At 66.3% G+C, this 57,671-nt stretch carries 50 protein-coding genes (2 of these 50 only partly in view); 10 read left to right on the plus strand and 40 right to left on the minus strand.

Features of this window, described 5'->3' with window-relative positions:
* The 3 genes in view from ACXYX3_RS22630 to ACXYX3_RS22640 are tightly spaced (at most 2 nt apart) and all read left to right on the plus strand, a layout consistent with a single transcriptional unit that may run on beyond the window.
* On the plus strand, positions 1-235 hold the 3' portion of the coding sequence (locus tag ACXYX3_RS22630; RefSeq protein ID WP_458609083.1) for a thiolase domain-containing protein. 821 nt of this gene lie to the left of the window's left edge; 235 of the gene's 1,056 nt are visible here — the last part of the coding sequence; the start codon falls outside the window, past its left edge; its stop codon occupies positions 233-235.
* A gap of 2 nt (positions 236-237) precedes the next feature.
* Positions 238-1,425 carry a thiolase domain-containing protein gene (locus tag ACXYX3_RS22635; RefSeq protein ID WP_241205479.1) on the plus strand — a complete coding sequence of 396 codons (1,188 nt, stop codon included), beginning with the start codon at positions 238-240 and terminating at the stop codon, positions 1,423-1,425.
* Positions 1,425-2,306 carry a TIGR03619 family F420-dependent LLM class oxidoreductase gene (locus tag ACXYX3_RS22640; protein ID WP_458612190.1) on the plus strand — a complete coding sequence of 294 codons (882 nt, stop codon included), beginning with the start codon at positions 1,425-1,427 and terminating at the stop codon, positions 2,304-2,306. Before ACXYX3_RS22635 ends, ACXYX3_RS22640 begins: the two co-directional genes overlap by 1 nt.
* Here the strand turns inward: ACXYX3_RS22640 and ACXYX3_RS22645 are convergent.
* On the minus strand, positions 2,303-2,878 hold the full coding sequence (locus ACXYX3_RS22645) for a TetR/AcrR family transcriptional regulator (protein WP_458609084.1): 576 nt from the start codon (positions 2,876-2,878) through the stop codon (positions 2,303-2,305). The two genes, ACXYX3_RS22640 and ACXYX3_RS22645, sit on opposite strands and share 4 nt — an antisense overlap.
* A 9-nt stretch (positions 2,879-2,887) precedes the next feature.
* Positions 2,888-4,099, minus strand: a complete 1,212-nt coding sequence (locus ACXYX3_RS22650) for an MFS transporter (RefSeq protein WP_458609085.1) — start codon at positions 4,097-4,099, stop codon at positions 2,888-2,890.
* Positions 4,100-4,252: 153 nt separating this feature from the next.
* Here ACXYX3_RS22650 and ACXYX3_RS22655 point away from each other — a divergent pair, with 153 nt between their 5' ends.
* A complete protein-coding gene (locus ACXYX3_RS22655) occupies positions 4,253-5,404 on the plus strand; it encodes a Rieske 2Fe-2S domain-containing protein (protein ID WP_241205476.1) in 1,152 nt (383 codons plus the stop codon).
* Positions 5,401-5,853, plus strand: a complete 453-nt coding sequence (locus ACXYX3_RS22660) for a hypothetical protein (protein ID WP_458609086.1) — start codon at positions 5,401-5,403, stop codon at positions 5,851-5,853. The genes ACXYX3_RS22655 and ACXYX3_RS22660 overlap by 4 nt, the downstream gene beginning before the upstream one ends.
* Before the next feature lie 163 nt (positions 5,854-6,016).
* Here ACXYX3_RS22660 and ACXYX3_RS22665 read toward each other — a convergent pair whose 3' ends face one another.
* The 3 genes from ACXYX3_RS22665 to ACXYX3_RS22675 are packed head-to-tail and all read right to left on the minus strand — an operon-like array spanning position 6,017 to position 9,074.
* Positions 6,017-7,168, minus strand: a complete 1,152-nt coding sequence (locus tag ACXYX3_RS22665) for a sulfotransferase family protein (RefSeq protein ID WP_458609087.1) — start codon at positions 7,166-7,168, stop codon at positions 6,017-6,019.
* On the minus strand, positions 7,165-7,938 hold the full coding sequence (locus tag ACXYX3_RS22670; RefSeq protein WP_458612191.1) for an SDR family oxidoreductase: 774 nt from the start codon (positions 7,936-7,938) through the stop codon (positions 7,165-7,167). Before ACXYX3_RS22670 ends, ACXYX3_RS22665 begins: the two co-directional genes overlap by 4 nt.
* 8 nt (positions 7,939-7,946) lie before the next feature.
* The gene (locus tag ACXYX3_RS22675; protein ID WP_458609088.1) at positions 7,947-9,074 is read right to left on the minus strand and encodes a hypothetical protein; all 1,128 of its coding nucleotides are present in this window, start codon (positions 9,072-9,074) and stop codon (positions 7,947-7,949) included.
* A 76-nt stretch (positions 9,075-9,150) separates the two neighbouring features.
* Here ACXYX3_RS22675 and ACXYX3_RS22680 point away from each other — a divergent pair, with 76 nt between their 5' ends.
* On the plus strand, positions 9,151-10,065 hold the full coding sequence (locus ACXYX3_RS22680) for an IclR family transcriptional regulator (RefSeq protein ID WP_458609089.1): 915 nt from the start codon (positions 9,151-9,153) through the stop codon (positions 10,063-10,065).
* On the opposite strand, the gene ACXYX3_RS22685 is transcribed toward ACXYX3_RS22680, so the two are convergent.
* The 5 genes from ACXYX3_RS22685 to ACXYX3_RS22705 all read right to left on the minus strand — a co-directional run bounded on the left by ACXYX3_RS22685 (position 10,055) and on the right by ACXYX3_RS22705 (position 15,589).
* Entirely contained in the window at positions 10,055-12,130 is a 2,076-nt protein-coding gene (locus ACXYX3_RS22685) for a RecQ family ATP-dependent DNA helicase (protein WP_458609090.1), read from the minus strand. The two genes, ACXYX3_RS22680 and ACXYX3_RS22685, sit on opposite strands and share 11 nt — an antisense overlap.
* An 82-nt stretch (positions 12,131-12,212) precedes the next feature.
* The gene (locus ACXYX3_RS22690) at positions 12,213-12,686 is read right to left on the minus strand and encodes a hemophore-related protein (protein WP_458609091.1); all 474 of its coding nucleotides are present in this window, start codon (positions 12,684-12,686) and stop codon (positions 12,213-12,215) included.
* Positions 12,687-12,830: 144 nt separating this feature from the next.
* On the minus strand, positions 12,831-13,880 hold the full coding sequence (dmpG, locus tag ACXYX3_RS22695; RefSeq protein WP_241205469.1) for a 4-hydroxy-2-oxovalerate aldolase: 1,050 nt from the start codon (positions 13,878-13,880) through the stop codon (positions 12,831-12,833).
* Positions 13,877-14,794, minus strand: coding sequence for an acetaldehyde dehydrogenase (acetylating) (locus ACXYX3_RS22700; protein ID WP_458609092.1), 918 nt, complete (start codon positions 14,792-14,794; stop codon positions 13,877-13,879). The genes dmpG and ACXYX3_RS22700 overlap by 4 nt, the downstream gene beginning before the upstream one ends.
* Positions 14,795-14,803: 9 nt before the next feature.
* Positions 14,804-15,589 (minus strand): 2-keto-4-pentenoate hydratase, encoded by a 786-nt coding sequence (locus tag ACXYX3_RS22705; protein ID WP_458609093.1) that lies wholly within the window; start codon positions 15,587-15,589, stop codon positions 14,804-14,806.
* A gap of 69 nt (positions 15,590-15,658) precedes the next feature.
* On the opposite strand from ACXYX3_RS22705, the gene kstD reads away from it, so the two are divergent.
* A complete protein-coding gene (gene kstD, locus ACXYX3_RS22710) occupies positions 15,659-17,341 on the plus strand; it encodes a 3-oxosteroid 1-dehydrogenase (protein WP_458609094.1) in 1,683 nt (560 codons plus the stop codon).
* Positions 17,342-17,343: 2 nt separating this feature from the next.
* Entirely contained in the window at positions 17,344-18,204 is an 861-nt protein-coding gene (locus ACXYX3_RS22715; protein ID WP_458609095.1) for a MaoC/PaaZ C-terminal domain-containing protein, read from the plus strand.
* Between the two features lie 4 nt (positions 18,205-18,208).
* On the opposite strand, the gene ACXYX3_RS22720 is transcribed toward ACXYX3_RS22715, so the two are convergent.
* Both ACXYX3_RS22720 and ACXYX3_RS22725 read right to left on the minus strand, forming a co-directional pair.
* Complete coding sequence (locus ACXYX3_RS22720) at positions 18,209-18,679, minus strand: hypothetical protein (RefSeq protein ID WP_458609096.1); 471 nt, start codon at positions 18,677-18,679, stop codon at positions 18,209-18,211.
* 116 nt (positions 18,680-18,795) lie between these two features.
* Positions 18,796-20,046 carry a hypothetical protein gene (locus ACXYX3_RS22725; protein WP_241205463.1) on the minus strand — a complete coding sequence of 417 codons (1,251 nt, stop codon included), beginning with the start codon at positions 20,044-20,046 and terminating at the stop codon, positions 18,796-18,798.
* Positions 20,047-20,318: 272 nt separating this feature from the next.
* Between ACXYX3_RS22725 and ACXYX3_RS22730 the strand changes: the two genes are divergently transcribed.
* Positions 20,319-21,245 (plus strand): MPT63 family protein, encoded by a 927-nt coding sequence (locus ACXYX3_RS22730; protein ID WP_458609097.1) that lies wholly within the window; start codon positions 20,319-20,321, stop codon positions 21,243-21,245.
* A gap of 31 nt (positions 21,246-21,276) precedes the next feature.
* Here ACXYX3_RS22730 and ACXYX3_RS22735 read toward each other — a convergent pair whose 3' ends face one another.
* Positions 21,277-21,981, minus strand: a complete 705-nt coding sequence (locus ACXYX3_RS22735) for a hypothetical protein (RefSeq protein WP_241205461.1) — start codon at positions 21,979-21,981, stop codon at positions 21,277-21,279.
* Between the two features lie 164 nt (positions 21,982-22,145).
* On the opposite strand from ACXYX3_RS22735, the gene asnB reads away from it, so the two are divergent.
* The gene (asnB, locus tag ACXYX3_RS22740) at positions 22,146-24,011 is read left to right on the plus strand and encodes an asparagine synthase (glutamine-hydrolyzing) (protein WP_458609098.1); all 1,866 of its coding nucleotides are present in this window, start codon (positions 22,146-22,148) and stop codon (positions 24,009-24,011) included.
* An 18-nt stretch (positions 24,012-24,029) separates the two neighbouring features.
* Here asnB and ACXYX3_RS22745 read toward each other — a convergent pair whose 3' ends face one another.
* From ACXYX3_RS22745 to ACXYX3_RS22875, 27 genes are all read right to left on the minus strand, one after another.
* Complete coding sequence (locus ACXYX3_RS22745; protein ID WP_241205459.1) at positions 24,030-24,854, minus strand: polysaccharide lyase family 20 protein; 825 nt, start codon at positions 24,852-24,854, stop codon at positions 24,030-24,032.
* Positions 24,855-24,873: 19 nt separating this feature from the next.
* Positions 24,874-26,397: an oligosaccharide flippase family protein gene (locus tag ACXYX3_RS22750; RefSeq protein WP_241205458.1), complete on the minus strand. Its 1,524-nt coding sequence runs from the start codon at positions 26,395-26,397 to the stop codon at positions 24,874-24,876.
* Positions 26,394-27,611: a glycosyltransferase family 4 protein gene (locus ACXYX3_RS22755; RefSeq protein WP_458609100.1), complete on the minus strand. Its 1,218-nt coding sequence runs from the start codon at positions 27,609-27,611 to the stop codon at positions 26,394-26,396. The genes ACXYX3_RS22750 and ACXYX3_RS22755 overlap by 4 nt, the downstream gene beginning before the upstream one ends.
* Positions 27,608-28,600 (minus strand): polysaccharide deacetylase family protein, encoded by a 993-nt coding sequence (locus tag ACXYX3_RS22760; RefSeq protein ID WP_458609101.1) that lies wholly within the window; start codon positions 28,598-28,600, stop codon positions 27,608-27,610. Before ACXYX3_RS22760 ends, ACXYX3_RS22755 begins: the two co-directional genes overlap by 4 nt.
* A 118-nt stretch (positions 28,601-28,718) precedes the next feature.
* Positions 28,719-29,972, minus strand: a complete 1,254-nt coding sequence (locus ACXYX3_RS22765) for a glycosyltransferase family 4 protein (protein WP_458609102.1) — start codon at positions 29,970-29,972, stop codon at positions 28,719-28,721.
* Between the two features lie 2 nt (positions 29,973-29,974).
* The gene (locus tag ACXYX3_RS22770; RefSeq protein ID WP_241205454.1) at positions 29,975-31,255 is read right to left on the minus strand and encodes a nucleotide sugar dehydrogenase; all 1,281 of its coding nucleotides are present in this window, start codon (positions 31,253-31,255) and stop codon (positions 29,975-29,977) included.
* 64 nt (positions 31,256-31,319) lie between these two features.
* On the minus strand, positions 31,320-33,464 hold the full coding sequence (locus ACXYX3_RS22775) for a heparinase II/III family protein (RefSeq protein ID WP_458609103.1): 2,145 nt from the start codon (positions 33,462-33,464) through the stop codon (positions 31,320-31,322).
* 12 nt (positions 33,465-33,476) lie between these two features.
* Entirely contained in the window at positions 33,477-35,204 is a 1,728-nt protein-coding gene (locus ACXYX3_RS22780) for a hypothetical protein (protein WP_458609104.1), read from the minus strand.
* Positions 35,201-36,427, minus strand: a complete 1,227-nt coding sequence (locus tag ACXYX3_RS22785) for a glycosyltransferase family 4 protein (protein ID WP_458609105.1) — start codon at positions 36,425-36,427, stop codon at positions 35,201-35,203. The genes ACXYX3_RS22780 and ACXYX3_RS22785 overlap by 4 nt, the downstream gene beginning before the upstream one ends.
* The gene (locus ACXYX3_RS22790; protein ID WP_458609106.1) at positions 36,424-37,569 is read right to left on the minus strand and encodes a glycosyltransferase; all 1,146 of its coding nucleotides are present in this window, start codon (positions 37,567-37,569) and stop codon (positions 36,424-36,426) included. The genes ACXYX3_RS22785 and ACXYX3_RS22790 overlap by 4 nt, the downstream gene beginning before the upstream one ends.
* On the minus strand, positions 37,562-38,647 hold the full coding sequence (locus tag ACXYX3_RS22795; RefSeq protein WP_458609107.1) for a glycosyltransferase family 4 protein: 1,086 nt from the start codon (positions 38,645-38,647) through the stop codon (positions 37,562-37,564). Before ACXYX3_RS22795 ends, ACXYX3_RS22790 begins: the two co-directional genes overlap by 8 nt.
* Complete coding sequence (locus tag ACXYX3_RS22800) at positions 38,640-40,034, minus strand: O-antigen ligase family protein (RefSeq protein ID WP_458609108.1); 1,395 nt, start codon at positions 40,032-40,034, stop codon at positions 38,640-38,642. The genes ACXYX3_RS22795 and ACXYX3_RS22800 overlap by 8 nt, the downstream gene beginning before the upstream one ends.
* Positions 40,031-41,395 (minus strand): hypothetical protein, encoded by a 1,365-nt coding sequence (locus ACXYX3_RS22805; RefSeq protein ID WP_458609109.1) that lies wholly within the window; start codon positions 41,393-41,395, stop codon positions 40,031-40,033. The genes ACXYX3_RS22800 and ACXYX3_RS22805 overlap by 4 nt, the downstream gene beginning before the upstream one ends.
* Before the next feature lie 91 nt (positions 41,396-41,486).
* On the minus strand, positions 41,487-43,061 hold the full coding sequence (locus ACXYX3_RS22810; RefSeq protein ID WP_458609110.1) for a sugar transferase: 1,575 nt from the start codon (positions 43,059-43,061) through the stop codon (positions 41,487-41,489).
* Between the two features lie 2 nt (positions 43,062-43,063).
* Positions 43,064-44,011 carry an NAD-dependent epimerase/dehydratase family protein gene (locus tag ACXYX3_RS22815; RefSeq protein WP_458609111.1) on the minus strand — a complete coding sequence of 316 codons (948 nt, stop codon included), beginning with the start codon at positions 44,009-44,011 and terminating at the stop codon, positions 43,064-43,066.
* Positions 44,012-44,456: 445 nt separating this feature from the next.
* A complete protein-coding gene (locus ACXYX3_RS22820; protein ID WP_458609112.1) occupies positions 44,457-45,299 on the minus strand; it encodes a hypothetical protein in 843 nt (280 codons plus the stop codon).
* Positions 45,300-45,333: 34 nt separating this feature from the next.
* Positions 45,334-46,758 (minus strand): KamA family radical SAM protein, encoded by a 1,425-nt coding sequence (locus tag ACXYX3_RS22825; RefSeq protein WP_458609113.1) that lies wholly within the window; start codon positions 46,756-46,758, stop codon positions 45,334-45,336.
* On the minus strand, positions 46,755-48,143 hold the full coding sequence (locus ACXYX3_RS22830; RefSeq protein WP_458609114.1) for a flavin monoamine oxidase family protein: 1,389 nt from the start codon (positions 48,141-48,143) through the stop codon (positions 46,755-46,757). The genes ACXYX3_RS22825 and ACXYX3_RS22830 overlap by 4 nt, the downstream gene beginning before the upstream one ends.
* Positions 48,140-48,364, minus strand: a complete 225-nt coding sequence (locus tag ACXYX3_RS22835; RefSeq protein ID WP_458609115.1) for an acyl carrier protein — start codon at positions 48,362-48,364, stop codon at positions 48,140-48,142. Before ACXYX3_RS22835 ends, ACXYX3_RS22830 begins: the two co-directional genes overlap by 4 nt.
* Positions 48,361-49,917 carry an AMP-binding protein gene (locus ACXYX3_RS22840; RefSeq protein WP_458609116.1) on the minus strand — a complete coding sequence of 519 codons (1,557 nt, stop codon included), beginning with the start codon at positions 49,915-49,917 and terminating at the stop codon, positions 48,361-48,363. Before ACXYX3_RS22840 ends, ACXYX3_RS22835 begins: the two co-directional genes overlap by 4 nt.
* On the minus strand, positions 49,914-51,695 hold the full coding sequence (gene glmS, locus ACXYX3_RS22845) for a glutamine--fructose-6-phosphate transaminase (isomerizing) (protein WP_458609117.1): 1,782 nt from the start codon (positions 51,693-51,695) through the stop codon (positions 49,914-49,916). The genes ACXYX3_RS22840 and glmS overlap by 4 nt, the downstream gene beginning before the upstream one ends.
* A gap of 181 nt (positions 51,696-51,876) precedes the next feature.
* Positions 51,877-52,644 carry a LuxR C-terminal-related transcriptional regulator gene (locus tag ACXYX3_RS22850; protein WP_458609118.1) on the minus strand — a complete coding sequence of 256 codons (768 nt, stop codon included), beginning with the start codon at positions 52,642-52,644 and terminating at the stop codon, positions 51,877-51,879.
* Positions 52,645-52,801: 157 nt separating this feature from the next.
* Positions 52,802-53,524: a response regulator transcription factor gene (locus ACXYX3_RS22855; protein WP_241205437.1), complete on the minus strand. Its 723-nt coding sequence runs from the start codon at positions 53,522-53,524 to the stop codon at positions 52,802-52,804.
* A gap of 28 nt (positions 53,525-53,552) precedes the next feature.
* The gene (locus tag ACXYX3_RS22860) at positions 53,553-54,608 is read right to left on the minus strand and encodes a hypothetical protein (RefSeq protein ID WP_458609119.1); all 1,056 of its coding nucleotides are present in this window, start codon (positions 54,606-54,608) and stop codon (positions 53,553-53,555) included.
* 239 nt (positions 54,609-54,847) lie between these two features.
* The gene (locus ACXYX3_RS22865) at positions 54,848-55,681 is read right to left on the minus strand and encodes a LuxR C-terminal-related transcriptional regulator (RefSeq protein ID WP_241205435.1); all 834 of its coding nucleotides are present in this window, start codon (positions 55,679-55,681) and stop codon (positions 54,848-54,850) included.
* Positions 55,682-56,135: 454 nt separating this feature from the next.
* A complete protein-coding gene (locus ACXYX3_RS22870; RefSeq protein WP_458612192.1) occupies positions 56,136-57,290 on the minus strand; it encodes a lipid-transfer protein in 1,155 nt (384 codons plus the stop codon).
* Positions 57,291-57,298: 8 nt separating this feature from the next.
* Positions 57,299-57,671, minus strand: the 3' portion of a protein-coding gene (locus tag ACXYX3_RS22875) for a MaoC family dehydratase (RefSeq protein ID WP_458609120.1). It continues 41 nt past the right edge of the window; 373 of the gene's 414 nt are visible here — the last part of the coding sequence; its start codon lies beyond the right edge, outside the window — the gene reads right to left on this strand; its stop codon occupies positions 57,299-57,301.

Raw genomic sequence — 57,671 nt, forward strand, 5'->3', positions numbered from 1 at the left:
GCCGTTCAGCCACCAGCACTTGATCCTGAAGGAGGCGATCGGGCTGGGTGATTCGACGACGATCAACCCGAGCGGCGGTGCGCTGGCCGCGAACCCGATGTTCTCGACGGGGTTGGAGCGGATCGGCGAGGCCGCCCGCCACATCTTCGCCGGTGAGGCCTCCCGCGTCCTGGCACACGCGACGAGCGGGCCTGCGCTGCAACAGAATCTGGTCGCCGTCCTGGAGGGTAAGTGATCATGGCCAAACATCTCGCCGCCGTGCTGGGTACGGGCCAGACCAAGTACGTCGCCAAGCGTACCGACGTGTCGATGAACGGCCTGGTGCGCGAGGCCATCGATCGCGCGCTGGCCGATGCCGGCGTCACGTTCGCCGACATCGACGCCGTCGTGGTGGGTAAGGCGCCCGACTTCTTCGAGGGCGTCATGATGCCCGAGCTGTTCATGGTCGACGCGACGGGTGCGACGAACAAGCCGCTGATCCGTGTGCACACGGCGGGTTCGGTGGGCGGTTCCACGGCGATCGTGGCCGCGAGCCTGGTGCAGTCGGGCAAGTACCGCCGGGTGCTCACGATGGCGTGGGAGAAGCAGTCGGAGTCCAATGCCATGTGGGCGTTGAGCATTCCGGTGCCGTTCACCAAGCCCGTCGGTGCCGGAGCGGGCGGGTACTTCGCCCCGCACGTGCGCGCCTACATCCGCCGTTCCGGTGCCCCCACCCACATCGGCGCGATGGTCGCGGTCAAGGACCGGCTCAACGCGGTCAAGAACCCGCTGGCCCATCTGCACCAGCCCGACATCACGCTGGAGAAGGTGATGTCCTCTCCGATGCTGTGGGATCCGATCCGTTACGACGAGACGTGCCCGTCGTCGGACGGCGCGGCGGCGATGGTGATCGGCGACGAGGCCAGCGCGGATGCGCGTGTCGCCGAGGGACACCCGGTCGCCTGGGTGCACGCGACCGCGTTGCGCACCGAACCGCTGGCCTACGCCGGCCGCGATCAGGTCAATCCCCAGGCCAGCCGCGACGCGGCAGCGGCGCTGTGGAAATCGGCCGGGATCACCAGCCCGATCGATGAGATCGACGTGGCCGAGGTGTACGTGCCGTTCTCCTGGTACGAGCCGATGTGGCTGGAGAGTCTCGGTTTCGCCCCGGAGGGCGAGGGCTGGAAGCTGACCGAAGCCGGGGAGACCGCCATCGGTGGGCGCATCCCGTTCAACCCGTCCGGTGGGGTGCTGTCATCGAACCCGATCGGCGCATCCGGCATGATCCGGTTCGCCGAGTCCGCCATCCAGGTGATGGGCAAGGGCGCCGACCACCAGGTCCCCGGTGCCCGCAAGGCTCTCGGGCACGCGTACGGCGGTGGGGCGCAGTACTACTCGATGTGGGTGGTCTCCAGTGACAAACCCGGCGACAAGCCGGGCGCGTGATGAAGTACACCTGCAGCGTGGCGATGGGTCCCATCGACCAGCTGCTCGAGATCGCCCGGACCGCAGAAGAGGTCGGATTCGACGCGATCGCGCTGCCCGATTCGCTGTTCTACATGGAGAAGCAGTCGGCGGATTACCCGTACACACCCGACGGGTCGCGTATGTGGGACGAGAACACCCCGTGGGTGGACCCGCTGGTCGCGGCCGGCGCGATGGGTGCGGTCACCTCGACGCTGCGCTTCTACACCAACGTGATGAAGCTGGGCTCGCGCAATCCGCTGCTGTTGGCCCGCCAGGTGGGCTCGGTGGCCAACCTGACCGGCAACCGGTTCGGATTCGGCGTCGGAATCGGCTGGGCGCCGGAGGAATTCGAGTGGTGCGGAGTGCCCTACGCCAAACGCGGCAAGCGCGTCGACGAGATGATCGATGTGATCAAGCTCGTGCTCGGCGGCGGCATGGTCGAGTTCCACGGCGACTTCTACGACTTCGACCGGCTGCAGATGAGTCCCGCCCCCAGCGAGCCGGTGCCGTTCTACGTGGGTGGTCACACCGACGTCGCGCTGCGACGGGCGGCACGGATCGGCGACGGGTGGACCAGCGCGATGATGACCGGGGCCGAGCTGGCCGAGACGATCGGCAACATCGAAGCGCTGAGGGCCGAATACGGCCGCGCCGACGGACCGTACGAGTATCAGGCCGTCTGCATCGACAAGTTCGGCGTCGACGGGCACCGGGAGCTGGCCGAGTCCGGCGTCACCGATAACATCGTGATCCCGTGGGTGTTCGACGGATTGGGCTTCGACGCTCCGATCGAGCAGAAGAAGGACTCGCTGAAGCGGTTCGCCGACACCTACATCCACTCCGGCTGGCAGGACACCTAGGAGCAGCCGGTCCACACCGCGTCGACCAGCGCACGCACCCCGTGCTCGGACAGCGGCGGCATCCCGAACACGAGCCGGTAGTACGGCGGTGACACCAACGCGTCCACCACCACCTCGATGTCGGTGTCGCCCGACAGTTCTCCGACCGCGACCGCGTCGGTCAGCGCGTCCACGACGGCACCGCGCCGGGGTTCGATCCACTGGGCGAGCAGCGCCGTCTGGATCGCCGGATCGCCGGCGGCCGCCGCGATCACGTTGCGCAGCAGCGCCCCGACGCCGGGATCGGCCAGGATGGCGTTGAGGGCGCTGACGTGATGGATGAGCGCCTCGATCGTGGTGCTGCCCGGAGGCCGCACGATCGACTCCCGCACCGACTCCAGTAGGCCCTCGAGCACGATCGCCGACGCCGATGGCCACCATTTGTAGATCGTCGTGCGGCTGACCTCGGCCCGACGGGCGATCGCGTCGATGGTCGCCGCGCCCGGGCCACCTTCGGCGGCCAATTCGGCTGCTGCGGTGAGGATGGCGCCGCGCACGGCCTCGCTCCGCGGACGTCCGCGACGGTTGGCCATGGACAGACCCTAGGACCGTCGGGTGCCGCTCATCACCACAACCAGGCAGCCGAGGGCCAACACGGCGCCGGCGCCGAACATCGCGGGATAGGACACACCGGCCTCCGCCAGCAGAGACAGTGCGGCGGGAATGCCGAAACCCAGGTAACTCAGGCTGTAGAAGATCGCCGTCATGCCCGCCAGATCGTCGGGGCCGGCGAGCCGTTGCACCTCCTGAAGGCCCGCGAGCAGCGCCATGCCGTAACCAGCGCCGAGCACCGCGGCGGCGATCAGCGCCGCCATCACTGTCAGCGCGGCGGCCGCCCAGGCAGCGCACACCATTCCCGCCGCCAACAGCAGCAGCGCGGTCGGCACACCCCGCGGACCGTCAGCGCCCAGCGCCCGTCCGGCCTGTTGCACGCCGAAGCCGACCCCGAGCGCGACGACACACAGCAGCGCGGAGAACGCGATCGGCGCGTGCGGCACACGGTCCGTCAGCAGCGCGGGCAACACCGCGTACGCCGAACCCGCGGCTCCGAAGACCCATGGCGCAACGGGTAGGACGACGCGCAGGAAGCGACGCCGCGCCGCCGTCGGGATCACCAGGTCGGCCCACCACGGGCTCGAGGTCTCGTGGCGTTCGCGTGTCTCGGGCGCGACGGTGAGCGCTGCCGCCGCCGCGAAGGCCAGGGCAGCGTTGCACGCATAGGACAGCACGGTCGGCGCGGGGCCCCACTGTGCGAGCGCGCCCGCGGCGGCGGCGCCCAGACCGAAACCGGCGGTCAGGCTCATCGCCGCGCGCCGGGCGCCCGCGGTGCCGTCGCCGTAGGGCGGTGCGGAGAGTTCCTTGAGCCAGCTGCCGCCGACGGCCATCGCGAGTCCGAGCGCCAGCCCGCTGAACACGCGGCCGACAGCGAGGACCACCGCGGAGTCGGCGCCGGCGGCGAGGATGAGCGAGCCCCCCGCGGCCAGCAGCGGCGCAGGGAGCATCAGCGGGCGGCGCCCGAAGCGGTCCGACAGCGGGCCGCCGATGAGCAGGGCCGGCACGATGCCGAGCACGTAGGCGAACAGCAGCAGGTCGACGGTCAGCCCGGAGAAGCCCGCTCCCGTGCGGTACATGACCAGCAGAGGGGTGAACTCGTTGCCACCCCAGGCGATCGCGAACGTCGCCGCGGCGACCGCCAGCCACCGACGGGTCCCGGTCAGCCTGGCCGGGGCGGTAATAGTGGACACGGTGTGCACTATATCGAGGAACGTGTGATCACGGCCAGCCGGGTACCCCGATGATCAGGGTGAGATGCGCAACGTTTTGCCCTGGTGACAGTCCGCCGATTGCGCGGCGGCGGCGAAAAACTGTAACGTGTTCTAATTCGAGCAAGATTGGGGAGGCCCCAGGTGAGCACCGACACGGCGGGAACCGCGAGCATTCGCGAGATCGACACCGGCACGCTGCCCGACCGCTTCGCGCGCGGCTGGCACTGCCTGGGACCGGTGAAGGACTACCTCGACGGCAAGCCGCACGGCATCGAGATCTTCGGCACCATGCTGGTGGTCTTCGCCGACTCGGCGGGCGAGGTGAAGATCCTCGACGGCTACTGCCGGCACATGGGCGGCAATCTCGCCCAGGGCACGATCAAGGGCGACGAGGTGGCCTGCCCGTTCCACGACTGGCGGTGGGGCGGCGACGGCAAGTGCAAGCTCGTGCCCTACGCCAAGCGCACGCCACGGCTGGCGCGCACGCGCGCCTGGCACACCGATGTCCGGGGCGGCCTGTTGTTCGTGTGGCACGACCATGAGGGCAATCCACCCCAGGACGAAGTGCGCATCCCCGAGATCCCCGAGTGGGCCAGCGGCGAGTGGACCGACTGGAAGTGGAACTCGATGCTCATCGAGGGCAGCAACTGCCGCGAGATCATCGACAACGTCACCGACATGGCGCACTTCTTCTACATCCACTTCGGCCTGCCGACGTACTTCAAGAACGTCTTCGAGGGCCACATCGCGTCTCAGTACCTCCACAACGTGGGCCGACCCGACATCAACGACATGGGCACCGCGTACGGCGACGCCAAGCTCGACTCCGAGGCGAGCTACTTCGGCCCGTCGTTCATGATCAACTGGCTGCACAACACCTACGGCGACTTCAAGGCCGAGTCGATCCTGATCAACTGCCACTACCCGGTGACCCAGGATTCGTTCATGCTGCAGTGGGGCGTCATCGTCGAGAAGCCCAAGGGGCTGGACGACAAGACCACCGAGAAGCTGGCCGACGCCTTCACCGACGGGGTCAGCAAGGGCTTCCTGCAGGACGTGGAGATCTGGAAGCACAAGACCCGCATCGACAACCCGCTGCTGGTGGAGGAAGACGGCGCGGTGTACCAGATGCGCCGGTGGTACCAGCAGTTCTACGTCGACGTCGCCGATGTGACACCGGAGATGACCGACCGGTTCGAGATGGAGGTCGACACCACGGCTGCGGTGCAGAAGTGGAACGTCGAAGTCGAGGAGAACCTGAAAGCAAGGGACGCGGAGAAGCAGTCGACGTGACAGACACTCCGGATGTGGACCGCCTCGCCAAGTCGATGCTGCTGTTGCACGGCCACGACGACGAGGAGCACGAGCACGGTCACACTCCGGGTTCAAGCCGAAGTTGGGGTAAGGCACCGGATTTCGCGTCGGATCCGGAGCGTGCGGCCGCGGTGCGTGCGAGCAGTCAGGCCGATCGCGAGCGGTACCTGAACTCCGGTCTGGCGTCGGTGGACTGCCGTTTCTGTCATGTCGCGGTGCGCGTCAAGAAACTCGGGCCGGCGCACACCTCGGTCCAGTGGACGAGCGAGGCGACGCAGCGCTGCGCGCATTTCGCCGAGATCCGTTCGTCTGGAGGCGATCCCGCCCGCGAACGAGCATGCCCGCGACTGGCGGACAGCATTCGCCACGCCGTGGCCGAGGGGTGTCTCGAGGAGTACTCGAGCGCACCCTCCCCAGGCGACGGCTGACGGGCCGCCTGTCCACTCTCGCCCAAACTCACGTTCAGGCGGATTCGTGCGAGTGAAGTCCGCCATTTCGTCGATCTCGAGCGTGGCGCCGAGATCGACGAAATGGCGCGATCCACCCGCACAAGTGCGCCCATTCGTTGGTTTGGGCGGAAGAGGGGCCCGGCTACAGGCCGGCGAACTGTTCTTTGACCTGGTCTTCGGTCAGCCCGTAATCCGCCAGTGAATAAGTGTGTTTCGGGGCTCGTGGGCCCTGCTGGCTCTTCTCGTGGGTCTGCACGACGGCCGCGCGTGCCTCGTCGGTGAACTCGATGTCGAACGCCCGGTAGATGTCCTCGACGGCGGACACCGGATCCTTGATCAGCGCGAAGTAGTCGAGATCGTAGAACTGCGCCGGATCGTGCTGGGCCCGCTCGGCGCTGAACAACCGCAGCCCCCGAGACCACGTCTCGAGCGAATCCTCCCCGATCACCTTGCCGTGGAAGCTGTGCGACCACCCCTCGGTGGTGTGCTGTGCCAGAGAGCACATCGACGCCATGATCGTCTCTGCCGGTCGGTGGCACTGGATCACCAGCGCGTCGGGGTACGTCGCGAACAGCGCATCGAGGGCGAACAGATGGCTGGGGTTCTTCAACACCCAGCGCTTCTCGGCGTCGTTCAGCCCGATCAGCTGGAGGTTCTTGCGGTGCCGCTGATAGGGCTTCGTCCAATCCTGCCGCGCGAGCCACTGCGAGTAGGTCGGCAGGTGAGCCAACGTCTCGTAGCTGACCGAATGCAGCGACTGCCGCAGCAGCTGCCAGCACTCCTCCACCTCGTCGGCGGTCATGTAGTGCAGGCCGGTGTAGTCCGGGTTCTCCGCATGCGCCTTGCTGAACTGCGCATCCAGCTGCTGGAAAACCGGGTTCTGCGACCAGGTTTCGCGGGGCGGCCGGGGCTGCGGGAACTCGGCGAGCCACAGCTCCAGGCCCTGGTGGCGCGGATCGGCGGCCAGCAACCGGTGCACGGCGGTGGTGCCGGTGCGTGGCAGGCCGGTGACGAAGATCGGCCGCTCGATCGGCACGTCGACGTGTTCGGGATACTGCTTGAACGCCGCCTCCGACACCAGCCGCGCCACCAAAGCGTTGCGCACGAAGAACCGCTGCATCTTGCTGCCGAACTCGGTCAGGTCGGCATCGCGCTGATAGGACTGGAGCAGGACGGCCAGCGCTTCGCGATAGTTGTCGTCGTCGCTACCGAAATCGTCGAGTCCGCAGGCCTTCACCGCTGAGGCGTGCAGATCCTCGACGGTGCCGACATTCGTGCGGGCGGAGGAACTCACGCCTTGTACTCCCCGCAGTTGACATCCAATGCCTGTCCGGTGATCCCACTGGACAGGTCGCTGGCCATGAACAAGATCGCCGAGGCCACTTCGTCTTCGGTGGGCAGCCGTTTGAGATCGGAGTTGACCGCAGCGGCTTTGTAGATCTCATCGACGGTCGTGCCGTACTTGCCGGCTTGGTGCTCGAAGTAACCTTGCAGCGTGCCGCCCCAGATATAGCCCGGCAGAACCGAGTTCACCCGAATGCCCTGGTCGCCCAGCTCGCTGGCCAGCGATTGCGACATGGCCAGCAGCGCCGACTTGGCCATCTTGTACGCACCCTGCTTGGGATCGGAATGTCGCACCACCATCGAATTCACGTTCACGACTGAGCCCTTGGCCTCCGCCAGTGCCGGCGTCAGCCCCTGGATCAGCCGGAGCGCCCCGAGCACCGTGAGCTCGAACGTCTCCCGGATGTGGTCGAAGCTGGTCTTGGCCAACGGCTTCATCGACGGCACCTTGAATGCGTTGTTGATCAACACATCGACCTTGCCGTACGCCTCGAGCGATTTCTCGACGAGATTGCTCACCTGCGCCTCGTCGGTGATGTCGGTACCCACCGACACCGCGCGCCGACCGAGGCCCTCGACCTCCCCCGCTACACCCTCGAGCCGCTCAACGGTCCGTGCGGCCAACACCAGATCAGCGCCCTCCTGTGCGCATCGCCGCGCCAGCGTGGTGCCCAGCGCCGGTCCGACGCCGCTGATCAGAACGACCTTGTTCTCGAGCATGCCCATCGCTATCCCACCATCCTGTAGCCGATCTGCTGCTGACGCAGAGCGATTCGCGCCCGCCAGTCGTCGGAGGAGATCACGTTGTCCTTGTGGTACGGCAATGCGCCGGCGACGTCGTCGAGGTCCATCACCGCCACCGTCGGACCGTCGGCCTCGGTCATCTGCCGGGACACCCGTTGCCACCGGAACTGCAGGTAACCCTTGCGGTGGCCGAGTGTTTCGACCCAGTTCGTCACACCGGGGTTCTCGTCGGAAACCACGATGCGGATGAAGCCGTCCGGATCCGCCTGCGCCTGCGTCCCGTTCAACGAGGTCTGGTGGTTGATGTAATCCAGCGAGATGTACCAGAGACTGCCGAGCTGGAAGCCCATGTAGGGCGCATCGGAGACCGGCACGGTGATCACCATGGCCTGATCGGGCGCCAGATCGAAGTGGCCGACCGACGAATACTGGGTGGCCAACCCACCCGGGGTGAGCCGCGGCGGCACCATCGTGTTCACCGGCAGCGTGTCGTAGAACCACTGCGGAAACTGCAGCCAGGTCTTGACCCGCTGTACCAACTGCTTGCCCGCGACCGCGAACCGCTTCTCCATCAGCTCAGGGGTCAGCGGCGGCGGTGCGGTGCCCGCAGTGTCGGTGCGCGCAATCGCCAACGTACCGCGCTGCGCCGACCAATCGTTGTACACCTCACGAATCACCAACTGCGCGGGCGATTTCGGCACCACCCGCCATTCGAAGGTGCCGTCGGGCGCGATGTCGAGTTCGCGATCGTCGAACGCCGTCTCGCTGTCCGGGACGTTGTCGTCGGTGTACTCGCCGCCGAGCATCTGGAAACTGAGATCGGTCGTCGTGCCGCGACGACCGGTCACCACGTACTCGTGGCCCGGCACGACGCGGGTACCGAAGTACAGCGTGTCGGGATTGTCGAGGCCCATCTTGGTGAACGGACCGGTTCCGCTGTGCAGGAACGGGTGGTCGCGGTCGTAGTCGAAGGCGACGTGCGTGCAGGCCGCCACGCATCCGGCGAAGTACTGCAGACCTTCGAGGAGGTCGGCGTCGGATTCGATGAAGGGCGCGGCGACGACGAGCGCCTCGGCCTCGGCGATGGCGTCGATCAGCGGCTGTGCGTGCACGCCCCCGAAATTAGAACGCGTTCTAACAGGAGTCAATATATCGACCGTAGCGTTCCAAATATGTACCGTTCGGCATGTGTCGCCGACTGCCCGCCGCGTCTCGCCGCCCACCGACCGGGTCGTCGCGATCCTCGAATTCCTCGGTGCACGACCGACGGAACGCTTCGGTGTCTCGGATCTGGCACGCCGCCTCGGCCTGAGCAAGCCCACCTGCCTGGGCATCGTCACCTCGCTTGCCGAGGCCGGCTACCTGGTGCGCGACGACACCGACAAGACCTATCGGCTGGGACCGGCCCTGATCACGCTCGGCCACCGCGCCCAGGAGGCGATGCGGGTCAGCCCGGCCGTGCGCGACGAGCTACGCCGCCTGTCCACCCGGTTCGGGGTCACCGCAGCGCTGTCGGCGGTGATCGACGATCGCATCACCGTGCTCGACCTGGTCAGCCCGGCCGGAGCGCACCCCGGTGTCGAAGTGGGCCAGAGTTATCCGTTCGCGCCGCCGGTCGGACTGATGTTCGTGCTGTGGGACGATCTCGCCGCCCGGGCGTGGCTGGCCAAGGAACCGACGATTCCGTTGCGCACCGACACTCAGCGGTTGCACCGCGTGATCACCGCGTGTCGCGCGGACGGCTACCTGGTGGAACGACAGACGCCGGCCGGTCGGCGGCTGTATGCGCTGATGGCCGGGATGTCGGCCACACTGCCCGACGAACTGCGGGCGCTGCTGGGCGAGCTGGTCTCCGACATCGGCGAACGCGTGTCGTTGCAGGAGGACAGGCGGGCACGGACTCGCCACGACATCAGCGTGATCTCCGCCCCCGTCTTCGATCAGCACCGGCGCCAGGCCATGGTGGCTTCGATGCACATCGGCACGGCGCTGACCGAGCGCGAGATCGGCGAACGGGCGCGCGCGGTGGTCGCCGCCGCCGACGCGGTGACCGCGCAGCTCGGCGGCGCCAGACCCGGATGTCCGGCACCGGCTAGGACGTAGCGGCCAGCGCGAACGGGAGCACGTCAGCGGCGCCGGCCGCGCGTACGACGCGGACCGCCATCGTCATCGTCCACCCGGTGTCGGTGCGGTCGTCGACGAGCAGCACCGGGCCGTCGGGCACGGCGTCGGGAACCGACCACGCGCCGTGCAGTGCCGCGACGCGGTAGGCCGAGTTCGCGGCGCCGACGGGCCGGTGGCCTGGGGTGTACTGCAGAGTGCCGAGATCGGTGAGCCTGCCCAGCTCGGCCAACCGCGCGCGCAGCGAGGTGATCAGCAGCGGATGCGTGGCCGAGTCGAGCGCCATCACCGCGGTCGGCCGCGTCGTCCAGTTCCACGCCGCGAGCACCTTCACCGCGGCGCTCACCACATCGTCTGGCACCTCGGCGTCGGGCCCGTCGAGCAGCGCCCGTAGCCGTGCACCCCAGCCCAGGTCGGTGAGCCGCCCGACGACGCGGCCGGGCGACGGTCCGTCGGTGATCCGGCCCGACAGCTCGATACCCAGCTTGGCGAGGCCAGTCGGCCACTGCTTGCGCGGCGCCAATTCGACCCCGGGACGCATCAGTGCGGCGCGGATCTCCTCGGAGTCGGACGCGGCGACGTCGCCGCTGACACGTTCACCGGTGCAGTTGTCGCACCGTCCGCAGCGCTCGTCGGGCGTCAGTGTCGGATCGTCGAGTTGGGCGCGCAGGAACGCCATCCGGCACCGCTGGGTGGCCTGGTAGTCGAGCATGGCCCGCTGCTCTCGGCGGCGTGCCTCGTCGAGAGTCCGATAGCGCTGCTCGTCGTACTCCCACGGCTCGCCGGTGCCTGTCCAGCCGCCTTTGACCCTGCGGACCGCCCCGTCGACGTCGAGGACCTTGAGCACCATCTCGAGCCGGGAACGATTGAGGTCGACGAGCGGCTCAAGCGCCGCCGTCGACAGCGGACGGTCCACGTCCAGCTCACGAATCACCTTGCGCACCAACTGTTCCGGCGGAAACGCCAGAGACCCGAAATACCGCCAGATGTCGGCGTCCTCGTGGCCGGGCAGCAGGATCACCTCGGCACGCTCGGTGGCACGGCCGGCGCGGCCGACCTGCTGGTAATACGCGATCGGCGACGACGGCGCACCGAGGTGGACCACGAATCCCAGATCGGGTTTGTCGAACCCCATGCCCAGTGCCGACGTGGCGATCAGCGCCTTCACGCGGTTGCCCAGCAGATCCGCTTCGAGCTGCTCCCGTTCGGCGGCGTCGGTGGCGCCCGTGTACGCCGCGACCGGATAGCCCCGCTCGCGCAGCAGCGCAGCGACGTCCTGAGCCTGGGCCACGGTCAGGGTGTAGACGATGCCCGAGCCGGGCAGCTCGCCGAGATGTGCGGCCAGCCAGGCGGCGCGCTGCGCGGGGTTACCGGCGGTGACGACCGACAGCCGCAGGGATTCCCGATCCAGACCCCCGCGCAGCACCAGCGTGTCACGGCCGCCGACGCCGAGCTGCGCAGCGACGTCGGCGACCACTCGGTCGTTGGCGGTGGCCGTCGTGGCGAGGACCGGAACATCGCTGCCGAGGTCGGCGAGCAGCGTGCGGATGCGGCGGTAGTCGGGGCGGAAATCATGGCCCCAGTCGGAGACGCAATGCGCCTCGTCCACGACGACGAGGCCGGCGTCGCGTGCGAGCTCGGGCAACACGGAGTCACGGAAGTCGGGATTGTTCAGCCGTTCCGGGCTGACGAGGAGGACGTCGAGATCGCCGTCACGCACCCGAGCATGGATGCCGTCCCAGTCGGTCATGTTGCTCGAGTTGATGGTTGCGGCACGCACCCCCGCCTTCTCCGCCGACGCGACCTGGTTACGCATCAACGCGAGCAACGGCGAGACGATGACCGTGGCGCCGTGACCGTTGCGACGCAGCAGGGTGGCCGCGATGAAATAGACCGCCGACTTCCCCCACCCGGTACGTTGCACCACCAGCGCACGTCGCCGGTGTACCACCAGCGCCTCGATCGCCGTCCACTGGTCGTCGCGCAGCTGCGCACCCGGACCCGCCAGCTGTTCGAGAATCTTCTGCGCGTCGTCGCGGGTCACCATGACCCCATCGTCTCCGACACCCCCGACACACACTGACCGTGCCTCCCGCAGGAACGCACGGTCAGTGGTCGGCGGTCGACGATCAGGCCGTCGGCGCCTCGGAGTCCCCCGCGTTGTCGGGCTCCGGCGCGCTCGGGAGCTGCGGGGTTTGTACGGTCCACACCGCCTGGGCGACGGGAGTGGGCGTCACAGTGATGCCGCAGCGTTGCTTCAGTGAGCCGACCGGTTCGTAGATGGCCTCCAGTTGACGCTGGACCTGCGGGTTGTCCTTGAGGTACGTCACATACGCCTGCTGGGCCTCCGGCTGAGGCTGGGCCGACATCGTGGAAAGCGCCTCGTTGGTCTGCGGGTTGGCCGTCAGGTATGCACCCTCCGAGGCTGCTGCGGTGCTCACGGTGCCGGCGACACTGGCGGCCGAGCAGTCCGAGGTGAAGACCGGCCCCGGAGCCGGCTCGGCGCGGGCCACGGGGGCGATGATCGCGACCGCGCCGAAGGTGAGCAGGCCGCCTGCGAACACGCCGAACAGTCCACGGCGAACGGTGTCGGTGGAAGTCACGGGCAATCACTCCTCTGGGTCTGCGAACGCACATTCGCTTTCCCTTTTTGCTAGCCGATCGCCGCGGAAGCTAAACACCGCGCAACCGCCGGAAGCCGGCCGTCTGCTCACGTTCACCGGCTGACGGTCGTCCTGCGCGCGGGCCTACGTGGTCGCCGCCGCGTCCATCTCCCGTTTGATCTCCAGGGCGATGTCGATGAGCTGGTCTTCCTGGCCGCCGATGAGTTTGCGCTGCCCGGCACGGTGCAGCAGCTTGTGCGCGGGCACCCCGTAGCGCTCGGACTGGCGGATGGCGTGTTTGAGGAAGCTGGAGTACACCCCGGAGTAGCCCATGATCAACGCGTTGCGGTCGAGCAGGCACTCGGCCGGCATCGCCGGGGCGACGACCTCTTCGGCAGCGTCGGCGATGTCGAAGAAATCGATGCCGGTCTTCACACCGATCTTGTCGAACACCCCGATCAACGCCTCCACCGGCGCGTTACCGGCCCCCGCCCCGAAGCGGCGGCACGACCCGTCGATCTGCTTGGCCCCGGCCCGCACGGCCTCGATGGAGTTGGCCACGCCCAAACCGAGGTTCTCGTGCCCGTGGAAACCCACCTGCGCGTCGTCACCGAGTTCGGCGACCAACGCCGCGACCCGATCCCGCACCCCCTCCAACACCAAGGCACCGGCGGAGTCGACCACATAGACACACTGACACCCCGCATCGGCCATGATCCGCGCCTGCTTGGCGAGCTTGTCCGGGGAGATCGTGTGACTCATCATCAAGAACCCGACGGTCTCCAACCCGAGTTCACGGGCGAGCCCGAAATGCTGGATCGAGACGTCAGCCTCGGTGCAATGGGTGGCGATGCGGCAGATCGACCCGCCGTTGTTCTGCGCCTCTTTGATGTCTTCCTTGGTGCCCACCCCGGGCAGCATCAGGAACGCGATCTTCGAGTCTTTCGCCGTCTCGGCGGCGAGCTTGATCAGTTCCTGCTCGGGGGTCTTGGAGAACCCGTAGTTGAAGCTCGACCCGCCCAGCCCGTCACCGTGGGTGACCTCGATGACCGGCACCCCGGCCGCATCCAGGGCCGCGACGATCGCACCCACTTCGTCTTTGGTGAACTGATGCCGCTTGTGATGGGACCCGTCGCGCAGCGACGTGTCCGTCATCCGCACATCCCACATCGGATCGAAATAGATGCCGCTCATGCGTGACCTCCGGTGGTCGCTGCCAGGACTTCCTTGGCGATCTCCTCGCCCACCTTGGTGGCCGCGGCAGTCATGATGTCCAGATTTCCAGCGTAGGGCGGCAGGTAGTCGCCCGCACCCTCCACTTCGATGAACGTCGTGACGACATGGGTGCCTCCGTTGACCACCGACGGCTCATCGAACTGCGGCTCGTTGAGCAACCGATAGCCGGGCACATAGGTCTGCACCTCGGCCATCACCTCCTTGATCGACGCCGTGATCGCGGCGTGGTCGGCGTCGTCGGGAATCGCGCAGAAGATGGTGTCGCGCATGATCATCGGCGGGTCCGCCGGGTTGAGGATGATGATCGCCTTACCCCGCTGTGCACCGCCGATCGTCGACACCCCGGCGCTGGTGGTCTTGGTGAACTCGTCGATGTTGGCCCGGGTGCCCGGACCCGCCGACGCCGAGGACACCGACGCCACGATCTCGGCATAGGGCACCCCCACCACACGACTCACGGCGTAGACGATCGGAATGGTCGCCTGCCCACCGCAGGTCACCATGTTCACGTTCGGCGCGTCCAGATGCTCGCGCAGATTCGCCGGCGGGATCACCCCCGGCCCCACCGCCGCGGGGGTCAGATCGATCGCCCGGATACCGGCCTCGGCGTACCGCGGTGCCGCATCCCGGTGCACGTAGGCACTGGTCGCCTCGAACACCATGTCCGGCATCTCGTCCCGTGCGAGCAGCCAGTCCACCCCCTCGTGGGAGGTCTCCAGACCGAGCTTGCGGGCGCGAGCCAAACCCTCACTCTCCGGGTCGATCCCGATCATCCAGCGCGGCTCCAGCCACTCCGAACGCAGGAGTTTGTACAGCAGGTCGGTACTGATGTTGCCCGACCCGACGATCGCCACGGTTGCCTTGTCAGCCATATCAGGCTCCTATTCGAAATCCAGTCGTACCGAACCCAACCCGGAAAAATCGGCGACGAAACGGCTACCCGGCGGCGCGTCGATCGCGCGGGTGCACGACCCCGGCAGCACGATGTCACCGGCCTTCAGGCGGACGCCGAACCCCTCCACCTTGCGCGCCAGCCACGCCACCGCGGTGACGGGGTTGCCCAGAACCGCGTCGCTGCGCCCTTCGGCGACCACCTCGCCGTTGTTGGTCAGCACCGCGTCGATGCTTCGGATGTCGATGTCCTTGGGCGAGACCCGCGCCTCGCCCAGTACCCATCCCGCCGACGAGGCGTTGTCGGCGATGGTGTCGCACAGCTTGATCTGCCAATTCGTGATGCGCGTGTCGATCAACTCGATCGCCGGCGCGAACGCCGCGGTCGCCGCCAGCACGTCGTCCTCGGTGCAGCCGGCGCCCGGCAGGTCGTCGGAGAGGATGAAGCCGACCTCGACCTCCACCCGGGGGTACAGATACCGGGCCGACTCCACGGGCCGATCCTCGAACACCTCCATGCCGTCGAGCAGATGCCCGTAGTCGGGCTCGTCGACGTTCATCATCTTCTGCATGGCCTCCGAGGACAGCCCCACCTTGTGGCCGATCACCCGCGCGCCGTCGGCCACCTTCGACCGGATGTTGATCAGCTGGATCTCGTAGGCATCGACGACGTCGATGTCGGGATGAGCGTCCGTGAGAGGTGAGATGGGCTGACGTGTGCGCTCGGCTTCGGCCAGGTCGGCGGCGAGCTTCTCGCGCACCTGCGCGGGCAACATGTGAATTCCCCTCGTTTCGTCCACCGGCACAGTTGTTAGTCGGCCGGGCAATTCTATAACGTGTTCTACATGACCGAGCAGGAGTATGACGTCGTCGTGGTGGGCAGCGGCGCCGCAGGTATGGTCGCCGCCCTCACGGCCGCTCATCAGGGCCTCTCGACGATAGTCGTCGAGAAGGCTCCGCACTATGGTGGTTCGACCGCCCGCTCGGGTGGCGGGGTGTGGATTCCGAACAACGAGGTTCTCGAGCGGGACGGGGTCAGCGACACCCGCGAGGCCGCCCGCACCTACCTGCACTCGATCATCGGCGACGTCGTGCCCGCCGAGAAGATCGACACCTACCTCGACCGCGGTCCGGAGATGCTGTCATTCGTGCTCGAGCACTCACCGCTGAAGCTCTGCTGGGTGCCGAACTACTCCGACTATTACCCCGAGGCACCCGGGGGCAAGTCGACCGGGCGATCGGTGGAACCGAAGCCGTTCGACGCCAAGAAGCTGGGACCCGACATGAAGGGCCTGGAACCCCCGTACGGCAAGGTGCCGCTCAACGTGGTGGTGATGCAGCAGGACTACGTGCGGCTCAACCAACTCAAGCGTCATCCCCGCGGGGTGCTGCGCAGCCTGAAGGTCGGCGCGCGCACGATGTGGGCGCAGGCCACCGGCAAGAACCTCGTGGGCATGGGTCGCGCGTTGATCGCGCCGCTGCGCATCGGCCTGCAGAAGGCGGGGGTGCCGGTGCAGCTGAACACCGCGATGACGGACCTCCACGTCGAAGACGGGGTGGTTCGCGGCATCTATGTGCGCAACACTGCCGAACCCGAGAGCGCAGAGCCGACGCTGATCCGGGCCCGGCGCGGGGTGATCCTGGGCAGCGGCGGTTTCGAGCACAACGAACAGATGCGGGTCAAGTACCAGCGCGCCCCGATCACCACCGAGTGGACGGTGGGCGCGGCGGCCAACACCGGCGACGGCATCCTCGCCGCCGAAAAGCTCGGTGCCGCATTGGATGTCATGGAAGACGCGTGGTGGGGCCCCACGGTGCCACTCAAGGGTGCCCCGTGGTTCGCCCTCTCCGAGCGCAACTCCCCCGGCTCGATCATCGTCAACATGAACGGCAAGCGGTTCATGAACGAGTCGATGCCGTACGTCGAGGCGTGCCACCACATGTACGGCGGGCAATACGGGCAGGGTCAGGGTCCCGGCGAAAACATCCCGGCGTGGCTGATCTTCGACCAGCAGTATCGCGACCGCTACATCTTCGCCGGATTGCAACCGGGGCAACGGATTCCGAACAAGTGGATGGAATCCGGGGTGATCGTGAAGGCGGACACGCTCGACGAGCTGGCAGCCAAGACCGGTCTACCCGTCGAGGCCCTGTCCGAGACGGTGCAGCGCTTCAACGGATTCGCTCGCAGCGGCGTCGACGAGGATTTCAGACGCGGCGAGAGCGCCTACGACCGCTACTACGGCGATCCCACCAACAAGCCGAACCCCAACCTCGGCGAGATCAGCCACGCCCCGTACTACGCCGCGAAGATGGTGCCCGGGGACCTCGGCACCAAGGGCGGCATCGTCACCGACGTCCACGGACGTGCCCTGCGCGACGACGGCTCGGTCATCGACGGACTCTACGCGGCGGGTAACGTCAGCGCCCCGGTGATGGGGCACACCTATCCCGGACCCGGCGGCACCATCGGCCCCGCGATGACCTTCGGGTACCTCGCGGCACGGCACCTGGCCGGCAAGGAGTAGCCATGCCCATCAACCTCGACGAGGCGATCGGTGCCGAACTGCCGCCGGTCGAATTCTCCTGGAGCAGCAGCGATGTGCAGCTCTATCATCTCGGGCTCGGTGCGGGTGCCGATCCGATGGATCCGCGCGAGTTGCGCTATCTGACCGACGGCACACCGCAGGTGCTGCCGACCTTCGGCAATGTCGCGCAGAGCTTCCACCTGACCGAACCCCCCGTGGTGAAGTTCCCCGGCATCGACATCGAGCTGTCCAAGGTGTTGCACGCCAGCGAGGCGGTGACCGTGCCCGGTCCGATCCCGCCGTCGGGGACGGCCACCGCGGTCACCCGGTTCACCGAGATCTGGGACAAGGGCAAGGCCGCGGTGATCTGGTCGGAGACCGAGGTCAAAGACGCTGACGGAACCCCGCTGTGGACGCAGAAGCGCTCGATCTTCGCCCGCGGTGAGGGCGGCTTCGGCGGCGACCGCGGCCCGTCGGGATCGTCCGCGGCGCCCGAAGGTGCGCCCGACATCGAACTGACGCTGCCCACCTCACCGCAGCAGGCACTGCTGTACCGCATGTGCGGCGATCGCAACCCTCTGCATTCGGACCCGGAATTCGCTGCGACAGCAGGCTTTCCACGCCCGATCCTGCACGGGCTGTGCACCTACGGAATGACCTGCAAGGCGCTGGTCGACAACCTGCTCGACGGCGATGTCGCTGCCCTGAAGTCCTACGGCGCGCGCATGGCCGGTGTCGTGTTCCCCGGCGAGACGCTGAAGGTCAGCGTCTGGAAGGACGCCGGAGCCTATCGGGCGGTGGTCACCGCGCCGGAACGCGATGACGCCGTAGCACTGGCCGGTGTCGACTTCGTGCCTGCCTGATTGGCTAGCGGCACATCTCGTCGATCTTCGTCGCGGTGTCCTGCGCGCTCTGCTGCCGCTGGGCCTGGGCGGGGTCGTCGCCGGGGGCGCCGGCAAGCTGGCCCATGCCGATGTAGGTGAGATCGTTGGCGAACGACCGCACCGCGTCGGCCAGATCACCGGGCACAGCGGCGTTGAGCCGGGAGAGCAGGTACTGGCCGCCTCCGAGTGTGGCGAGCCGCGCATTCGCGGCCACTGCCTGACGAGCGACCTTGTCGGTGCCGAGATTCGCGTTGGTCTGCAGTGACACCGCGTTGCGCACCGTGGTGAACGCCTGACAGATCTCGGTCTTGGCGTCACCGGTGGACGGGAGCGCAGCGGTGTTCGCGCTGTCGGTCGACGACGGGCGCAGCAGCCCCCATGCGGCGAGGGCAAGCGCGACGACGGCGACGACGAGCGCGGCCGGGGCCATCCACGCCGGTTTGGTGTCAGACATGCCAGCGATGATAGACCATCCAATCAGGTTGGCAGCCAGCGACTTTGACGAGAGCGCACAGCAATCAGCCGGGTGCCGACCGTGGTCGACACCCGGCTGATGCTCAACCGTGCCGGTTAGGTCGAGGCACCGGTCCCACTGCCGGTGCCGTCGGCGCCGTCGTTGCCGGACTTTCCGGCGAAGCCGCCGCCGCCGCCGGTGCCACCGGCACCGCCCTTGCCGGTGCCGGTTGCGGACGTGCCGTTGCCACCCTTGCCGCCGTCGCCGCCCTTACCGACGATGCCGGTCGCGCCACCGCCGTCGCCGCCGTCACCGCCGGTCGCGTCTCCCCCGGCCGCGCCGGCGTTGCCGCCTGCGCCGCCGGCGCCGGCCTGGCCGTTCTTGGTACTGCCGCCGGAACCACCGTCGCCACCGTAGGTGTCGTTGTCGTTGTTGCCGGTCGCGGCGCCACCGGTGCCACCGGCACCGCCGGTGCCGTTCTCCGAGCGACCGCCGGAACCACCGTTACCACCGACGGCGATCTCGTCGGTGCCCGTGGTGTCGGCGCTGCCGCCGTTGCCACCGTTACCGGCGGTGGTCTTGCCGACCTCACCGCCGTCGCCACCGGCGCCGCCCTTGCCGCCCTGCGACGAGCCGTTGGCGGAGGCGGCGCTGCCACCGTTGCCACCGTTGCCGCCCTTGCCGCCCCATCGGCCACCGGAGCCGCCGGCACCACCGTTACCGCCGAAGGCGTTGTTGACGGCGGACTCGTCCTTGTCCTTGGTTGCCGGGTCGTCGACGACGTTGGCGGTGTTGTTCACACCCTTGCCGCCGTTACCACCGTTGCCGCCGTTGCCACCGAACTTGCCGCCGGCGCCACCCGCGCCGCCGGCGCCGCCGTTGCATGCAGCGCCGGTGCAGTCAGCGGCCGCGTCGACACCGTCGCCGCCGTTACCGCCGTTGCCGAACCACTTGCCCGCGTTCCCACCGGAGCCGCCATTGGCCCCGTTTCCGCCGTTGCCGCCCAGCAGACCGGCGTCGCCGCCGTTGCACGCGGCGCCGGTGCAGTCGGCGGCGGCGTCGACACCGTCTCCATAGAGCCAGCCGCCCTCACCGATCATCGGCCGCAGCGCAGGCTTCACCGGGGCGCTCGGGGCGTCGGCCGCGTTGACCTTCTTGCTCTTATGGCCGACCTGCGCCCACCACAGCACGTGCTCGTCGTTCACGAGTTGGATCTGATGCGTCACCTGCGCCGGCGCGGCGTCGTAGTCCAGCATCAGCGTGCCGATGCCGGCCATCGCGACGCTGGTCACGCCCGCAGTGACCCCCGCCGCGAGATAGGTGCGCACCGACATCGACCGTGCGCCGCTCTTGGAGTGCTTGCCCATGAAAAATGATCCCCTGTTCGTGATCGAAATCCCCGTCAGCCGGGGACGATAGTCCGTCGGGGGCCCGTTCCGACGTCAATCACGAGATTTGCTGCTCGCGGTCGTGTCGGCATGCCCGTTGCGCTCGATGCCGCCAGCTCAGTTCGACTGTCCGCTAAGGCCGAAGCCACCTCATCGAACAAATTGGTGCGCGGGGGTGCTTCTGGGAGCTGTTAGGTTGCTCGTGAGGTGTATCTCGCTGCTCGCCCAAAGAAAGTCGGGAGGACAATCCAGTGAAATTCAAGCCCGCAGTGATCGCTGCCGCCGCAGCGGCTGCGATCGGCGTTTCCGGGGCACCGATCGCGTCGGCTGACGCGGAGGTGCAGTACCTCGGCCAGCCCGGTGAACTCGTCAACGGCAACGTCGTGCAGCACTGGACGATCACCGGCCTCAAGCCCAGCAGCGACATGATCCCCTATCAGGCCGTCGGCACGCTGTGGGAAGCCACCGCCACCGACGAAGCGATCGCCGGGTCGGTCACACCCATCGTGTCCAATCTCAATGCGCGCGCCCGCAACGGTGACACCTACCGGGTGCTGTTCACCGTGGCCGCACCTCAGGGCGTGAACCCCTCGACGCTGGCGCAGGGCGAGAAGACCACCGGCAAGATCTACTTCGACGTGACAGGTGAAAAGCCCGACAGCGTCTTCTATTCCGACGGCGGTCCCGACCAGCTGCTGCTGTGGGTGGAGCCCCCGCCGCCACCGCCGGCGCCCGCAACGGGCGGCTACAGCGCCCCTGCATCGTCGGGCTCCACGTCCTCCGGCGCCGCCGAGACGGCCACCCCGGAGACCGCTACCACGTCGACGCCGCCCACCCCGGGCGCAGCTCCTGCCTCGGCCACCGAGACGCCCGCCCCCGTGCCTGCGGGCAGCGCGGGCACACCGCTGCCGCAGGGCAGCTCGGGCACTCCGTTGCCTGCGGGTAGCGCCGGGACACCGCTGCCGGCGGGTGAGGCCGGAACTCCGATGCCCGCCGAGATGGCTCCGGCCAGCCCCGCTCCGGTGCCCGCCGCGGCCACTCCGGCGCCGGCACCCGCCGCAGTGAGCCCGGCGCCTCAGGGCAGTTCGGGCACCCCGCTGCCCGAAGGCAGCAGCGGTAGCCCCGCACCGATGCAGAGCCCGGCCACGACCACCGTCGTGGTGCCCCCGCCGTCCTGACAGCACCTCAGCTGGTGGGCCGCGAACTCCGCTAGGAGTGCGATGCCCACCAGGTGTAGAGCTGGACCATGTTGGGGCCCGTCGGCCCGGACTGCACCTGACTGATCAGCAGGTTCGCGTCGGTGCTCCAGCCGACCGTCGGCTTGCTCTGCTGGAATCCGCACACCAGCGTTCCCGCTGTCTGCTGCGGGGTCGCGTTGCGCCGCCACGGTCCAGGCGACTGGATGTTGCCCGGGCAATCGACCACCGATGACGTGGCCACGATGTTGTCGAACAGGTCCTCGGCGGCAGCCTTGTCGGTAGCCAGCGTGTAGGTGGCCGTCAGCGGACCACCGGCATCGGTGTTCTGGCCACAGCTGACCTGGGCCAGTGCCCCCTGCGCGGGCACCACCGTCTCACAGGAGTCCGGGGCGTACCCCGGCGGCAGCATCCGCATCAACCGTGCCTGCGCCTGTTCGGGAGTCTCCGTCGGCGACGTCGCCGCAGCAGCACCGTCCGCGGCATCCGAGCCCTGCGACGACGGCCAGAACAGCCACGCGAGGACCCCGAGCCCGACCACTGCGACGGTGGCGACCGCAATCAGAACCAACGGCCGGTTGTTGCGGTGCACGGGCCGTGGATTCACCGACAGCGGGGCATCGAACCGACGATCCGCCCGCGCCGACGGCGGCACAGGCGAGCCGATCTGCAGCGGCCCGGTGTCCTCGTCGTCGGGTTGCGGCGCGTCGGAACTCATTCCGTCAAGGTTAGATGACGTTCCGCACGCGGTGTAGGACCGTTCGGCGTGGCATCAAGGCCATCGAATACGCGTCGAGGCGTGGCGCCGCCCATCGAAGCTTGACAGAATCCCGGTGTGGGGGAAACACCTCGAGGGGGAACATCACGCTGCGGTGGCCACTGATGTGTGGCATCTGCGGCATCTGGAGTGACGGTGAGCTCGACGCGCGCTCGCAGCGACTCGAGCGCATGCTGACGACGATCGTGCACCGTGGCCCTGACGGCGACGGAAGCTTTCACCGACATCGGATTTCGATGGGAATGCGCCGGTTGGCGATCATCGACCTGAGCGGCGGCGACCAACCGATCTTCAACGAGGACGGCACGGTCGCCGTCGTCTTCAACGGCGAGATCTACAACTTTCGCGAACTGCGGACCGAGCTCGAGCGCCACGGCCACCGGTTCACAACTCACTGCGACACAGAGGTTCTCGTCCACGGATACGAGGAGTGGGGCGATGACGTGCTCCATCGACTCGTGGGCATGTTCGCGGTGGCGCTGTGGGACGACAACCGTCGCCGGCTCCTCGTGGCCCGCGACCGCTTCGGCAAGAAGCCGCTGTACTACTCACGCAGGGGCGGTGAGGTCGTCTTCGGCTCGGAGATCAAAGCCCTACTGGCCGCGGGTGTTTCTGCAGAGGTGGATGACGAAGCGCTGCAGGCCTATCTGACTCTGCGTTATGTCCCGAACCCGCGGACCCTTTTCCGATCCGTCCGGCAACTCCCCCCCGGCCACAAGATGATCATCAGCGATGACGGGTTGTCCATCGAGCGCTGGTGGCGGCTGCGCTATGACGAAAAAGCGTCGATCACCATCGGCGAGGCCGCAGACGAGGCGGAGGGTCTGATGCGCACCGCCGTTGAGCGTCGCCTCGTCAGCGATGTGCCGCTCGGGTGTTTCCTGTCCGGCGGACTGGACTCGAGCACCGTGCTGTCGTTCATGTCGGAGCTCTGCGACGAGCCGGTGCAGACCTTTTCGGTGGGCTTCGACCAGAGTTGGGCAGGCGACGAGTTGGCAACCGCCCGCGCGACGGCCGAGACGTTGCGGACCCGCCACCACGAGACGCGACTCGGGCCCGACGAATTCCTTCGGCTCATGCCGCAGGCGATCTGGCATCGCGACGAACCGTTGGCCGAACCGTCCGAGATCCCGCTGCTCGCGCTGTCTCGCCTGGCACGGGAACACGTGACGGTGGTCCTGTCCGGGGAGGGTGGCGACGAACTCTTCGGTGGTTATCCGAAGTATCGCGTTGACGCCTTGCTTCATCGCGCAGGGTCGCCCGCCCGTGCCCTCCTCGGCGAAGAACGGCTGAACACCTTGGCCGCGTGGCATCGGTTACCGCGCCGGGCTCGAATGGCACTCAGAGCTCTGGCGTCCGGGACACCTGACGATCGGTGGCCGGCGTGGTTCGGCGCCGACCCCGTGGCCGGGCTCTCGGACAACGACCTGCGCCCGCTGGCAGCTGCTTTGGCGGACATCGACCCCACCATGAGCTCCCTCGATCGCATGCTGGCGCTGGACGTGGAGAGCTATCTCGCGGACAACCTTCTCGTCCGGGGCGACAAGATGACCATGGCGGCATCCATCGAGGGACGGATGCCGCTGCTCGACCACGAGCTCGCCGAATTCGCGGCTCGCCTCCCCGGTGAACTCAAAGCCTCGCCGCGACGCACTAAGATCGTCATCCGCGAGATCGCCAGCCGGCGCCTGCCGGCTGAGCTGCTGTCGCGCAAGAAGATCGGTTTTGCGGTGCCCATCGGACCGTGGTTTCGCGGCGGGCTCGGAGATGCATTGGAGCGGCTCACACTCGGGCCCGAAGCGCGGCCTGACCCGCTGGTGGACCCCGACCGCGTGCGGCATGCTCTCGCACTGCACCGCGCCGGTCGCTACGACTTCGGCAAGGAGCTCTGGAGCGTCCTCACGCTCGACGTCTGGGCGCGAATCTTCCTCGACGGAGCCGAGCCGGCGAGTCTGGTCCTGCAGAGCTGAGCGGCACTCGTCTACGGATCACAGACCATTCTCGTCGATGGCCGCCCGGAACCCGGTGTGGTAGACGATTCCTGTGGGCTGCATGGCTTCTCGGTAGTAACCCTCTTTGTAATAGCAGTTCGTCGAACCGGGGACCAGCGTGCTCAGAGCGAGGGTATCCGAGCCGCCGGCGAACAGTTGACGAACACCGTTGTGCCACAGACGTATCCACCCCACACTTGGGTCGGTCGACCACTTCACCTGCATGATCACGTCATGCCACCTGCCGACGTCCAACGGCGTCTCGAAGACGGTGTAATCGCGCACGTACACCCCCGGGCGGGTCTGCTCGTCGACGACAAGAGACCAGAAGCCGTTCCTGGCGCCCACACCCCACTCGAACCCGGCACTCCCCACGCTGGAGTCGGGATGCCATCCGTTCGTGACACCCCAGCCCAGATCGGCGTGGTTCTGCGGGAAAGTGGGATCGAACATCGTGGAGAAGCGGTACCACCGGACCTGCCCCTCCGTACCGCCTGTCTGACCCTGGTCAGAACCGACGTCCGAGCGCTCCCCTCCGGCGAAGCCGGGCCAGTCTCCTGCCCGCACCTCGAATCGCGCCGCCCGCCCTTTCACAGGATCGTTGACCACGGTGGCGGAATACGTCGGCCGGTAGTCTGCCCCGGGTCCGTTGAATGACTTGTTCTGCACACTCGACCACTGGCTGAAGTCACCCGTCGAGTAGTCGCCGGTGAACATCGTCTGCGACGCAGCCTCCGGCAGCGCTTGTCCACTCACACACCCCGCGATGACCGCCAGAGACGTGACCAGTGCGACGAGTGAGATCCTGCGACATTGCGCCATGGCAGTTCCTTTCACCGATCTACGCGCTTCGATTCCGCATTTGACGTGCGACCGTGGAGATCTCATGCCACGCCGAGGGAACGAACCAGGAGAGTCCGACCGCACAGAGAGCGAGGTATCCCGCGGCCTCCAGAGCCAGGAGCGGCGCGGCAACGAAAACCGTGCGCTCGTCGACATGAATGAGCAGGTGCTCGATGAGGCCGACGCCGACGGCCGGCGCAGCTGCCACCAATACCGGTGGACCCAGCAAGCGGACGAGCTCGCCGATGGTCAGGCCGACCGGCCGACGCGCCAGCAGCAGGCTGAGAAATCCTGCCGCAAGCGTTGACAACGACAGGGCCAGGCCCACTCCGGCGAGGCCCAGGGGCAGCAGAGCGAACAGCAGTCCGAGGCCGAGTGCCGTACTGACGATCGTCACCCAGTGCAGGGGCGCAGTGCGCCCGACACCTTTGATCGATTCCATGCCGACGGCCATCATCGCCACTCCGGGTCCGATCCCGGCCAGCGCCACGAGCATGACGCCTGCGCCCCTCCACTTCTCGCCCAGCAGCACCACCACCGCAGGCTCCCCGATTGCGATGATCAAGCAGGCCACCGGCAGGGTCAGACACCACAGCACCTGGAGGGCACGGCGGAACGCCGAACGCAACCGCGCCGGGTCGCCGGCCAGCCGGGAGAAGGCCGGAAACAACACGTAGGATGCGACGTCGATCACCGCGACCTCCGGCAGAGCACCCAGCCGGCGACCGTAGCGGTAAAAACCCAACGCGGTCGGGTTCAGGGCACCTCCCACGATGGCCGTCTCGATCATGTCCCTGGCCCGGTTGACGATCGTCCACGTGACCAACGGCAGCGAGAAGGCTGTCAACTCCCGCCACACCGCCAGCGAGGGGCGCCCCCGCGCTACGGAGCGGAAACCGGCCAGGGTCCACGTCGCGACAAGCCAGGCCGCGACCGAGCAGTAGGAGCCGATGACCAGACCCCACACGCCGAAGCCGTTGGCGCACAGCGTCACCGATGTGACGGCGAAGGTCACCACGATGACGGGTTGGACGATGTACCTGGCCCGGAAGTCGAAGCGACGTTGCAACAGGGCATCCGGCACATAGGTCAAGGCGTGCAAGACGATGGAGCCCGCCGAGACGGCGCAGATCGATCCCACGATCGCGCTCCCGAACAGTCTTCCGATCAACGGCGCACAGGCCACCGCCACGAGCGCCCATGCCAGACCGGTCGACAAGGTCGCCCAGAACACCGTGACCGTCGCGTCGTGGAGCCTGCCCTCGCGTTGCACCAGTGCATTGGCCAGTCCGCCCTCTGCGAATGTGATCAGGAAGCTGGAAAGCACCGTACCGGCTGCGAACCAGCCGACCTCCTCCGGCGAGAGCAGCCGAGCCAGGACGAGGGTCTGAACGAGGGATACGAGTTGGGTGAACACCAGCATCGCCGTCGATATCGCCGCACCGCGACGCAGCGTGCCCGCCATCGAACCCGGCCCGCTGAGATCTGGCGTGTCGACATCAGCCCCGGAGGTGCCAGTCACCGTCGACCTCGTCCCGCGGTGACATCGCCCCCATCGACCATGGTCCGCCACGGTCGACCGACCACGTCCCAGCGGTAATGCTCGTGAAGCAGCGCATTGGCGTTGGTGCGCAATCGAAGTCGGCAGTCCGCGTCATCGAGCAGTTCCAGCACCGCCGCGGCGAACTCCCGGCTCTCCTCGGCGATGACGAGGTGCTCCCCGTTGCGGACCGCACTGAGCGCCTCGACCCCGAGGGGCGTCGAGACCACCACGACACCGAGACCGAAGGCCTCGAGCACCTTGTTCTTGACCCCGCTTCCGGTCTGCATGGGGTTGATCATCACGGGGTAGCGCGACACCGTGGATCGCAGGTCCGGCACGAAACCAGCCAACCGAACCAGAGGTTCGCGTTCAGCGAGCTCGACCAACCACGGCGGGGCATTGCGTCCCACGACCTCGACAGCTACCGCGGCATCACGCAATGTGGGGAACCACACGTCGTCGAAGAAGTACGCGAGCGCATCCGCATTGGGCGCGAAGTCCAGGTTGCCCCAGAACACCACGGCGCGGCGGTCCGCCGGCGGTGGCATCGCGGCGAGATAGCTCTCGTCGACGCCGTTGGGCACGGTTTGCACGTTCGACGCGGTGCCGCTGAGGGCGATGATGTGCGTCGTGTCGGCGTCGCTGGCGGTGACCACCCGGTCGAACAGCTGCGGCAGCCGCGCTTCCGTGCGGCGGGCCCGGATCAGATCGATTGCGTCCTGCCACCGTCGGCTACGGAAGCCGCCGGCGTATCCGAAGGCGCGGCTGCGCCGCAGTGCCATGCTGTCGCAGACGTCGAGCACGGCGTGTTCGACGTCGATGTCGGCGACCAATTCGACAAGTTCCTCCCCGAACACCACGATCTGCGAGATCGCGTACTCGACGATCAGGGCTTCGAGTCGTTGCCGTACGGCGGAGAATTCTCTGGCCCGACTGTGCCGCAGATAGTGGAGATCGTCGAGGCGGAAGTGCCGGCGCGGTGAGAGTGGACCGGTCAGCATCGGTCCGCACTCGGTGACACTGGTGAACAGAGTCGATCGGTCGATCGTCGACGGTCGCTCAGGAGGAGAATGCAGCGGGGCTACGAACAGATGCCGCTCGTCGGGAATGAGCGCGCAGAGCTGCGCGATCCTCAGATCGGTTCCGTTGGACATGGTGTCCACGCGTGTCGCTGTCACGATGAGCGTCGTCACGTCCGCCCACTCCACGACTTGTGGCCGGTCACGGCGAGCGCCGGCTCCGGTCCGCCATGGTCCGCGGTGCGTCGTCGCGCGCCGGATCTGCGCCGGCGGCGTGGTCGCAGAGCCAGGCCCGATGTTCTGCGGACGAACTGCGGGAAAGTCTGATGCGGCGAAACACCGATCCGGGGCAACAGGAAGGGATCTGATCCGGAGTCCGCGAACCCTTCGATGGTGGACAGCGCCCACCGGATACCGTTCCGCTCCAGTGCTTGCCGAGTACGTTCGTCGATGTCCTGCTCGCCGCCGTTGGGATAGGCGAAGATCGTCGGCGTCCGACCGGTGTTGATTCTCAATGCCCGGCACGACTCTGCGACCTCGAATTCCACCTTGGCGTCGTCGCAGCGCGCGAGAATAGGGTGCGTCACGCTGTGCGGGTGCAGGCTCACCAGCCCGTCGCAGGCGAGATCACCGGCCTCCGGCCAGGACAGCAGTCGGAAGAGCTCACCGCCGGCGGCGCAGTCTTGACCGAGAGCCTCGAGGACGGTCCGCATTTCGGCGAGACGTTGCGCATCCGGCAGTTCCTTGAGCCGCGCGATGGTGACATCGCGTGCGGCGGCGCGGTCGATGTCTGCCGTCACGGGGCGTGTCCCGAGACCCAACGAGGAGAGGTCGACCTCGGATCGGGTCGTCTGCGCGAATGCCAACCACAGGCGGTCAGCCCACAGCAATTCCGCGGTGCCCATGGGACCCGTGGCGAGGAACACCGCTGCCGGCACACCGAGGTCGCGCAGGACGGGTGCGGCATGGGTCAGCAGGTTGGCTGTGCCGTCGTCGAAGGTCACCACCGCGGCCCGCCGCGGCAGCGATCCGTCACCGAGCCGCTCGAGCGCCTCTGCAAGCGGCAGGACATGGTAGCGACGGCGCAGCCACGTCAGGTTTCGCCGCAGTGCCGCAGCGTCGATCACCCAGTCGCACGGAGGGCTGGGTGGCTCCGCCTCCACGCCATGGAACATGAGAATGACAAGCTGACGGGAGTGTATCCGGCGGGCCACTGCCGCCATCCCGCTGACGCACAACAGTTTCGATGCCAGTTCGTCGATGCTGGTCATCATTTCGCCCTCACGACAACACTTCTCGATACGCTGCCACGGTCTTCTCCGCGACAGCCGCTGCCGTGAAGCGGTCGACGGCGACCTCATGTGCCCGCCAACCCATCCGTAGAGCCAGGGCCTGATCGCCGAGGAGCCTCACCATCCCGTCGGCGAGTGCCGGCTCGTCGTCAGGGTCGACCAGGAAGCCCGTCTCGTCATCGCTCACCATGTCGGTCACCCCACCCACGCGGCTCGCGATCACGGGCTTGCCGGCCGCCATGGCTTGGGCCAGGATCGTAGGGGCGTTCTCCTCCCGAGAGAACAGTGCCACGGCTCGGGCAGCAGCGATCTCTTCGCGCATGCGCTCGACCCCGACCAGGTCGGCGATCTCGACACAGCCGCGCAGGCCGAGATCCTCGACCCTGTTGCGGACAGCTCGCAGGTAATCGGGGTCAGGGTGGGGACCGACGAGCGTCAGCGTCGCTGACGGCACGAACGCCCGTGCCAGGGCGAACGCGTTGATGACTCCGATCGGATTCTTGCGCTCGGTGAAAACCCCGGCGTAGAGAATGTGGGGTCGCGTGAGCCCCGATGGTGCCAGGCTGAAGAACTCCCCACCGATCGGATTGGCTATCAGCACCCGTTCGCCCTGCATGGGTACGTCGAGGATCCTCGCATCCCAATTCGAGATCGATATGACGAGTCTCGCGCGGCGGAGCACCGACTGCTGCATTCTGCGCATGAGGCCGTCCCGCAGCACTCGACGCAGGCACCGCATGCCGTGCCCCTCAGAGCTCATGTCGGACAGCAGGAGCCCGTGGACAGTGACCGCGGTCTTCGGGCTGCAGCGCAGCGCGATGGCGCCGCTCAATCCGACTTCTTGGCCGTGCACCACATCTGGGTGAAGCCGTCGCACCAGTCGGCGTGCTCTGCACAGGTCGAGATAGGAGCCGGTGAGGGTGCGTAACCACCGCTGACTGCGTACGTAGTGAACGTCCACCTTGTCCCCCTCCCGACGGAAGGGCACGGGCGCGTCACCGTCGTGAAAACGCACCACGGTGATGCTCTCGACGTCGTCCCGTTCTGCCAGCGCCGGAACGAGAACGCTGGTGACCGCTTCGATGCCGCCGCGCACACGCCCCGGTTCGAGCGGGTAGGGACCGATCATCAGCACCCGCAGACCCGCTCGCCGGCCCGGCACACCGGTCCCGCCCGCATCCAGCGGGCGGGACCGGCGTCGGGGGCGGGTATTCGACGCGTCGGTGAGAGACAGGCTGTTCATGGTCACCACCCGATCCCCTGATAGTTCGGCGTCCCGCGCAGCGTCGCGGCGGCAGGCAGACGCACGAGATCGACGATGTACCGGTCGGATCCGGCCTGCTCGATCACCTCGACGACTTCCGGTCGGCGCGATCCGACAATCAGGACCTCGCCGTGATCGAACACCGCGCCCGCATCATCACTGAGCAGGTCCCCGATGTGAGGGAGCTGCTCGCTGATGTACTGGCGGTTCGCGCCCGTCAGACGGGACAGCACGACGGTCGGATCATAGATCTTGACGTCGAAACCCTTGCCGATGAGACGCTCGGCGAGTTCGACCAGTGGACTGTCACGCAGGTCATCGGTGCCCTGCTTGAAGGACAGACCGAAGATCGCGACTTTGCGACGGCCCGCGGCCAGCACCAAGTCGACCGCGCGGCGCATCTGACTTTCGTTGGAGGTCAGCAGATTGGCCAGAAGCGGGACGTCGAGGTCATTCTGTCGCGCGGTGTGAGTCAGTGCGCGAACGTCTTTGGGTAAGCAGGATCCGCCGAAAGCGAAGCCCGGTTTGAGGTACGCGGTGCTGATGTTCAGTTTCGTGTCGGTACAGAAGATCTCCATGACGTCATAGGAGTCCAGAGTCAACACCGAACAGATCGCTCCGATCTCGTTGGCGAAGTCGACCTTGAGTGCGTGGAAGCTGTTGTCGACGTATTTCGCCATCTCGGCAACTCTGATCGGCACCTGAAACCGCTTCCCGGGCAGCTCGTCGTAGAGCCCGAGCACCATCGAGGCGCTGCGCGACTCATTGGTGCCGACAACGGTTTTCGCCGGATCGAAGAAGTCGCGTACGCTCGTACCCTCCCGGAGGAACTCCGGGTTGACGCAGACTCCGAAATCGATGCCGGCACGCTTTCCGGACGCCGCTTCGAGGCGAGGGATGAGCAGATCCTCGCACGTGCCGGGCACCATGGTGCTGCGGTAGACGACCACGTGCCAGCCTGCCTTCACGGCCAGTGCGGCCCCGATGGCGTCGGTGACCTTCTCCAGTGCGGTGGTGGACAGCCCGCCGCCCGGCGCAGACGGCGTACCGACGCAGATCAGGGACAGGTCGGTGTCGAGCACCGCGGCGGCGGCGTCGGCGGTCACGATCAGATCCCCGGCGGCCACCACCTGCGCCGTGAGCTCGCCGATACGTTCCTCGACCACGGGGGCCACGCCACGCCTGAGGGCGTCGAGTTTGTCGAGATTGACGTCGACGCCGACGACGCGGTTCCGGCGCGAGGCGAGACAGACTGCGCTCACACAGCCCACATACCCGAGTCCGAAAACACTGACCGCGGGACGCATCGGATCCTTCATGATTTTCCTATCGTTTCGATCGTTGAGGAAGTTCGCCGCTGCGGATGCCGGGGCGGCGGGTATCGATGCTCACCTGGCGGGCAGCGCCGCCTTGAGTCCAGCGGACCGTCAATGACGTTGTCTGGCAAGTGATCACGGGACCGGAAATGGGCGCGGGATCGCCCATGTACACCAGGGACGCGATCGCCACGGGAAGGACGGACCGGGTTCGGACACCGACCAGCCAGGCCGGTGTCCTGCTTTCCAGACGATCCGACCACCATCCCAGGTTCGTGTCTCTGTCACCGCGAACCTGTTCGAGCCCGATGGTTGCCGTCGCGCCGTAGAAGATGCCCATCACCGGCACCTGACCGCGCGAGATGAGATGGCCCGCCGGGACGGGCGTCATCCCGAGGCTGGGGTGAAGTGGCCACGACACGGTGACGTCGTGTTCCGATCGACCCGTGACCACATCGACGACGAGTACGACAGGATCACCGGGCGGCGCGAGGAGCCAACGACGATGTGTCACCGGGTCAGCGAGTCGGCGGTACCCGTCGTGCTCGGCGTCGACGACACCGGTTCCCACGTCGACCGAGTGCACCGTCGGGGTTGCGCGCCGTCGCCAATAGAACGGTCCACCCGGCTCGGACTGATCGAGGCCGTCCACACACACCGTGGCGTGCATGCGGGTGCCGCGGTGGGCCTCGCGCACGGCTGGGTTCCGGTAGAAGCTGCCCGTCCCCGGGTCGACGATCAGATCGTGCCCGTCGGCAGCGACGGTGACAGCGAGTGCGTCGGCGTGCCCGTGCGCCGCTGTCGACAGGTAGCCGAGCGGGGCTACGTCCATGGTGATTCGGCGTCGGCCGCTGCGCAGAACCACCAGACCGCCATCCTGGGCGTAACCGCTGGGGCCGACGACGGCGCGAGCCGTTTCCTCGGCCCCAGGTGGGCGAGTACGAAGTGCATCCGCGAACCATGCCGAAGTGAGGGTGCCCACCCCGTACCTCACTGCGCTGTCATTGCCGGTGATGGCCCCCACGACGCCGAGATGTTGGCGTACCGTCCGTTTCGGTTCCGCACCCAGTCGTACGGCGAAGCTGTCGTCATCGTCGCCGTACCGGGGGTCGGGATCGTCGGCGCCGACCAGAAGGGCGAGATAGGTCCCGCCGCGATCGATCGCTGCGACGATGTCAGCGGCTCCCTGCATACCGTGCGGGCGAAGCAGTACTGCGACCACGGCGAGCAACTCGGCAGCGAAGATCTGGTACGACACCGACTGCTCGGCACCGGAACCGTCAGGAGCGATCAAGTTGTCCGCTTCCCGAGCCAGGATGGTGACCGCTCGGGCGAGCACGCCCTCCGACACGGCCACCTCAGGGAACAACAGGCATACCGTCACCATCCCGCTCAGCTCACCGATCAGGTGGTTGTTCGCCGAGCTGAAGCGCGACCTGGCACGCCAGCAGTACCGTGCTGTCGCGTCCAACATTCGCACCAGCCGCTGGTACCTGGGGGTGGTCAGGGCGGGTGACGTCCGCAAGCCCTGCACGGCAAGGGCAATCGAGATGGCTCTGATGCCCGGCTCGAATGCGCCCCGCCATGCGATTCCGGTACCCACGGGATTCTGGTCGAGCCATGAATCAAGATGAGCAAAGGCTGTTTCTGCATAGAACGCTTCGCCGGTGAAAAGCCAAGCCTGCGCCAGCAGGGGCAGATGCTGGAGGCGGTTGAGCTCCCAGATCCATTTCGGATCGCTGGGTGCAACGCGGTGATCGATGCGGTTCCCGGCCAGGTTTGGCCAGTGAAAGCCGCTGATGGGGTCGTGGTTCCAGTCGACGAAACGGCCGACGTTCGTCGGACCGTACCCGAAATATGAGCGTTCGCCGTCACAGATCCTGTCGGCTTCGGCGATCAGTGCGCCGACGTCGCACGTGTCAGCGATGTGCGCGGCGCGACGCTCATCGAGCAGGACCGGCGCTGCGGTGCCCGAGATGAAGCGCTTGCGCAACATCTCCCAGTCATCCCTGTCGCCGCGCAGCGACGCAGAGCCCGCCGGTGCGCGGAGACCGTCACCGAGCACCAGGGCATCGCCGAGGCGTCGGGCGCGCCAGAGCACCTCCCGCGGCGACATCGTCGCCGCGCGGCCGGCGTACCACGTGAGGCTGGACATGACGAATCCCTCTCAGTTCGGGGCAGGAGCACCCGGATCGACGTGGAAGTACCTGGCAGAGAACACCGTTGGCTTCAGCCAGTGGATGCCGCTGATCCCGTGCAACGTGGTCAGCAGGTCGCGTCGGCCCGTCTCGAATTGCGGTTCGGTCGACTGCTTGAAGACGACCGCACTCTGCGGCGGATAGCTCAGACGGGGCGAGACATAGATGTTGGCGTGAGACGCGATCGATCTCTGCAGAGCTGCGTCGAAGGCCGAATTCTGCTCCGGGTTACGAACGTTGAAGTAGTTGAGGTACCGAAAACCACGTTGCTGCGCCTCGAGTTTGATGCGGAAATCGGATTGGATGTCCTCGAAGCCGATCAGTACGTCGTTGCTTCCCAGCGAGTGCACATACCGGTCGTTGACGAAGTCGATGTCGTTGTCTGCGTTCCAATACAGGCTTGTCGATCCCGCCAGCGTACTCACGAAAAGACAGGTGACCGTGACGCCCAGCCACCGCGCCGGGCGTGTCAGCTGCGCAGCGCCGCGCGTGACGATGATCGCGAGCAATGGCAGCGTCCAGAGTGCGAACTCGTCGGAGATACCCTCCCACCAACCGAAGAAGAGAGCTTGCGGGATCATCGGAAGGAACACGAGCAGGATCAGGCCCCGCTCCTTGAGACCCGCCCACAGTCCCCGCACCGCCAGACACGCGGTCAGCACCGCGGCCAGCGCGGCTGACACACCGATGGCGATGGCGGCCGGGGGTGAGACGTCGCGGACCAGGTAGGGGAACGGATACGTGGCGCGATACGGATATCGGTGTGCGACGGCCTCGGCGACAGCAGGGCTGCGGAACACCACGTTGGTCGAGACCAGTGCCCGCGTCTGCCCTACGGCCATGTTGGCCGCAGAAGCGAGATTCAGTTGCTTCTGGTCGGCCCTCGGATCGAACGATTCGACGTACCCGGCGCCGAACCGCACGATTCCGTGCTGCTGCGTCGCGGGCAGGGACGTATAGGCGAGCAGGTACGACGCGGAGGTCAACAGTCCAACCGCCATCGGCAGCACCGCAGCGTAGGTCAGTCGTCTGCGAACACCGGTGTGCCTCATCAGCAGAGCGGCGGGAACCAAGCCGACCACGACCATCGCGAATGCCTGGTGATGGAGGATCATCGCCGAGAACGCAACGATCGCCCCGGCAGCGTATTGCGCTGCGCGACGGGGATTCTGCGCGGTGAGCCCGCAGTACGTGCAGAAGAAGCCGATCACCATGAGCGCGGTCGCCGGTACGTAGACATCGCCGACGATGGAATAGGACCAGTATCCGGCGCTGAACGCACAGAACAGAGTGCCCCACAGCGCCTGCCGTCCCAGGCCGGCCCGGCCCAGCAGCATGAACAGCACTGCCAGTCCAGTGGCTCCCCACACCGCCGAGTAGAGCGACAACAGCTCGACCGGATTGACGGTGATACCGATGTCGTGCAGCAGCCGGTACAGCACCCTCATTCCGTTCAGATACAGGTGGTGGCTGTTGATCACCCCGCTCGGCTGCGTCAGTTGATACGCCCAGGACAGTGAGTCGTCCGCATAGTTGAAATTGCGTGTCGGCAGCAGCGCATAGACGCCGAAAGCGATCGAGAAGATGCCTGCGGTCAGGGCCCGACTCCTCCTGCGGGTAGGGTCACCCGGTAGATGGGTGGTCGGGTCCGCCCCGTCGATGGCAGGTCGTGGTGCGACAATCGGACCTGAGCTCATGCGACGCCGCGGCCTACCGGCACCGGGCGCTGTTGGGCGCCGAGCAGCCGTTCGTAGAACCAGACGAGGACCCGGCTCGAGACCTGCCACGACAGCTCGTCTTGGACCCTGCGACGTCCGAGGTCTCCCATCCGCTCGCGACGGACAGGATCGTCCAGAAGGGAATTGATCGCTTCGGCGAACGCACGCTCGTCGTTGTCTTGCACATACACCGCCGCCTCACCGGCGGACACCCGCGCCTCGGCGAGATCGAACGACACGATGGGCCGTCCCATCGCCATGTACTCCACCACCTTGTTCATCGTCGACACGTCGTTGAGCGGGTTCGACGGATCCGGGGACAAGCACACCTGCGCGGTGGACAGGCAGCGTGTGACGAACTCGTCGGACACGCGGCCGGGGAACTCGACGATGTCGGTGATTCCGAGTTCGGCGCTGAGCTTGGCCAAGTCGTCGTACGCGTCACCCGCGCCCATGAAGATGCAATGGAAGTCGTTGCGCCCGAGTTCGTCACGCAGGATGCGCACTGCCCGAAGGGCATAGTCGACGCCGTCCTGGGGCCCCATCACCCCCAAGTACGCCAACAGATGAGGCTTGCCGGCGGCCAACGTGCGGTCGGGCGGCTGGGGGACGAAGCGGGTGAGGTCGGGCGCGCTGCGCACGACGACCACCTGATCGGGTCGCATTCCGCCTCTCTCGATTGCCACCCGTCGGTAGCTCTCGTTGGTGGAGATGACCGCATCGGCGGCGGCGAACGTCATGCGTTCGACCCAGCGGGTCAAGTGGAAGAGCACTCGGCCTCCGCTCGGGAAGCGGGACAGGAACAGTTCGGGTACCAGGTCGTGGTGGTCGAACACGAATCGGGTGCCGCCGGGCCGCAAGAGCACCGCAACCAGGAACAGGAGATCGGGTGGGTTGCACGCCTGGATGACGTCGACACGGCCTTGCCTGCGGACCTTGATCGCAAGCCGCAGTGTGTGCCACAGAGCAGCGCTGTACTCCCGCAGGTATCCCTTCGGTCCGCCGGTGGCCGGGCGCAGCGGGTAGCGCAGGATGTGGACTCCGTCGATGTCCACCTCCGTTTCGGTGTCCTGTTGCTCACCGGTCGGACAGATGACGGTGACCTGGAACCCGGCGTCGGTGAGGGCTCGCGCCTCCTGCCACACGCGGCGGTCGAAGGGAACCGAGAGGTTCTCCACGATAATCACGATGTGCCGTTTCATACTCTGACTCCGTTCGCCTGTCGGTTCGATACGAGTTGTTCCAGGGCCCGCTGTGTCGCATCGACGCTGCGGTCCAATGCGTAGCTGTCTTCGACTCGACGGCGTGCCGCGCGACCCATGCGGTGCGCAGCGTGGGGATCTGACAGCAGGCGCACGAGACGATCAGCCAGTTGCGCGGAATCGCCCGGCGCCACCAGGTATCCGGTCACACCGTCTGTGATCACCTCGGTCATTCCGCCGACTGCGGTACACACGGCTGGGCGCCCGCACGCCATGGCTTCGAGCAGAGCGATCGGAAGGCATTCGGTCGTCGACGTCAGCGTGAAGACGTCGATCGCTCGAAGTAGTCGGCTGACGTCGTCTCGCGCTCCCGCGAAGTGCACGCTCGCCGTAATGTGCAGGTGGTCGCACAACGCGGACAGGTGCGCGCGACACTCGCCGTCGCCGATGACGAGGAAGTGTGCGTTCGGCACGCTGTCGATGACCCTGCGTGCGGCGTGCAGGAGATTCACGTGGTCCTTCTCCGGGCGCAGAGCCGCGACGACAGCCACCACCGGTGCGCCATCGGGGATTCCGAACTCGGCCAGTGGTGTTCGATCCGTTCCCGCAGCGAAGTCCAGCAGATCCACGCCGTTGCAGATGATCTCGATCCGGTCGGCGGGATACCGGCGTTGTTCGACCAGGAACGGGCGCTGAGATTCTGCGACACCGAAGTATCGGCTGGTCCAGGGGATCAACGCTCTGTCGACGAGGCGCTGCACCAGTCCACGAGCCGTGATCTCGGTCGCGTTGTGTACCCACATGATGGAGTGGGGAACAGCCGCGGCTCGAGCGGCGATGCGGCCCAGCGTCTCTGCGTTGTATCCCCACACCGACACGACGTCTGGCCGCTGATGCCGCATGATGGCAGTGAGTTCGCGCAGCGCCCGCCAGGCGTGCTGTTTCCTCAGAGGCAACACCGTGGAGTGAATGCCGGCAGCGCGCAGGTCGGCATACAACGCGCCTTCACCGCCGACGCAGACGACCGAGGGCAGCACCCGCGTCCGATCCAGCCGTGGCAGTAGCGTGGTCAGGTGGCGTTCGGCTCCACCGTGTTTCAACTCGGGCACCACGAACAATGCCCGAATCGGCCTGTCACTCATGGCACACCTCGCGGTACAGACCGTCGATGCTGCCCGCGATGACGCTGACGTCGAGCCGGTCGCGGACGCGAGTACGAGCCGATGCACCGCATTGCTGTCGCAGATCCGCATCGAAGACGACGCTCCGCAGCGCAGCGAGGATCGCCTCGGTGTCGTCAGGCGGGATCAGTACACCGCAACCGCCGCCGATCATTTCGGGTAAGCCGTCCACATCGGTGGCGACCACGCACAGACCACGCGCCATCGCCTCCAGCACTGCCATCGGCTGCCCTTCACTCCGCGAGGGCAGGACCAGGATCTGGGATCTGTCGAGCACCGCCGCCGCCTCCCGCTCGGAGAGCCAGTCGCTCACTGTGACGCTGTCATCGAGACCGAGGCGCCGGCACTGCGTCCGCGCCCGCTCGACCTCGCCGTCTCCCGCGACCGTCAGGTGAGCCGCAATACCCTGTGCGCCGACGAAGTCGGGCTCACACGCGAGCTTGGCCCACGCGTCCAACAACCTGAAGGCGCCTTTGCGGTCTCCGATACGGCCGAGGAACAGCACGCGTACAGGTTCACCGCGCTCCGGTGTCCTTGATTGCTGGGCCGGCTCGATTCCGTTCGGAATGACCCTGATTCGTGCCCTGGGTGCAATCAACTGAACTTGCTCAGCCCACTTCTCACTGAGCGTCACGAACGCGCCCGCATGGCCGAGTGTGGACCGGATCCATGCCCGCAGAAACCGGGGCGAGCCCTCATACCAGTCGGGGAAACCGGACCCGTGCATGTGCAGGACGACGGGTACTCCCGATGGCCGACTGATCCACAGCAGCAGCGCCTTGCGCACGAAGCTACCGCGGATGCTGGCGTGCAGGTGGATGACGTCGGGTCGCCGCATGTACACGTTCGCGAGGAAGATCAGAGCTCCCCCGAGGAACGACGCCACCTTCTCGACGACAGAGCCGTCGCGGTGAGTGGTGATGTGCCGAATGCCCCAGCCGTCCCACAGGGACGTCCGCTGCATCGCACGGACGTAGGACGCGACGCCGCCCCGCGTCCTGGTGCTGGTGGACACCCACAGTACGCAGCGCTCAACCATGGTGAACTGCCGTCCGCTGATGGAGCATCATCTCGGCGCCTGGGACTTTCAGCGCCGCACGATCTGCCCCGCCGATCGCTACTCCGACGATCAGAAAGGTGACCAGAATGGGAAAGTCGAAGTAGCGCAAGTCCACCGTGAGACCGGTGCACACCAGGATGGTCAGCACCATGATGCCGATCACGACGAGCGGCTTTCCCGTCAGATCGTCATCGGGAAGCGTTCGGTACGCTTCCTTCAACCGGTACGCGACCATGACCAGGACCCCGAGCCACAGCGCCAGGCCGATGACTCCGAGTTCCGCGAGCAATCCCAGATCGTTGGTGTGTGACGCCTCCCCGTAGCCGCTGATCCAGGGCACCTGCGGCGACCACTGCTGGTGGTGATACCGGTTCACAGCGGGGAACCGCCCGATACCCCAGCCCGTGAGTGGTTCCTGCGTCCTGGCCCACAGCGCCGTTTGAATGTCGTTGAGCCGTGACTCGATCTCGCTTTCCGAGGTGACACCCCCGCGGGTGCGGTCACTGCTGGTGAATCTCGACCAGTTGAGGGCGACCACCGAGAACACCAGTGCGAGCACTCCGAGATAGGCCGTGCGGATACCCCGCGCCAACCAGACCCCGAGAACGAGGACGACAAGCGCGCTCAACCACACCGCGCGGGTGTAGGTGAGGTATATGCCTGCCCCGCACGCGACGGCAATCAGTACCGCCAGACTCCTCTGCCATCCGGGATCGCCTCGGCGACTGGCCAACGTCGTCGCGATCGCGAACCCGAGTACCAGCACCATGCCGTTGACGACCGGCTGGTTGAACACCCCGACGGCCCGGCCGACCCATGCCGGGTCTGTCACGATGTAGCGGGGCCACACCCATGGGCCCAGTCCGACGACCGGCATGATGCTCACCGCGGCCGAATACGCCGACACCGACAACAGGGTCCACAGCAGCGCACGCACCTGCTGTTGGCGGTCGAAGGTCAAGCGCCCCACTGCGTAGGCGGCGAACGGGATGAGCGTCGTGATCACGATGAAACGGAGTACCGGCAGCGGTTCACCGGAATGTGGATCGACCGCCGGGTACTCGTGGGGAGCGGCCATCGAGTAGAAGTTCCACAGCAGGTACGACACCATCACGCACTCGACGGCACCGATACCGCGAAGTCGATCGTGCGTCCGCACCATCCAAGCCACGGTCGCGCACATGACGATGACGAAGACCATCAACCAGGGTTCGACCGGCAGGATCACTTCCGGCGACCAGGGCAACCGCAGGAACGTCGCGATGATCAGGATCAGCACCGCGAGGCTGGGGCTGCGCAGAGCGCAGATCGCGACAGCGACCGCGACTGCCCCCAGTAGGGCGACCTGACCCAACGACATCGTCATCGTCGCGGACCAACCATGACGGGCCGATCACCGCTTCCTTCGGCGAGCACGGCGCCGAGGAGGTGTGCTCGGGCGTCGCCCAGCGCCAGCGCAGCCGTCGTCACGTCGGAGAAGCGCGACCGCCTTTTCTCCACCGTGATCAGCGTGAAGTCGGCCGCCGCGAAGAGCGGTGCGGCATCGATGATCTCGGCGATGGGAGGGGCCGCGATCACGATGTGATCGTTGTCGACGCGCAATTCGTCGAGAACGGCGTCGATGCGCTCACGACTCATGAGCGAGAACCGGTCGGCGATCACGGTACCGGCCGGAAGGATGCGGAGAGAGTCGACCGCGCCGTCGATCAGCGCATCGTTGACCAGGCTGCTGTTGGCCAGCACATCGTTGAATCCGAGACCGGTTGCCGGACGGTCGATGTCGTTGTCAGCGTAGACCAGCACCGTGCGACGCCCCTGCTGAGCTGACAACCTCGCCAGGTTCTCCGATATCTCCCGTGCGGTCGCGGCGCCCCGGCAATCTGTGACCGCCACGACCGCGGATTTGGGTAGATCCTGCACGCTCAGGTGGTTCGCCAGTACGCGCAGACCGCTCTCCCGCAGGCGGCTCGCAGAGGCCGACCCCCCGCGGGGGATCTCGACCAACGGTTCCACCCCGGTCTTGTCGAGGATGTCGTCGGCATGCACCACCCGTCGTGAGAGCGCACCCAGAGCGAGGGCGGCCAGGACACCGAGGCAACCACCCCCCACGGCTCCGGAGAGCAGCTGGGAGGCGATCTTCGGATCGGTCTTGGTCACGCCGGCGCGCAGTTGCAGATCCTGCAGACGGCTGGCGCCATCGCTGCGCATGGCATCGAGGCGTGCCTGCAGGATGGGCACCAACGGGTTCATGCTGCCATCGGGTTGAGGATGCGACTGTGCCGAATCCAGCTGTCGCTGAGTGTCGTTGAGTTCCTTGGTGTAGCCGGCTCGCCGCACCGAGTTGATGTCCTCGCGGAAGGTCTCGGCCATGCGTTGCGCAGCAGTCTGCGCGACGCCGGGATCGTCAGCGGTTGCCTCGATCGTGAGGATCGGGCTGGCCGCGACAGTGCTCGCCGTGAACTCGACCGAGTCGGGGATCTGCGCCGACTCCCTGAGCCGGGTCGTCGTCGACGGCTCGTTGAACAGTGTCGAGTATCCGACCGCCATCGTCGCGTCCTGCTCCGGACTCTGGCCCGGCGACGACTGCACGAGCAGCGCCTTGCCGACATACTGCGGGCGGTCGTCTGCCGTCACCGCGGTGGTGAAGACGACAGCCCCGAGGATCAGCAGCACCACCCACCAGCGCCGCTGAACCTGATCGATGTAGCGCGCCACTTGTGCATTCATGTCCGGCTCCTCGCCGATGTCGTCTGTTCGAAGCCGGTCTTCATCAGATCAATTGGCAAGAAGGTTTTTTCATGGTCGAAAGATGTCGTCATCAGTAGGCACCTTTGCGCTGCACTACGGCTCTCAGGGTCTTGGCGATGATCACGAGGTCGCCGATCATCGACCAGTTGTCGACATAGGACAGGTCGAGTCGGATCGATGTGTCCCAGGAAAGGTCCGATCTGCCACTCACCTGCCACAAACCGGTGATGCCCGGTTTGACCAGCAGCCTGCGCAGTACGTCGCAGTCGTAGGCCTCGACCTCGCGGCGCAGCGGCGGTCGTGGACCGACGACGCTCATCTCCTGTTTGAGAACATTGATGAACTGTGGCAGTTCGTCGATACTGAACCTTCTCAGTACGCGACCCACGGGTGTGATACGCGGATCGTCGCGGATCTTGAACAGCACACCGTCGCCTTCGTTCCGGGCGAGAAGGTCGTCGAGGTACTGGTCGGCGTCGGCGATCATGCTGCGGAACTTGAGCATCGCGAAGGGTCGCCCGTCGATGCCGATGCGTTCTGCGCTGTAGAACACCGGTCCTCGACTGGTGATCTTGATCATGACGGCAGCGACGACGAGCACCGGAAACGTCACGGCCAGAGCCGCCAACGCGAAGCAGAAGTCGAACGCCCGTTTCTGAAATCGTTTGGCGCCGCGGTACTGCGGCTTCTCGATCTGAAGCAGGGGCAGGCCGGAGATGGGCCGCATCACCAGCCGTGAGAGTGCCACGTCCATCACACCGGGGCACACCATCAGGTCCACCCCCATGGGTTCGAGCTCCCAGATGAGCCTGCGCAGGGCGGGAACCCCGACCTGCCCGGTCCCGGCGATGGCGACGGTGTCCGCGCCGCAGGACCCGATCGCCGACAGTGCATTGTTCTCGCCCCCGACGATGGGCAGCTGACAGTCACCGACTGTCAGGAGCGAGGGGCCACCGGGGTCGTAACCCGGGATGCAGACACCGACGACCTGGTAGCCATCCGCGGGATCGGCGGTCAACTCGGCCGCGAGATGGGTCACCGAGGCGCAGTCCCCGATCGCCAGCACAGCGGTCCGGCAGGCCCCCGCCGACCTCTGCAGCGACAGGTGCTTACGGCCCAGCCATCGACCGAGAAGGAGACCGATGATCCCACCGGGTAGCGCCACGGCAAGGTAACCACGCGAGATCTCCAGCTTGAGCAGGAGCTCTGCGATCGCCAGCGCACCGAAAGTGGCGAAAGACGCCGCGCAGAGCCGGCGGTACTCCTCGAGTCCAGTACCGATGATCTTGGGCGAGCGAGTGCGGAAACCTGCCAACGCCGACAACCACAGGGTCGCGACCAGGATCGAGTACGCCGTCACATAACCGCTGGCGACCTCGGTCGAAGCCGAGCTGCTGAATCTCAGATACTGGGCGAGCACCACGGTCCCGGTGACGACCACGATGTCGACGATCAGAAGACGACCCGCATAATGCCGCTGCCACCGCAGACGCTCGATCACTGCCGGAGGCCGCCGATCGGCCGATTCCGCGGCGACTGCGGGGTTTTCGGCGCCGGTCAGCGTCGGCTCGGTGCCGCGACGGCGCCCCGGCGCGGTGACGAACTTCGTTCCACGCGCTCGAGTGACGACCTCTGGACTTGCCATCGCTAGCCCGCCAACTCGACTGCTGCGGTGCGGTTCATCGATCCCGTTGCGGGTTCCAGCACACCGCACCACCATCGGACGGCACGCCGGATGCCTTCGGACAGTCCGACGGTGGGCTGCCAGCCGAGACGATTGTCTTCAGTCGAGGCGGTGTCCGTCGACAGCCATGTCTCCGGCATCGGAGTGCCGTCGAGCGCCGCAGCGATCAGCGGGTACAGGTGCGCACCGGTGGTGGTGCGCCCCGTACCGATGCGGTAGCTGCCGGCAGCGTCGATCGGCGCTGCCGCGGCGAGCAGGAACGCATCCACGACATCGTCGATGTAGACGTAGTCGCGCCCAGGCACGTTGTCACGACGGACGCCGTGAGGGACACCGGTGACCATCGCACAGACCAGGGCCGCGACCAGGTTTCCCGATCCCCGCGGGCGCTGCCGAGGTCCGTAGACGTCGCCCAGCGCCAAGCAGATCGGCGACAGATCGTACATCTGCGCCCAGGCCTGCAGGTACAGCTCACCAGCCGACTTGGCTGCGCCGTTGGGTGAAGTGGGCGTGCCCGCAGCAACAGGCGCTTGGCAACCCGCGTACACGATGCGGCGGACACCGGCCAGTCGGCTCGCCTCACACAGATTGATGGTTCCCAATACGTTGCTGCGCGCATCGAGCTGCGGATCCGCGATCGATGCGGCCGGATCCGACTGAGCGGCGAGATGGAAAACCGTGTCCGGACGGGAACCCGCGACGACTCCGATCAATTCGGGTGCCTGCACGTCCAGGCTGATCATCCGGAATCGTCCGGGGTCGACCGCGTTGCGTTCGAAGGCGTCATCCAGGTTGCTGCGTTCGCCGGCGCTGAAGTTGTCGATTCCGATGACCTGATGACCCTCTGCCAGCAGACGGTCGACCAGTGCGGACCCTATGAACCCGGCGGCGCCGGTGACCAGTGATCGCATGCTGCAACGCTTTCCGTAGACGCTCCCCCGTCGTTGCCGTGCCAGCGACCCGGAATCGGACTGGACAGCTAACGTCTCGAACACCCCTCAACTATCCGATGCCCGGTCCGTGCAGTACATGGACCGTCGGGGCCATCTTTGGCATAGATCTTGGGACTAGTTCTGAGACAACCGGTTTCACTGACCGTGGCGGACGCGCGACAACCGTTGCCGCACCGCACGAGCGGAAATGGTGGCAGTTGTTGCGGACTGCACCGGCCTGGTCGGATATCACCGAAGCTCGCAGCTCGTCGTCGTTCGTCCGATTCGGACCGTGTGTCGACCGGCGGCCATCGCCGGTCTTCAGCGCCCGAGGGACGGCGGCACAGTGGCGAAGAGCAACGCCCATCGTCGGCAACACCGGCCGCCATCGCGTGGGTGCCGGCGGGTCACCGATGTGCCGAGCTCACAGCGGAACGCAGACCAGCTCGCTGTAGAGTTCGTCGATCTGCTCGGGTGACAGCGTGGCGCTCCGGAACATTCGTGGTCGCCGCCGCGTGTCGATGGCCAGGCGCGGCTTGCGCCCGATCAACTGCAGGTCGGCGACGGTCGCCACCAGGCCGTGCCGCAGCAGGAGATGACGGGTCAGCGGAATCAGCTCCTGGAGGAACAGGTCAGCGTCGCTGACATGAAGCAGGACCGCTGTACGTACCCCGGTGGTGTGGCGCGACTCCCGGTACATCACGTAACAGCTGCGGCCGCCGCGCATGATCACGAGGTGATGTGCCGCACCTGCCCGGGCATGGTCGCGATACAGCGTGAGATCGGTTGACCGCAAGAGCTTCTCGATACTGGGCGGGTACGTCACGATCACCGTTCGGTGGAACGGTGTGGGCAAGGGGATGTGCGGTACGACGACCGCTGACGAGTTCAGCGGCCGGAATTTCAACCATGCGAGGATCTCCTGGGAGTCCTCGTTGGGTGACAGTACCGTGAAGTGGTAACCCTCCTGTTGGAGCAGCGCCTCGAGAAGAGCGAGACTGCGCGAGCGGTACTCCGGCAGCACACACCACGAACCCAGGTTGCAGAACCGCTCCGTTCGACCGCCCACCAGACGTTCCGAGTACACGGCCAACAACGTCCCCACGACCCGCCCCGCGTCACGCAGCATGAAACCGTGATTCGGTGCCTGCACCGACCACGGCACCGCCGCGATGGCACAGAGCCACGGCACACGCCTGTTGTGGTGCACCTGTAGGAACTGAGCGACCTCGGCGACGTCCTCGGCAGTGATCGGGCCGAGCTGCACAGGACACGGCCTCCGCCGCGGCCCGGCGGAGGGTTCATGTACCGGCATCGGTGAGTTCCTCTGCGTCCATGTTCTGCGTCCACCAGTTCCGTCCGGCTGCCGGCAAGGTGTCGATCGGGTCGTAGAACGGATAGACGCGGCTCAGTGCCGCACCGTCGGATCCGTCGAGCACGGTGCGGTAGTTCTTGCTCCAGTAGGAGATTCCGAGCTCCTGGTTGTACTCGACCGCTTGATGTACCCATCGCTTGCCGACGTAAGGAACGTCGCAGACAACCCGCGGGGTGGCGAAACCCGGCAGATAGCCCATGATCGACAGCTGCAGCTGCTGCGCCTGCCAGAGAGGGGTCCGCCAGTGTTCGGCATGCGGAATCATGTCGCACATGTAGAAGTAATAGGGCAGGATGTTCGCCTCACCTTGCAGCGCGAAGCACAGGTCGAGCAGATCCTCGGTGGTGTCGTTGACTCCGCGCATCAGAACTCCCTGATTGCGCACATCCCTGACCCCGGCGTCGAGAAGTCCCCGGGCAGCGGCCGCGACGAGGGGGGTGACCGACTGGACGTGATTGATGTGAGTGTGCACGGCCAGGTTGACCCCCCGCGCGGCGGCGAGCCGCGACACCGCACCGACGCCGTCGACGACATTGGGTTGCAACCAGTGTTGGGGTAGCGCGCCAAGGGCTTTGGTCGCCAGACGGATGTCGCGAACGGTGTCGATGGCCAGTAACCGACGGAGGAACGACTCCAATCGCGGCCAGGGCACATTGGCGACGTCACCACCTGACACCACGACGTCACGCACTGACGGGGTTGCCGTCAGGTACTCGAGCATCCGGTCCTGTCGGTCGTTGGGCGCAAGTGTGAGCCTCGTCTTGGTCACCGCCGGTGTGGAATTTCCGACCAGGTCCATCCGGGTGCAGTGACCGCAGTACTGCGGGCAGGTCGAGAGAAGCTCGGCGAGCACCTTCGTCGGATACCGATGCGTCAAGCCTTCGACCACCCACATGTCGCTCTCGTGCAGCGAGTCGCGCTCGGCGTAGGGGTGTGAGCACCACTCGGCGTGCCGATCGCTGAACACCGGCAGCATGTACCTCCGGATCGGATCGGCATAGAAGGCCGCGGTGAATGCATTCCGTTGCGACACAGCCTGCGTCGCCATGGTGTTCAGGCACTGCGGCGGAAGCAGCATCGACATGGTCGCGCGCTGTTTCTGGTCGAGATCGAGATCGGCGTAGAACCTTTCGTCGAGAAGATCGCCGATGACGGAACGCAATTGACCGATGTTCTTGACCGCGTGCGCTCGCTGCCATTGCGGGTCTCGCCACTCGGTTTCGGTGACCCCTGCCCATCCCGGGTAGCGACGCCAGTCGGGTTCGGCCAGCTCTCGGCGTTGGTACGAGTACGGCTGACGGGTGACGGCCGTGAGGTCGCCGGCGTGCTCAGGTCCGGCCAGTGTGGTCATCGCGTCAGCACCTTCTGCGAGTCGGTCGTGTCGTCGGCGGCCTGCAGCAACGTTGCGGCAGCGCGGCGCCCTGACCTGATGGCGCCCTCCATCAGGCCGAAGAACTCGAGGCTCGTCTCTGTACCCGCCCAATGGACACGGCCATGCGGTTGAGTGAGTGTCGGTCCCAGCGCAAGCCAGTCACCCGGACCGAACAGCGCCGCATAACACCCTTTCGAATACTCCTCGGCCAACCAGTCCGTGACCGTGCAGGTTGTCGGAGCCGGCAACTCGGGAAAGAGTCGATCGACATGTGCGAGCACTGCGTTGCGCTGCTCGTCTATCGACATCGACGAGAATGCCGATGCCGCTGCACCGGTGACGAACCCGGTCAACACCCCTGCAGATCCGTCGGGTGGGGAATCGTCGACAGTGGACAGCAGCGGCCCGTCGGTACTCACCGACCACCCCGACCGGCCGAGCTTGCGCCAGAGAGGGGCCGGGTAGCCCAGATGCACTTTGACGGCACATCCGGGGGCGGTGACCGTGCGCGCGCGGGGCCTGCCGAGAGCCGGCCGAAACTGGATGCGCTGCGCCAACAGTGGCGGGACGGCGACGATGACATGGTCTGCGGAGTAGTCGGTGGTCGCGTCATCGGTGCCTGACCCGCACCGCACCATCACGCCGCTGTCATCCTGATCGATCGCACGAACCGATTGGTTCAGCCGCACCCGGCCGGCGAGCCGCCTCGCGAGCGCGGCGCACAGCTGATGGGCGCCACCGTCGATGCGCCACTGCTGCGCACCCCCTTCGAAGGCATTCAGATACCTGATTCCGCCGCCCGACTTCAGATAGAACGCCATGTGCAGAGCCGAGATCGACGACGGGTCCGCCGCCATCATCTCGCCCAGGAAGAGCGGGAAGAAGGTGTGCGCGTCGAGCCGCGCCTCCTCCTCGATGAGCCAGTTCGCGGCAGTCTGGCGGTCGAGAAAGTCGGCCCCCGGGGTACGCCAGGGCGCATCCGGATCGATCACGGTGACGAGCTCGTCGAGTCGGTCGAAGAGACCGCCGAGCGCTACCGCGTTGAGCGGGGGGATTCGCCCCGCGGTGGAGGTGCGTGTGTCACCGATCAGGAACGTACTGTCGCCCACCATCTCGGTGGACACGAGCGAGAGCCGGTATTCGTCGATCAGCCCGAGCAGTTGAGTGTGCCGGACGCCGAGATACGCCGCACCGCCATCGGCGACGACACCGGGTGCGGCCTGCACTCCGTGCATCCGCCCGCCCACCCGATCGCGAGCTTCCAGCACCGTCACGTCGACGCCGGCCTTGCTCAGTTCGACGGCAGCCGTCAGCCCGGCCAGGCCTGCGCCCACCACGAGGACACGGTCGCCCGGTGCGGTCACGAGGCCACGGCTCCTACGACAAGCGCGCACAGCCCGCGCGGCGTGGGGTTGTCGACGATGTCGTCGTAGACCAGCTCGGTCCCGAAGTCGCGTGCGATCGCACTGAGGACACGGGTGGCCAGCAACGAGTCCCCGCCGAGATCGAAGAAGTCCGAATCCTCGGTCAGATGCGACTTTTCGAGGACGCGTCGGTAGATCGCGACGATGTGGTCGGAATTCATGGGTTGGCTCCTTCGCTGATGTCTGTGACGGCACGGCGGGTTGCCGCGCGATCGACCTTGCCGCTCTGGGTGTGAGCCAGCGCGGTGACGAACGTGATCCGCGACGGGACGAATTGCCCGGGCAGTCGACCACCGAGGTAATTCTTGAGTTCTTTCGCCGTCACCGGTTGTCTCGCAACGACGTACGCGGCGAGGCGCTTTCCGGCTGATGTCCTTTCGCCGACCACCACGGAGGCGGCCACTGACGGATGCGAGTGCAGATGGGCTTCCACTTCGGCCGGATGCACCCGCACCCCGAGCACTTTCAGCTGTTCGTCCGCCCGACCACGCGCATGGAGCAGACCGTGATCGTTTCGGACCACGACGTCACCGGTGTGAAACCAGCGCATCGGTCCGCATCCGTGATCAGCGACAGTGAAGGCGGAGGCGCTCTGTTCGGGCATCCCCAGGTACCCGCTCGCCACACCCGGACCGGAGATCAGCAATTCACCGTCGTCGGTGATGTGATCGACGACATGCGGGAGTGCGATTCCGATGGGAGCATCGGCGGAGGCGCCGACGCCGATCTCGGTTCCGGCACCGCGCAACTGCACAGCGTGGGTGATCAACGTCGTCTCGGTGCATCCGTAGGTGTTGAGCAACCGGACGTGCTCCATACCGAGCTGTGTCCACTGTCGCAGCCGAGTCGGATCGACCATCTCTCCACCGACTACCACGAGTCGTATGCAGGCCGGCAGCACCTCGTTCTCCTCGTCGAGGAAGCACACCAGTTCATGCCAGAACGCCGTCGGCAGATCGATCACCGATATGGCTTGCTCGGCGACCGCTCTCAGGAACATGGGAAAGGACCCGCAGTGCACGCGGTCGTCGAAGACGAGAGCTGCCCCGGCGGTCAGAGTCGGCAGGATCTCTTCCAAGCAGGTGTCCCACCCCAGCGAAGCGAACTGCAGCACGCGGTCCTGCGGTGTCAGCTCGAAGAGGGTGCGCAGCGCCCGCACCGTGACACCCAACGCACGCCGCGAGACCACAACAGGTTTCGGGGTACCGGTCGACCCCGACGTGCACAGCACGTATGCCGCATCGTCGGGTGATCGCTGAACTTGCGACAGGGTGGGCCTGGCCGGGTCCACAGCATGGAATTCCTCGACTCGCACGCCGGGCATCACGGTGTCCGACTGCAACGCCGAGTACACACGGTCCACACGCAGCGCCGACATCATGCTGCGAACACGCTCAGCCGGGAGTGCGCCGTCGATCGGACAGTAGGTGAGGCCGGCAGACAGCACGCCCAACAGAGTCGCTGCGGCAGAGGGGGTGTGGGAGACCAGCGCCGCGATCCGATCGGCGCCCGCGACCCGCGGCAGCCGACAGGCCGATGCGATCTCGGTGACGTGCTGTTCGAACTCTCGATAGGTGACGGCCTTCCCGTTGTGCACGATCGCGGTGCGGTCCGGCCCCTCGTCGGTCGCGGCGGTGAAGTCATCGATCACGTCGGTCTCGATGGGGTATTCGACGGCGCGCAGGCGACGGGAAGCACAGGTGTGGTCGGTCATTCGACTGTCACCGACTTCGCCAGGTTGCGCGGCTTGTCGACGTCGCGTCCCAGCGCCGCCGCAAGGTCGCGGGCGAGTACCTGCAGCGGCAACGTCGCCGCGACGGGGCCCCAGGCCGCGCCCCTGATGCTCTCGATCGGGATCGTGCTACCGGGAGGTCCGATGGTGACCACCCGTGCACCGCGTGCATTCACTTCCGCGATGTTGCCGGCCAGCTTCGGTTCACCGTTGTCCACGACGACCACAGGAGTACCTGGACTGATCAGCGCCAGCGGTCCATGTTTGAGCTCTCCGGCGGGACAGTGCTCGGCCCACAGGTAGGTCAACTCCTTGAGCTTGAGAGCTCCTTCCGCCGCATAGGGCAAACTGCCGCCGCGCGCGATGAAGACGAACCCGTCGGCGGCGACCAACTCGTCGACGAGTCGGGGTACGGCGCGGCGGGCTTGCGCATAGGCCGCCGCCATTTGATCGGGCATGCGGCGCATCTCGTCGACGAGACCAGCGGCTTCCGCCGACGACAGTCGATTCGAAGCCACGAGAGCCGAAATCATGAGGGCCACACCGGTGATCACCTGCGCCAGGAACGTTTTCGTGGCAGCAACCCCGATCTCCGGACCGGCTGAGCATCCCACCGTCGCATCGGCCAGCCGAGCGAGAGTGGAGTGCGTGTTGTTGGTCAGAGCCAGCACCGGTGCGCCGCCGCGGAATTCCAGCGCCCGTAACACGTCTGCCGTTTCCCCGGACTGGCTCATGGCCAGGCACAGCTGTCCGGGTTCGGGGATTTCTGTCGCCGCCTCGCTGGCGACGACCGTCGTCACCGGAATGCCGCCGAGCGTGCGCACCAGGTTGCCGATCACCGAACCTGCGTTCAAGGAGGTGCCACATCCGAGGACCTGCAGACGGCTGAACGTCGGCAGTCCTGTTTGCCGCCAGAGTGTTCCGTCCGCGATCATGTCGGCCGTAGCATCGAGCAGCCGTTCGGCCATGGCCGGTTGCTCATCGATCTCTTTGGACATGTAGTCGGCGTATCCCGTCAGGTCCACATCGCCACCAGCCCACAGACGGCGGCGCAGCGTCGGTACCGAGGTCGAGTCTTCGGCGCCACACCATGCCCCGTCGTTGCACAGATCGACGACATCGCCATCGTCGAGAACTCGGAATTCGCCTGCCCAGTCCGCTATTGCCGCGATGTCGCTGGCTGCGAAGACACCGAGATCGGTATGTGCGACGAGCAGCGGAGAACCTTGCGCCGCCACGACGATTCGACCGCTCGAGCCGTCGAGTACCGCGATGGCCCATGAACCCTCAGCGCGCACGAGAGCCTTCTGCACAGCCTGTGTCAGGTCACCATTGATGAGGCGCTCGTCCTCGATGAGGTGGCACAGCACTTCGCTGTCGACATCGCTACTGAACAGGTGGCCCGCCGAGTGCAGTTCGACCCTCAGCTGGGCGGCGTTCTCGATGATCCCGTTGTGGACGACGCTGATCTCACCGGTGCAGTCGAGATGCGGATGAGCGTTTCCTTCGCTCACCGAACCGTGCGTAGCCCACCGCGTATGGCCGATTCCACAACCGTCGAACCGCTGATGAGACCAGTTGTCAAGAAGACGGTCCAGCGCAGCCGTACGTCCGGTGGTACGCAACCTCACGAGCTGCCCGTCCGCATCCCGGACTGCGATTCCCACGGAATCGTATCCGCGGTATTCGAGTCGGCGCAGGCCGATCCTGAGGAACTCGACCGCCGACCGATCGGTGCGGCACGCGATGATTCCGCACATCACCGATCTCCTCGCCGTACGAACATCTGTCGCGGTGCCGGCCTGTCAACGCCCCGAGATGCCACCATCAGCGATCCCCCACTCCCAACCCGAGCTAATCCCCCGATCACACATTCACTATCGAGGAACGGGGCTGTGCGTCGCATGAGCACTGAGAGCGATCTTCGGTCTGAATCGAGATCTAGATCGCCGAGAGTTCGCCCGTGGCAATCATCTTCCGGGCGAGCGCAGCAGCCTGCTCGCGACTGCTGACGCCGAGCTTGGTCAAGACGCTGTGCACGTGGTTCTTCACCGTGTGGACGGCGATGCAGAGCCGGTCGGCGATATCACGATTCGCCAGACCAGATTCCAGCATGTGAAGGATCTGCATCTCCCGAGCGGTCAGCACCGAACCCTTCGGCGCGGGCCTTCGCCGCTGTGCGGCCGCCTCAGACATGTGCCGCAGCAGGATGCCCGATATCGTCGGCGAACAGTACTGACGGCCGTCAGCAACGGCGTGTATCAAAGCAAGCAGATCGGTCAGTGATTCGCTGCGCAAGTGGAAGCCGGCTGCGCCGGCTTGCGCACAGGCGACGATGTTGCTCTCGTCCTCTTCGGGAAGCCCCGTGACGATCACGCGCACCGCCGGGTTGATCTGTCTGATCTGCTTGATCAGCACGGCACTGTGACAGATGGATCCGCCGAGGAGGATGACATCGGGACGCGTGGTCTGCATTGCGGCGATCAGTGACGTCGGATCCCAGGTCATACCGTGCGCTGAAAAAGACTGCCGCGCAGTCAAGACACCCAACAGGCACTCGCGGTACAGAGCGCTGTCATCGATGACCAGCAGACGTGAATGTGGGACATGGTGGCTCATCGATCCCGTCACGGCGCGGTCTTCGACACCGTGCGTCGCAGGATGTCGCGTGGTGACGATCGAATGCCGAACGATCTGCTGCGTGGTCAACAGTTCCTCCCCCGAGAAACACACATCGACTCGATGTGATAGCCAGTTCGTCTGTGGTTCCGGCGGTTCGCTTCGCCCTGTCGCCGGTGACTGCTGTGGCCGGCTAGCCGGGCACCCCACAACTATCGGGCTCGTCAATCACGACGTACATGGACCGTCAGGGCCAATTTTTCCTAGACCGCGGACCAGTACCCCGACTGGATCTCCGGTTCGGCCGGATCCTCGGAGACAGGGCGGCGGCCTCGCCGCGGGTACTGACTCCCAGCTTGGTCAGGAGGCTGTGCACGTGGTTTTTCACCGTATGGACCGCAATCGACAATCGCTCGGCGATTTCTTGGTTCGAATGGCCCAGTTCGAGCAGCTTGAGGATCTGGATCTCTCGATCAGTCAGGTCTCGATCCAAAGTTCTCCGACCCCGCCCGGCGACGGCTGTGTCGTGGCCCATCAACGTTGCCGCGATCTGCGGCGGATAGGCGACCTTGCCTTGCGCAACCAGCGTGATCAGCAGGAGAAGATCGGCCAATGACTCAGATCTGGTGTGAAACGCTTTCACGCGTGCCGCTGCGCAGGCGAAGATGGTATCCGAGTCGTCCTCATTGACGCCGACTGCTATGAGCGGGGTTTCCGGACTCAGACTGCACGCAGCTCGCAGTAGAGTGTTCACCCCGACGGTCGCCATGTTCACCAGAATGACCTGCGGTGTCGTCGATTCCAGCGTGCCGATCAGAGACGGCAGATCCCATGCGGTTCGGATGGCGGCGATACCCATCGAGAGAAGCGCCGATGCCAACACCTCACGGTGGAGCGCGCAGTCGTCGACAACGAGAACGGTTCGGCCCGCGGGAGCGCGCCGTTCACCGTTGGTGGCGGCGGCCGTCATCTGCGCCCAGTCCGGACGTGAGCACGTTCTAATCGCCCGTCGTGTCCGACGACGGGGAACTGCCTCCACCGGCAGCCGATGAACCAGACGAATCATGGTCGCCGGTCCCTTCCGAACGGTTCGGCTCTGGACTCGACTCCGATGGTCCGTTCTCGTCGGCGCTGGAGGTCGGGCGCGTGGTGGCGGCATCGCCGGGATCAACCGTGCTGTCGGCGGGATCTTTTCCGGGAGAATCGATCCCAGTGATGTGGTCGTCGGTCTGCGGTTCGGGGGTGGGCACATTCGCCGATGTCGGGGGTGGCACGTCTTCGGTGGAGGGGAGGTCCTGCACCGTCGTCGGCGGTGGAGGTGGGTAAGAGGCTGGCGGTATCGCGGTCTCGGCGATGATCGGCGCCGGCGACGGCGGAGCCGGCGGTGCGGACATCACCGGCGAGGGTGCCGGCCCCGGCACATCGACAGGTAGGGAGACAGCCGATGGGGCGGGCGCCGGGGCCGGCACGGATGTGGGCAGCGTCAGGGATTCAGGCACCGCGGTCGTTGCGGTCAGCGCGGTCATCAACGTCTGCGCGCTCACCGGGTCCAGCGCAGACAGCACGCTGCTGAGCATCGCCGGCACACTCGTCGCGATGTGGGCGGGCAACCGGCTCAGCAGAAGCTGCCACAGCCAGGCCCAGTCCGTTCGCGGGTCGATCCCCGACGGGGGGACTCCACCCCCGCTTCCTCCGATGGCACCGCCGAAGATGTCTGCAGGAGAACGCACGACTACACCGCCTCCCCCGACGACCGTCACCAGATGGATGACATTTCCGAGGCCGTAGGTGTCGGTGAGCGCCAGGACTGTCTGCGGCGGAAGCGCAGCGGGATTCCTTTCGATGAACTCGACCACATGGAGCACTTCTCGAAGGTCGAGTTTCTCGAAGGCAGCGGTCACATTCGTCGCGATGGTGGCGATCCGCCCGGAGAGCCCCCGCACGAAATCTGCCCCTTGCGACGGCGCCTGACCGAGACCGGTCACGGGCACCTCGGCGGCACCCGGGTACAAGAGTGCGCTCACCGCCAGCCCGCCGGCGACGAACGCGGCCACAAGTGCACGCCCTGAGCGTCGCTGATCTTCTGTCAGCCGTGGCCGCCCCATTGTGACTACGGCGCAGGATGACGCATATCGTCGCCCCACCATGTGATCCCCCTCATCGGCCGAGCGGGCACTCCAGTATTCAGAGGTCCCGCTCACCAACTATCGACCGAGTGGAGGCTCACGTACATGGACCGATAGAGCCATCTTTGCTCTCTGGTTCGACCTAGACCCTCGCCTGGAGGAAGCGTTCAACGCAGCGACCGGGACAACGCAGCGGCTTCCGCGCGAGTGCGTACCCCGAGCTTGCTCAAGATGCCGTGGACGTGATTCTTGACAGTGTGGAGAGTGATGCAAAGCCGTTCGGCGATATCCCGATTCGACAGACCGTCTTCCAGCATGCGGAGAATCTGCATTTCGCGAGCGGTGAGGTCAGGTTCTGATGGGCCGTGTCGCCGCTGCCCCGCCATGGCCGACAAATGCTTGAGCAAGATCGTCGATACCACTGTTGGACAACGGGATTCACCGTTTGCCACCCGCGCGATGAGCGTACGGAGTTCGCCGAGCGACTCTGATCGGAGGTGGTAGCCGGCGACACCGGCTTCCGCGCACGCGATGACGTCGGCCTCGTCGCTCTCCGTGACGCCGATGACGATCACCCTGGCCGCTGGACGCAATTCCCGCACGAGATGAAGCAATGTGATGCTCCCGTGCGTCATCAGATTCAGCAGAACGATGCACGGCGACCCGGGATCAGCCATGTCCAGCGCCGCGCTCAGCGAGTCGACGTTCCACGCCGCGATCGGCCTCGACGCCGCGCCACCCGCGAGGATGATCGAGAGATTGTCGCGCTGGAGCCGAGAGTCATCGATGATCAGGATTTCGCCGACCGGCAACTCCAGATCCGCCCCGTCGGCGGTGCAGGGTCCGACGAGGCGGGTTCGGCGCCGGTGCGGCGCGACGATGGGCAGGCCGCCCGAAAGGATCGGGGCACCCACCGGAAGCTCTCCAGGTTTTTCCCCATCGTTGTCCAGAAGCGTCCAGATGTCGCCGGGCAACTGCGCCCTGCCGAGCGTGCCCCACATCTGAGTCATCACCGGGCCCGGCGTTTTCGTACCGAGGCGGTCACCGCCGGTCCCAGCCGAGTCGGCACCAGTTTGCCGAAATCCACCGCCGACCCCATACCTGCCCCCATTTCCACGTGCCGACGGCCCATGCGATCCCCGATGCTGACACGAATGCGCATGGCACGCACTGACACCACTTATTATGTGAGTTTGCTAAATTTGCCGTCAAGCGCGAATTTCCGAGTGTACACCGGTATTTGCATGAGAAAACACCGGTTGGATTGGCTACAGAGCAAACGATCTCTATTTTGCCTGTTGACGGGCTCGCCCGTCGGTACGACTGCTGAGGCTACGCCATGCCGGCTTTCGGAAAATTCCTGTCGAAGATGCCGCAACTACCAGTCGTAGCAGGCACACGGGAGCCCTGCTCGTTACACCCATTGATGGCGTCAGAATTTGCTGCGCTCGTGCGTCAGCCGAGGATCAGTCCCGAGGTCGGCACGCCGGTGCCCGCTGTCACGAGCACGTGTTCGACGTCGGGAACCTGGTTGACCGAGGTCCCGCGGAGCTGGCGTACACCCTCGGCAATGCCGTTCATGCCGTGGATGTAGGCCTCTCCCAGCTGCCCGCCGTGGGTGTTGATCGGCAACCTGCCGCCGAGCTCGATGGCGCCATCCGCGATGAAGTCCTTGGCCTCACCCTTGCCGCAGAAGCCGAGCTCCTCCAGCTGGATCAGTGTGTACGGGGTGAAGTGGTCGTAGAGGATCGCCGTCTGGATGTCGTGTGGGGTCAGCCCGCTCTGTGCCCACAGTTGCTCACCCACCAGCCCCATCTCGGGCAGGCCGAGTTCGTCGCGGTAGTAGGAGTACATCGTGAACTGATCGGCGCCCGCGCCCTGGGCCGCGGCCTCGATGACGGCGGGCCGGTGCTTGAGATCCTTCGCCCGTTCCGGCGTGGTCACCACGATCGCGACACCGCCGTCGGTCTCCTGGCAGCAGTCCAGCAGGCGCAACGGCTCGGCGATCCACCGGGAGTTCTGGTGATCCTCGATCGTGATCGGCTTAGCGTAGAAGTGCGCTTTGGGATTGTTCGCGGCGTGCTTACGGTCGGCCACCGAGATCACACCGAAATCCCGGCTCGTGGCGCCGTATTCGTGCATGTAGCGCTGCGCGATCATGGCGACTGACGCGGCCGGCGTACTCAGCCCGTGCGGGTAGGACCAGCTGTACTCCACGCCTCGGGAATCGGCGTTGGCCGTCAGGCCCGTCGACACCTGGCCGAAGCGGAACTCCGAGCGCTCGTTGAACGCGCGATAGGCGACGACGACCTCGGCCACGCCGGTGGCCACGGCGAGCGCGGCCTGCTGCACCGTCGCTGCCGCCGCCCCACCCCCGTAACCGATCTGGCTGAAGAAACTCAGGTCTCCGATGCCGGTGGCCCGCGCCACGGCGGTTTCGAGATTGGAGTCCATCGTGAACGTCACGAGGCCGTCGACGTCCGACGGTGCGAGCCCCGCGTCATCGAGGGCGTCGAGCACAGCTTCGGCCGCCAGACGCAGTTCACTGCGTCCGGAATTCTTGGAGAAGTCGGTGGCGCCGATCCCGGCGATAGCAGCCCGGCCCGACAGCCCGCCCGTCACTGGGCACCGCCCAATGTCAGTGTGGCCGTGGCGATCACATGATCGCCGAGGCTGTTGCTGCCCGTCACCTTGACCGTGACGCGGTCACCGTCGACGGCGGTCACCTCACCGCGGAACGTGACCGTGTCGTAGGCGTACCACGGCACTCCGAGACGCAGCGAGATCGACCGGATCATCGCCGTGGGGCCGGCCCAGTCGGTGAGGTAGCGCTGCACCAGACCGGTGTCGGTGAGAATGTTGACGAAGATGTCCTTCGATCCCTTGGCCTGGGCCTTGTCCCGGTCATGGTGGACGTCCTGGTAGTCGCGCGTGGCGATGGCGGTGGACACGATGAAGGTCGGGTCGGCGTAGAGGGCCAGCTCCGGCAAG

This window comes from Mycobacterium sp. Panama NTM2 (assembly GCF_054355555.1).

Bases quoted from the DNA above. Each gene is read 5' to 3' on its own strand.
- ACXYX3_RS22635 (WP_241205479.1), top strand. From the start codon at position 238: ATGGCCAAACATCTCGCCGCCGTGCTGGGTACGGGCCAGACCAAGTAC.
- ACXYX3_RS22640 (WP_458612190.1), top strand. From the start codon at position 1,425: ATGAAGTACACCTGCAGCGTGGCGATGGGTCCCATCGACCAGCTGCTC.
- ACXYX3_RS22645 (WP_458609084.1), bottom strand. From the start codon at position 2,878: ATGGCCAACCGTCGCGGACGTCCGCGGAGCGAGGCCGTGCGCGGCGCC.
- ACXYX3_RS22670 (WP_458612191.1), bottom strand. From the start codon at position 7,938: ATGCTCGAGAACAAGGTCGTTCTGATCAGCGGCGTCGGACCGGCGCTG.
- ACXYX3_RS22685 (WP_458609090.1), bottom strand. From the start codon at position 12,130: ATGGTGACCCGCGACGACGCGCAGAAGATTCTCGAACAGCTGGCGGGT.
- dmpG (WP_241205469.1), bottom strand. From the start codon at position 13,880: ATGAGCGGCATCTATTTCGATCCGATGTGGGATGTGCGGATGACGGAC.
- ACXYX3_RS22700 (WP_458609092.1), bottom strand. From the start codon at position 14,794: ATGGCTGACAAGGCAACCGTGGCGATCGTCGGGTCGGGCAACATCAGT.
- ACXYX3_RS22705 (WP_458609093.1), bottom strand. From the start codon at position 15,589: ATGTTGCCCGCGCAGGTGCGCGAGAAGCTCGCCGCCGACCTGGCCGAA.
- kstD (WP_458609094.1), top strand. From the start codon at position 15,659: ATGACCGAGCAGGAGTATGACGTCGTCGTGGTGGGCAGCGGCGCCGCA.
- ACXYX3_RS22715 (WP_458609095.1), top strand. From the start codon at position 17,344: ATGCCCATCAACCTCGACGAGGCGATCGGTGCCGAACTGCCGCCGGTC.
- ACXYX3_RS22720 (WP_458609096.1), bottom strand. From the start codon at position 18,679: ATGTCTGACACCAAACCGGCGTGGATGGCCCCGGCCGCGCTCGTCGTC.
- ACXYX3_RS22725 (WP_241205463.1), bottom strand. From the start codon at position 20,046: ATGGGCAAGCACTCCAAGAGCGGCGCACGGTCGATGTCGGTGCGCACC.
- ACXYX3_RS22735 (WP_241205461.1), bottom strand. From the start codon at position 21,981: ATGAGTTCCGACGCGCCGCAACCCGACGACGAGGACACCGGGCCGCTG.
- asnB (WP_458609098.1), top strand. From the start codon at position 22,146: ATGTGTGGCATCTGCGGCATCTGGAGTGACGGTGAGCTCGACGCGCGC.
- ACXYX3_RS22745 (WP_241205459.1), bottom strand. From the start codon at position 24,854: ATGGCGCAATGTCGCAGGATCTCACTCGTCGCACTGGTCACGTCTCTG.
- ACXYX3_RS22765 (WP_458609102.1), bottom strand. From the start codon at position 29,972: ATGAACAGCCTGTCTCTCACCGACGCGTCGAATACCCGCCCCCGACGC.
- ACXYX3_RS22775 (WP_458609103.1), bottom strand. From the start codon at position 33,464: ATGTCCAGCCTCACGTGGTACGCCGGCCGCGCGGCGACGATGTCGCCG.
- ACXYX3_RS22780 (WP_458609104.1), bottom strand. From the start codon at position 35,204: ATGAGCTCAGGTCCGATTGTCGCACCACGACCTGCCATCGACGGGGCG.
- ACXYX3_RS22785 (WP_458609105.1), bottom strand. From the start codon at position 36,427: ATGAAACGGCACATCGTGATTATCGTGGAGAACCTCTCGGTTCCCTTC.
- ACXYX3_RS22790 (WP_458609106.1), bottom strand. From the start codon at position 37,569: ATGAGTGACAGGCCGATTCGGGCATTGTTCGTGGTGCCCGAGTTGAAA.
- ACXYX3_RS22795 (WP_458609107.1), bottom strand. From the start codon at position 38,647: ATGGTTGAGCGCTGCGTACTGTGGGTGTCCACCAGCACCAGGACGCGG.
- ACXYX3_RS22800 (WP_458609108.1), bottom strand. From the start codon at position 40,034: ATGACGATGTCGTTGGGTCAGGTCGCCCTACTGGGGGCAGTCGCGGTC.
- ACXYX3_RS22805 (WP_458609109.1), bottom strand. From the start codon at position 41,395: ATGAATGCACAAGTGGCGCGCTACATCGATCAGGTTCAGCGGCGCTGG.
- ACXYX3_RS22810 (WP_458609110.1), bottom strand. From the start codon at position 43,061: ATGGCAAGTCCAGAGGTCGTCACTCGAGCGCGTGGAACGAAGTTCGTC.
- ACXYX3_RS22815 (WP_458609111.1), bottom strand. From the start codon at position 44,011: ATGCGATCACTGGTCACCGGCGCCGCCGGGTTCATAGGGTCCGCACTG.
- ACXYX3_RS22825 (WP_458609113.1), bottom strand. From the start codon at position 46,758: ATGACCACACTGGCCGGACCTGAGCACGCCGGCGACCTCACGGCCGTC.
- ACXYX3_RS22835 (WP_458609115.1), bottom strand. From the start codon at position 48,364: ATGAATTCCGACCACATCGTCGCGATCTACCGACGCGTCCTCGAAAAG.
- ACXYX3_RS22840 (WP_458609116.1), bottom strand. From the start codon at position 49,917: ATGACCGACCACACCTGTGCTTCCCGTCGCCTGCGCGCCGTCGAATAC.
- glmS (WP_458609117.1), bottom strand. From the start codon at position 51,695: ATGTGCGGAATCATCGCGTGCCGCACCGATCGGTCGGCGGTCGAGTTC.
- ACXYX3_RS22855 (WP_241205437.1), bottom strand. From the start codon at position 53,524: ATGACGGCCGCCGCCACCAACGGTGAACGGCGCGCTCCCGCGGGCCGA.
- ACXYX3_RS22865 (WP_241205435.1), bottom strand. From the start codon at position 55,681: ATGTGGGGCACGCTCGGCAGGGCGCAGTTGCCCGGCGACATCTGGACG.